Below are 56,537 nucleotides of genomic sequence, written 5' to 3' on the forward strand. Positions count from 1 at the left end.
GTTGCCCACGTAGTCCACTTCGATGGTGTCGGTAGAAGTGCCGCCGCCCTGTTCCATTTCGAATCCCCAGTTTTCGCGCGAGCCGCCCATGATGTGGTCATACTCGGCCCCGACAGCTAACTTGCCGAAGAGTGATTTGGCAAGCCCGGCCCCGAGCGCGTAGACTCCGCCCCGGCCGATGATGTGGCGGCGGTAGGCGGTGTCAACCAACGAGTCTGACCAGACGTTGAAGTCCTGGCTGAACTTCTGGCTTATTCCTCCAAACAGGCGAGTCCCGAATGGCAGCGGCGTCGCGACATTGAATGCCGCCGGCCTGGCGTCAGGGAGGAGGCGGCTGTTTCCGCGCTGCGTGCCCACGGTTGCTGTGCCTATCGCGGAGACGTGGAACGACGTCTGGTTGAGGCCGACGAGTATTCCGGGGTTGAGAGTGGAGAGAGCAGAAGGCTCGGCCAGCCCCGCGATGCGCGCGTCGCCGGCCGGCGTGATTTCGCCAAGGCCGCGAGAGTTGAAGAAAGACTGAGCAAACGAGGGCGCGCACATTCCAAAAGCCAGGAGCCAAAGGCCGAAAGCCAAGGCGATCGGACTCCGGACAATCGACAATCGACAATCGGAAATCGAAAGTGCCCTCATTTGAATCTGTCTTCCGGCGGCAGCACGTACTTGATGTCGAGATGGGGCGCATCGGCGCCGCGGTCGGGTATCTGGAATCGGAAGAGCGCCGACCATTCCGGTGCGGCCGTCAGCACCAGCCCGAAGTTGTGGAGGGTGTCGGAATGGCTGGTCCAGATTTGTACCATCGAGCGTATGTCAATAGTGACCGTTGAGTCGCTGTCCGCCGGCACGATGTACGAGGAGGCGGCGCTCGGCACGCTCTCGTACCTCGCGCCTGCTCCCCACTGGCCGAATGACTGGGTCAGGCGCGAAGCGCCGAGGATAATGGTGTCGGTGCGGCGATACAGGGTCATCGGGCGAAACTTCAGTTCGGCACTGGCAATTGTGGCCTGGGGAGGGATGGAGTCGATGTTGAACGTCAGCCAGGTGCGGTACGCTACTCCCGAGCCGACCAGCAGGTCGCCGGGCTCCGACTGTGTGGCGATGGTGTCAATCAGGCTGGCGTCGCCGACGTCGTTGACGATGCGCTGCGTCTGCTTGCCGTTGCTGGTATAGGTGATGCGCAGCCGCGGCGAGGTGGCACTGGTAGTGCTCACGCCGGCGTGGATGGCCACGATGCCCGTGTCTTCCGGGAAAAGAATGACGCCGCAGGTGCGGATGGTGGCGCGGCGAGCCGAGTCCAGCCCCGCGTATTTCATGTCGATCATGGCGCTGTCCCCGGTTATCGTGCCGCTCGCCAGCGTATCAGGCAGGAAGCTGCCGCCCGGGTTCAGCCAATGGTCGCTCGAATCGGCCATCTGCCACGAGACGCCGGATTCCAGCCACGCCAGGGAGCAGGGCCGGCAGATGAAGTTCATCCGGGCCAGCGTGTCGACCGGATGCAGAACGAGCTGACAGGAAGTGATTGAGTCGAGATTCATCGTATCCGGTATCGAGAAGAGCATCACGATCCGCGACTGGTAGGAGGCATCGCGGCCGAGGTAGAGCAGGCTGGAGCCGCCGAGCGGGACGTAGCGCATGTAGCTGGCGGTCGAATCCGGAAGCAGCGTCGTGTCCGAGGCACCGCTTACGCGGTTACTGAGCTGGTCGTAGCCGACCGGTCGGGTATTGCAGCCGATGAGTGCAAGGGTCAAGATGCAAAGCGCGACGTGCAAGACAGGGACCTTTAGGGTATCTTGAATCTTGCATCTTGAAACGTGCATCTTGAATCTCCTATGCGGGCTGGACGGTCTGGTCGAAGCGGCGACGGATGTGCTCGACCAGATTATCCTCGGCCCCTTTGGCGGCGGAGCGGAGCGCGTTCATTATGGCGCGGGGCGAAGAACGGCCGTGGCCGACCACGACCGAGCCAAGCACCCCGAGCATCAACCCGCCGCCGTGCTCCTGGTAGTCCATCCGCTCAATGAACTCGCGGAGCACAGGCTTGGACAGCCAGCGACGCCAGCGGCGTGTGCGGTGCTCGGAGTCGGGTTCCAGGTACTGCTCCAGCAGGCCGGTGAGGACTTCAGCCAGGCCCTCGGCGTACTTCAGCAGCGCGTTGCCGACGAACCCGTCGCAGACGACCACGTCGACGTCTCCCTTGAGAATGGAGTTGCCCTCGACGTTACCGACGAAGTTCAGGTCGTGCTGCTTGAAGAGTTTGTAGGCTTCGAATGCTAACTCGTTGCCCTTGGAGTCCTCCTGGCCGATGTTCAGGAGTCCGACCGAGGGATTGGCTTTCTTAAACAGGTAGCTGGCCGCGGTCGTGCCCATAATCCCGAACTGGAGCAGTTGCAGTGGCTTGCAGTCAACGTTGGCTCCGATGTCGAGCACAAGGGTGCTGCCATTGAGTGTTGGGAAGAGGCCTGCCAGGGAGGGACGATAGACGCCCGGCACCACGCCCAGCGTCGTCACCGCGAAGGCCATGATCGCGCCGGTGTTGCCGGCGCTGACGACGCCCGAAACCTTGCCTTGTTTCAGCAGGTCCATGCAAACCGCTATCGAGCAGTTGCGCTTGCGCTTGACCACCTCGATGGGCGACTCATGCATGCCGACGACTTCCTCGGCGGGGAGCAGTTCCAGCCGTCCTGAGTAGCCTTTGATGGTCTCGGCGTCGATTATGCCCGGTCTGCCGACTAGCACGACCTCCAGGTCTTTCCACTCATCAAGCGCGAGCGCGACCCCTTCGAGTTCGGGGGCAGGCGCGTTGTCCGTGCCCATGGCGTCGAGGGCGATCTTCATCGGGTCAGTCGGGCAGTTCAGTCGCGGTCCGAAACTTAGAGATCCGGACTTCGGACTGGGAGCAGATCGCTATTTCCGCTCTTCCTTCTCAACGAAGATGACCTCTTTGCCCGCGTAGTACCCGCAATGGGGGCAGACGCGGTGCGGCAGCTTCGGTTCGTGGCAGTGCGGGCAGTCCACGATGGTCGGAGCGGCCAGCTTCCAGCCGGTGCGACGTTTGCGTCCACGGGTGTGGGAATGTCGTCTCTTAGGTAGTGGCATTTGTCCTCCAGGAATTCATGTTACAGGCGGAGGGGATTCTAGCGGCTCAGCCACAGGAGTCAAGACGAGGACGGCCGAGGCGTCAGATGTGAGATGTAAGAAGTAAGATGCAAGATGAAAGATGTAAGATGGAATGTAATACGTAAAGATGTTAGAGGAGGCAAGGTGCGAGGGGCGGCCTGCGTTCCGGTCCGTGCGAACTACATCCGGTCAGTGACTTCGATGCCGAGCAGGGCGAGGCCGGTCGCAATGACCTTGCCCGTCATCTCTACAAGGTACAGCCGCGCGCCGCGGAGCTCGGGAGTTTCGGCCTTGAGCACCGGCGCCTTGTCATAGAAGGCCGAGAAGTCGCGGGCGAGACGGTAGATGCGTCCGGCAATGCGATGCGGCTCATACGACTCGGCCGCAGCGACGATGGCATCCGGAAACCGGGCGATGGATTTCAAGAGGGCCAGTTCTTCAGGCAGGGCAAAGGATGAAGGATGAGGGATGAAGGATGAAGCGGAGAAATCCGGAGCCTTACGGAGGATTGAGCGCGTGCGGGTGTACGCGTACTGGAGATAGGGAGCGGAGTCGCCGTCGAGCGCGAGCATCCGGTTCCAGTCGAATACCACCTCTTTGATGCGGCTCTGGGAAAGGTCGGCGTACTTGATGGCACCGATGCCGACGATGCGGCTGATTCGCGCCTTCTCTTCCGGCGGAATGTCGCGGTCCTGCAGCACGGCCTCGGCCCGGCGTACTGCCTCCGCAATCACGTCTTCAAGGAATACTACCCGGCCCTCGCGCGTTGACATCCTGCCTTCGGGCAGCCGGACCAGTCCGAACGTGACGTGGATGCAGGGGACAGTGATGCCCAGCTTCGTGAGCGCCGCGCTGAACTGGCGGAAGTAGAGCTCCTGCTCCTTACCGACGACGTAGAGCATCTTCTCCGGGTGCCAGCGTTCGAGACGGTATTCGGCGGTGGCAATCTCCCGCGTCGCGTAGAGGCTGGTGCCGTCCGATTTCTGGAGGATGAGCGGTACCTCGATCCCGGCGTCGTCGAGGGGCAGGATGACCACGGTTTCGTCCGGGCCGACTTCTTCCCCGCCCGTAGCCATGGCGGTCGCAGGCTTCTCGCGCCGGGCCACGCCCGAATCGAGAGCGCGGCTGATGACGCCGCTCAGGCGGTCCTCGTACGAGCTCTCTCCGCGCAGCGAGTCGAACTTCACCCCCAGCAGGTCGTAGATCCGGCCGAACTCGGCGGTGCTGAAGTTGACGAAGCGCTGCCAGAGCGACCGGGCCTGCTCGTCCCCGGTTTCGAGCCGGCGGAACCAGTCCCGCGCTTCGAGTTCGAGGTCTGCGTTCTTCTTTGCCTCGTCGTGGAACCGGACGTAGAGGGCAAGCAGGTGCGCGGTCGGATTGCGTTCCAGTTCCGCTTCGCTGCCCCAGCGATTGAACGCGCACAGCAGCTTGCCGAACTGGGTTCCCCAATCGCCCAAGTGGTTGTCGCCGACGACCTGATACCCGAGGTAGCTCAGAATGTTGTGCAGGGCCTGGCCGATGATGGTCGAGCGGAGATGGCCGACGGAAAACGGCTTGGCTATGTTCGGGGATGAGTAGTCGATGACGATCGAGCGGCCCGCGCCGGCATCGGAACTGCCGTACCGGATCGGGTCACGGCTGAAGTCGGCGATGACTTCCCGCGCGAATCTCGCCCGGTCGAAGGTCATGTTCAGGTAACCCTTGAGCGCCGCTGCCGACGTGAATCGTGTTCCTTCGAGCCGGACCGACGCGGCCAGTCGTTCAGCCAGGGCCTGCGAATTCTCACCGCGCTCTTTGGCGATACGGAAGAGAGGAACTGCCAGGTCGGCGCCGATGCCACCTTCGACGTCGCGTATCTCGGTCGGGCTGATAGCTACGCCCTGTGCCGCCAGAATGCCGACCAATTCGTCGCGGCAGCGGGTCAGGAAGTAGCTGCTGTCAGGCATCCGGCGTCGGCGCTGACTTCAGGATTTCATGAAAGGACCGGTACGTCGGCTCGTCGCGCAGCACGAAGGTGACCGAACCAGGCTTCACGTTCTGGCGGGCGTGCCCGAGCGCGGCGGCAATCATCAGCCGCGCGCAGGCGTCAGCCGGAAAGCCGCCGACGCCGGTGCCGAGCGCCGGGAATGCAACGGAGTCGATGTCCAGCCGCGCCGCCTCAGTCAGCGTGCTCCGCGTTGCCTTTGTAATGAGGTCCGGGCTGGTGGCCAGGTCTTGCCCCATGGCAGCGGCATGGATGCAGTACCGAGCCTTGAGCCTGCCGGCAGTGGTCGTCACTGCCTGCCCCGGTTCAATCGGGCCGAGCTGCATCGCCTCGCGTTCGATTTCCTCACCGCCTTTGGATTTGATGGCGCCGGCAACGCCGGAGCCCATCCAGAGGTGATTGTTGGCGGCGTTGACGACCGCGTCGGTCGCCTGCTCAGTGATGTCGCCCAGCACCACGGCCAGTTGCAGTCGGCCGAGTTTCCGTGAGTACGGGCTAGGACTCATGCTGCATGATCACGCCGACCACGTCGTCGGGTGAGCCGGCCTTGTTCAGGCCGATGCGCACTTCGTCCTTACGCAGCAGCTTGGAGAGCCGCGCCAGGGTCATGATATACTCGGTTTTCTGTTCCTCCGGCGCAGCAATCAGAAAGATGAGATGGGACGGTTTGCCGTCGAGGCTGTTGAAGTCAACGCCCGAGTCGGACCGGCCGAATGCGAGCACGATGCTGGAGACCGCCGGGGTCCGGGCATGGGGAATCGCGACGCCGAGTCCGATGCCGGTGCTCTCCATGTTCTCGCGCCGGACAATCGCGGACACGAAGTCCGCTTCGCTGGTGATAGCGCCGGTTTCCACCAGCGGTCGCACCAGCTCGTTGATGACCTCGAACTTCTCCTTCGATTGCAGGTTGAGCACAATCGCCGAGCGGGGCAGAAGCTCGGATATCTTCGCCATCATGCCTCCCATGGTTATTTCACGAACACGACCGGCCGGTTGCTCTGGCGTACGACTTCGGCCGCCATCAGCCGGCAATCGGCGCTTACGACTATCAGTTCAGCGTCGTAGCTCGTGCTCAGGCTGATGAGCCGGGACAGTGGTTCGCCCGGCTCCAGCAGCAGCGAGATGCGGACGTTCTGCTGGAACGCGTCGTCCTCGATTTCGTACAGCATGCTCCACGCGCGCTCCTCGGCGTCGGACTTCTGGTTATCTCGATGGCGGTGGATGTCAGGGTCGATTACGGACAGTGCGAACACGCGGCACGACATGCCCTTGGCGAGTCGCAAGGCGAACTCCACCGTCGCGGGCATGCCCGGTGTATCTTCGACGTACAGCAGAACACGTTCCATGTTACTTTCCTACACAGAAGCGGGCAAAGACCCGGTCGAGGATGTCGGCCCCGGTCGATGGCGCATCTATCTGACTCAGAATATCAAGGGCAGACCTGGTTTCAAGCGCGGCAACATCGAGGGTCAAGGCCGACCCGGCCCGAGCCAGGGCATCGCGGCAAGCCGAAAGCACATCAGTCTGACGCCGGTTGAGCATGAGTCGCGGACACGGCTTGGTGCGCAGAGCGCGCGCAATACGTGCACGGAGCCCGCTGACTCCGGCACCGGTTCGGCACGAGATCGGTACCAGGTGGGATTCTCGATTGCCGATTGCCGATTGCCGATTGGTGACCGGCGATTCGACATTCGGCAGTCGGCACTCGACATTCCCGCTGAAACGACGAGGCAGGTCGGTCTTGTTCAGTGCGCAGATTGCCGGTCGGCCCTGGATGGCCGTGATGACTGCAAGGTCGGACGGACTCGCGGGCCGCGAGCCGTCAAAGAGCGCGACGATGATGTCTGCCAGCTCGATTGCCTTCGCGGTCTGGGCAGCGGCGAGTCGGTCCAGGCGCGCGCCGGGGCGGGCGGTGAGACCGGCGGTATCCACAAACCGAACCGGGATGCCGGCAAGCACTGCCATGGAGTCAATCCGGTCGCGCGTCGTCCCGGAAACCGGACTCGTTATCGCCCGTTCTTTTCCGATCAGCCGGTTGAACAGGCTGGATTTGCCGGCATTGGGCCGGCCGATGATGACGACGTTTGCGCCCTCGATGAGGAATCGGCCGGCCTGCGCCGACTCCACGGTCTTTGACAGCGCTGCCACGATGCGGCGGATGCGCTGCTTCGGCACCGAGCCACTGACAGCATCGTGCTCATCGAACCCAAGGTCGAACTCGAGCTCGGCGAGCAGTTCCTTAAGGTCCTCAGCAATGCCGGCGACGAAGCCGGACAGTTCTCCGCGGTAGCGGGCGACGGCACCGTGGAAAGCAGCCTCGGAACGAGCCTCGGCCATGTCGGCAACGGCCTCGGCCTGAGAAAGTGTCATCTTGCCGGCCAGCACCGCCCGCCGGGTGAATTCGCCCGGCTCCGCGACCCGGCACCCGGCGTGAATGACGTGCTTGAGCACCGCGTCGGCGGCGACGGTCCCGCCGTGACAAGAGATCTCGGCCATGTCCTCGCCGGTGTACGAACGCGGAGCGCGGAATACCGTGACCATCACCTGGTCAACCGGCTCCCGGCCAATCGTGCAGAACCAGTTCAATCTGACGGAGTGAGAGCGTTGCCTGGAAGCTGGATGGTCAGGGAGGAACCGGTCGAGGATTGAGAATGTCTCCGGACCCGACACGCGGATGACAGCAATGCTGCCAGTCCCGGCCGGAGTAGCCAGGGCGCAGATAGTGTCAGGCGAGGGGAGGAGGATTCCAGGATTCAAGGATTCCAGGATTCGAGGGTCGGGCACTTGAATCCTCGACTCCTTGACCCCTTGATTCCTGCTCCGCCGGTCATTTCTTCGGGGAGATAATGACGATTCGCGGTGAACCTTCGCCGACCGCGCGAGCCCGGACTCCGGGCAGCTTCTTCAGTTCGTCCTCGACAACTTCCATTTCTTCGAAGGTGAGCGGTTCGAGTTCCATCTCGCGACCGCTTTCGAGCACGATGCGGGCGATGGCCGAGGCCTTGGTACGCAGGAAGCTCGCACGGCGCTGACGATACCCGGCGATGTCGATTATTACCTTGGGTACGTTCGGGTAGTGCTTTGCCACAATCAGACGGACGATGTGGCCCACAGCTTCAAGTGTCGCGCCGTGGCGGCCGATCATCACGCCGCTCGAGCGCCGGGCAAGAACATTCGCGTAGTAGCCTTCGGGCCGCAATTCCACATCGACCCGGGCGCGGATGCCTATGTGGTGTGTCAGGAACTGGACTTCCTGCCGGATGAGCTCCGGCTCGGACGGCACTTCCGGCGGGGTGCCGGCTACTTCCGAGGGGGCGCCGTCGCCAGGGACGGTTCCCTGGTTGCCTTCGATCTCTGCCACGGCAGGCCTCCTTTCAAGGTTATCATGTTTTCACCGATCGACAGCACGTTGTAGAGGAACCAGTAGAGCTGCAACCCGCTGGGCATGTTCAGGAAAATCAGAGTGACGAGGAGCGGCATGAGAATGGTCATGGCGATGTTCTTCGTATCGGTGGTCGTCATGAGCGTCTGGAGGATTGACGACGCGCCCATCAGCAGCGGCACCAGCCCGATTGCCGCGCCGCCGACCATCGGTATTCCGTTCGGTAGATGGCCGAAGAGCACGTCCGGCTGCGACAGGTCATGCAGCCAGAGTCCGAGCGACGCCCCGCGCAGCTCGATGGCGTTGCGCAGCACCGCGTAGAGCGCCCAGAAGACCGGCAACTGGATGAGCAGCGGCAGACAGCCGGTCGCGGGGTTGATCTTGTACAGCTTATAGAGCTGCATCGTCTCGGAGTTCAGTTTCTGCGAGTCGTCCTTGTACTTGACCTTCAACTCGTTGAGTTTGGGCTGGAGCAACTGCATCTGGCGCATCTGCTTGGCCTGGGTTCGGGTGAGCGGAAAGAACGCCAGCTTCATGAGGACCGAGAAGACGATGATGGCCAGGCCCCAGTTACGCACAATGGTGTACAGCAGGCGCAGGACCCAGAGCATGGCGAGCGCAATCGGCCGGGTCCATCCCAGGCCCACGACATTATCCATTCCGAGGCCCAACGAACGCAGCCGTCCCAATTCCAGCGGTCCCAGATAGACCGAGATCTGAGTCTCAGGAGCGGGATGTTCTACCACCGCGCTGAATCCGATACGACCGTCGGCCAGCGTGACCGCGTAGGTCGAGTCGAATGTCCTTCCGCAGGCGATGAGCGCGACCATGAAGTACTTGGACTTTATGCCGACCCATTCAGCACGTTCGCAGATCGCCTGCGGCTTCTTCAGCCTGACCGCGGGGGTCTGATTAAGCTTCTTACCGACCAGGGAGTAGAAGTGGAAGTGGGCGAGGCCCTCTTTCACGTTGGTTTCGGTCAGGGCGATCCCGGCCATCCCGTTGACAGCAAAGCCCGAGGCCGGGCCGGCGATCGAGACCGAGTGGTCGAGCGTGTAATCCTTGTGCAGGGTGTAGGTCTTGGTAAGAGTCAGGCTGTCGGAGCGCGCCGTGAACGTGACCGAGCTGTCGGTGGCCGCGACCTGCATCGGCACGGCGTCGGTGCTGACACAGCCCTGCGGCAGTATCAGTTCCGTGCCAAGCAGGTCCTGGCCGGACGGCACGAGGTCGGCGCGGTACTTCTTCAGGAAGGCGGACTTGACCGTCCCGCCGACGCTCGAGAACTGAACCCGAAGCAGGTCGTTCTGAAGGGTCACGAGGGACTCGGGCGCGGGTACGAACGATAGCGCGGTGAGAGACTGTCCACCAGTCGGCGCGGCCTGGGCCGGCTGTATGGTTTCGTTCGGCTGAGCCTGTTGCAGAGCCGGAGCTGCCGCCGGTGCCGGCGGCGCCTGTCTCGGACGGAGGAACATCTGCGACAGGATGAGTATCGCGGCCACGAGCACGAAACCGATAATCGTGGAGAGCGTGCTCGATGTTTCTCGTTCGTTTCTCATGCCGTGGTCGTCCTCCGTTCAATCGCCGAGTCCGACATTCGACATTCGGATTTCGGACTTCGTACTTTCCTCGGTATCGGGTCATAGCCGCCGGCGGCCCAGGGATGGCACCGCGCGACGCGCCTGATGGCAAGCCATGCGCCCCTTGCCGCGCCGTGCTCGGTCAAGGCGTCCAGCGCATACTGAGAACAAGTCGGCTGATACCGGCACGAATTGGGGAGAGCAATGCCGATGGTGTTGCGGTACAGCCTGACCAAGAGCTTCAGAAACGTCGCCATCTGCTATGAAAGGACAAAGTAAGAAGGACTAAGGACTAAGCAATGAGGAAATGACGAAGCGGGAAGGCCGAGTCGTCCGGTGCTTTCATACTTACCCATTGCTTTGTCCTTTGCACTTTGTCCTTTGTAATTCTGTTGCCTGCCGCGTGTGTTCGAGCAGTTCGGCGAAAGACAGCTTTCCGGCAGCAACCGTCGGTTGCACAATATAGTCGTAGCCGGGCTGGAACCAGTCCTTGTTCCGCCGGTAGATCTCGCGCAGTCGCCGCTTCAGGCGGTTGCGTGCCACGGCGTTTCCCACTCCGCGCGGCAGATGGAACGCCACGCGACGGGATGGCGGTTCGGGCGCGGCAGGGTTGTCGGTCGGCGGGTCAGGATTCTGGGCGCAGCGTAGGCTAAGGTACCTCGTGCCGGACTTTGCTCCCAGTCGCCTCACCCGTTGCACGTCGCGTCTCCGGCGCAGGATTTCGGCTCGAGTCAGTGACTCGGCCATTCATACGGCCAGGCGTTTACGACCCTTTGCGCGGCGGCGGCGAAGAACGTTACGGCCTCCGGGCGTCTGCATGCGGGCACGGAACCCGTGAGTACGCTTGCGGCTGATGTTTGACGGCTGGTATGTTCTTTTGGGCATGGGTATTCCTCAACGCCGATTATAGGCCGGATGGCTGAGTAAGTCAAGAAACGTCCGGCCCGGTACGGCCCGGACCGGTACAAACGTGACGGCACGAAGCTCCGCACGTAGGTCTCAAGGTAACCTGTCGAGTGTTCCGGGAAGTAACCTGCGCCCGCGCGTCAGCATCTTCTCGCGAATCTCGACCTCAACCTCGACCTCAACCTTAGCCTTAACCTTGACCTTAACCTCAGCCTCAACTTCGACTTCCCCCTCCAAGCCAACCTCGTCCTAACCCTTGGCTTTTTCCTGCATCTCAACCTCAACCTCGTCCTCAGCATCAGCCTTGACCTCGACCTCAGCCTTGACCTTAACCTCAACCTCAACCTTAACCTGCCTGTCCACTCGCCAAGTCACTGGGCAAGTCACTCGGCAAGTCACTGGGCAAGTCACTCGGCAAGTCACTCGGCAAGTCACTCGGTAAGTCACTCGGTAAGTCATCCGACGAGTCACTCGCAGAGTCAATCGGTAAGTCATTCAGCGACTCACTCCCCGTGTCACTCAGTGAGTCAGTCGGCATGTCACTCGGTGACTCACTCGTCGAGTCACTCGACAAGTCACTCAGTAAGTGACTGGGCAATTCACTCGGGGTGTCACTCACCGAGTGACTCGGTAAGTGATTCGGGGAGTAACTGGGGGAGTCACTCGGGGAGTAACTGGGGGAGTGACCTGCCAAGTGCCAGGCTGAATGCATGTGTAGACATCATAACAGCCTACCAAGCAATGACTTAGGACTTGAAACTGCGGTATTTGACTGCTATCGCAGCTTCCTGTATTCTACGACATGAGAATAGGCGGCATGAACGGAGGTACGACATGACTGACCCGAAGAAGAGAGCCGACCGATGGAAGGCGAAGTACAATGTTGAGCGAGTGAAGGACACGCTGAACGACCTGCGCGGAGACATGGGCGCACGCTACGAAGCGGCCATTACCCAGGTCTACGCAATGGAGGTGAAGGTCAAAGAGGTCATCAACGCCTGTGGGGTCTCGACCTCGCAGTACGTACCCTACCTCAACTTCGGCCGGCAGCTCTACAAGCTGAGCCGGGAGCAGGGCATCTCGGGTGAGAGCTTTGCGATGGCGGCCCAGGTGCTGCTCGACAAGTGGTCCGCTCGTGGCTGCGACCCCAAGGTCCTGGCCAAGATTCGGACGGACGTCTTCGACATCGCCGCGCCGAACCCGTAAGTCGGCCGACCCTCTGCCGTAAGGGGCGGGCTTTCGCCCGCCCCTGTCCGTATTCTGCCTGCTGTATTCAGTCTAGCTGCCGCTCGCTACGCCTGCTTGACGCCCGGCACTGTTCTGCTACACTGAAGCATGAGTCCCCGTGTCCAACTCGATCGCGAGAAGCTGGCCGAGTTCTGCCGGCGTAATCATGTCCGGAGGCTGTCACTGTTCGGCTCAGCGCTAACCGACCGTTTCGGCCCGGACAGCGACATAGATTTCCTCGTGGAGTTCGAGCCGCACAACGGTCCCGGCTATTTCGGCCTGGCACGGATGGAGCGGGAGCTTTCCGAGTTGGTCGGCCGCAAGGTTGACCTCAGGACACCTGCCGAACTGAGCCGATACTTCCGGGACGAGGTCTGTGCCGGCGCCCAGGTACAGTATTCCGCGGCCTGACGCAATCCGTCTGCGCCACATGCTCGACGCCGCCCGTGAGGCGCTGGAGTTCGTTCGGGGCTAGACCGAACACAACATCGGCGAAGACCGCATGCTTGTTCTCGGCCTCGTCAAGGAGATCGAGATCATCGGCGAGGCTGCCGGGAAGGTGTCCGAACCCACCCGCCGTCACTTGTCGCAGATACCGTGGCAGGACGTGGTTGACATGCGGAATCGCCTGATACACGTCTACTTCGACATCGACGTCGGCGTGGTCTGGGACACAGTGTCCAAGGACCTCCGACCGTTGATTGCCGTTCTTGAGACCGCACTGGCGCCCGAGCAGTAGCACGCCGTCCGCACGTACTGGGGAGCAACAGGTTTGCGGGTCTACTCGAATCAGGGCGGTCCTTCGTCCGTCCCTGCCCTGTCTGCGGTCTACCGTCTACTGTCTTCTGTCTACTTGCCGTCCACCTCGTCACCACGATCTTGCGAACTGCTTGTGCTTGAGCTTGCGCTTGGGCTTCTGTCGCCGGGTTTCAGGTTTACAGCGCCTTGCGCCCTCCCGCGTCGAAGGCGATTGCGACGGCCGGCAGGCGGCGGAATCTGCCTTGAAATCTCGGTTGACAGAACCGGATTTTCAGGGTAGATTACGGGCGTGATAAGGCGAACGCGCGAGCTTGAAGTGCTGACCGGGCTGGTGGCCAGGCATCCGGTAGTCGCGATAACCGGCGCCCGGCAGGTTGGCAAGACGACGCTGGCCCGGCAGTTTGCCGCCGGCCGCAGCGGCGGCGCGACGTTCTTCGACCTCGAGAATCCCTCGCACCTGGCCCGGCTGGACGACGCCATGCTGGCCCTGCGGGACCTGAACGGGTTGGTCATTATCGACGAAGTACAGCGCCGTCCCGAGCTGTTCCCGGTCCTGCGCGTACTGGTCGACCGGCCGCGTAATCGGACGCGGTTCCTCGTCCTGGGCAGTGCCGCCCCAGGCCTGCTGCGGCAGTCCTCGGAGAGCCTGGCCGGGCGGATTGCGTATCACGAGTTGGGCGGACTGGCGCTCGATGAGGTGGGCGCTGCCCGCGCCGACGTCCTGTGGCTGCGGGGCGGGTTCCCGCGTTCGTTTCTTGCCCGCACCGGCCCGGCGAGCGCCGAGTGGCGGCGCGGTTTCATCCGCACCTTCCTCGAACGCGACGTGCCGCAGTTGGGCTCCGTCGTCGCCGCGACCACGCTGCGCCGGTTCTGGATGATGCTGGCGCACTACCACGGGCAGGTCTGGAATGCGTCGGAGTTCGGGCGCTCGTTCGGCGTGGCCGATACCACCGTGAGGTCGTATCTCGACCTGCTGGCATCGGCGCTGGTGATCAGGCTGCTGCCGCCGTGGTTCGAGAACATCGCCAAGCGTCAGGTGCGGGCGCCCAAAGTTTACATTGCCGATTCCGGACTGCTGCACGCACTGCTCGACCTCGATTCCCGCGCCGCGCTCGACTCACACCCCAAGGTTGGCGCTTCATGGGAAGGGTTCGTAATTCAGGCAGTGGTGCGGCAGCTTGACGCCCGGCCTGAGGAGTGCTGGTTCTGGGCGACTCACGGCGGGGCCGAACTCGACCTGCTGGTGGTGCGCGGCAGGCGCCGGTTCGGTTTCGAGGTCAAACGCACGACTGCGCCGAAGCCGACGCCGTCGGCCCGTTCGGCCCTCGCATCGCTGCACCTGGACCGCCTCGACATCGTCCACGCGGGCGAAGACACGTTCAGTCTGGGCCCGCGCCTGCGCGCGGTTGCGTTCCGCAGGTTGCTGAAAGACCTTTCCCCGTTGCCCTGACGGCACCGTGGGCCTGCGCCCGCCCCTGCCCTCTCTGCTGTCTGCCGTCTACTGCCTACTTGCCGCCCACCTCGTCACCACGACCTTGGTCACGTCAGCACGGCCCGGCGTGTTGAGACGGATGAAGTAGACTCCGCGGGCCACTGCGGTTCCGGTGCGGTCCGTGCAGTTCCATACCACGCTATTCCGTCCGGCTGACTGCTTTCCGGCTGCCAGTCGCCTGACTTCACAACCCATCAGGTCGTAGACACTGAGGTCCACTCTGCATGGCGCTGCAACGGAGTACTCAATGTCGAACAAGCCACGCATCATCCGCACCTGCAAACCCGAAGCGAGACGCGGCTCGGCCTGCTTTGTTTGAGCAACTCCTCCGTAGCCCGTGTCGCGCAGAACATGAATCGTCGTACTCTCTGAACCGATGGCGAAGACACGTTCATGAACCGGGTCAATCTGGAATTCATAGGGCGGCCAGTATCCCAGAACGAGATTCGACACGATGATGGAGTCTGTCTTGCAGTCGACTACGTACATGCCGAGGTCTTGGTGCGCTATTGGCTCCGTATACGTGAGATAGACTCGGTTGCTCCAAGGCACCCATCGCGCCAGGTCCACGGGCCAGGTCTTCTTCGGAAACACCAGCTTCTTGACGATAGTATCGGCGTCGCAGTCGACTACATAGAGTGCAGAGCCATATATGGCGCTATCCGCTCCGACGACATACGCTTTGTGGTCCTTGGAGTTCAGCGCGACTCCGGTGTTGAACACCGTGCACGAGGTGAACGGGAACGTCTTGATGACTTTGTCAGACCGAGTGTCAATCACGCCGGCTGCGCCGGAGGGACCGTCAATATTGTAGTATGCCTTGCGATAAGGGTAGTCGAAGTGCAACCCGAACGCGCGGTAGGGACTGGGAATGTCAATGACAGTCAGGAGTGAATCAGTCACGCAGTCATAGACTGCTACCTTCGGTCGGAGCCCCCACGCATCTAGGGACACATATAGCTTATTCCCGACTGAATCCCATGACGGGTAGAGGAACGAATACCCGGACACCGGGGAGGGGATTGTACACACAACCGTGTCGGCAGCGCAGTCCAGCGCGACTAGGTTCTGGTCCACGCCGCGGTACAAGCGGTCGGTTGAAGCCACGTAGGCATTACCCATGCCGCTCCGCGCAATCGCCTTGACCAGCGTGTCGGCCTTCACGTCAATAACCACCAGGCTGTCAGGGTCTGGGTTGAAACCGACGTAGAGCTTCTGCCTGCGCCAGTTCCAGGAGCAGTAGCCGTAGCTATCGTCGTAGGACCTTGGAATCCTGGCGACCACTTGATACGTGGAGCAGTCAAGCAGGTCGTGCTCGTAGCAGCCGACAAGGTAGAGCTTGTTCAGTTCAGGAAAGAAGAGGCCGTTCATGATAAACGTGGGCAGATGAACGACAGTATCCACCTCTATCTGCGCGAACAACAGCGCGGGTATGAGCAGCACAAGCAATTTCTTCATCGGTTCTCCTGCATCGGAGGGGCGGGTCCACCGCCCCTCCGAACAACGGACCCATTTGACCACTGCCTTGAGCTTAGCTTGCTCCGTCCCAGTATCAAGAAGCACGAAGTAAGCCCCGGCGCTGGTTCTGTGGCCCGAGGTCCTGGCCAGGATTCGGACGGATGTCTTCGACATCGCCGCGCCGAAATCATAGCGACTGACAAGTAGACGCCCGCAGCGATGCGGGCAGCCTTTGGCGCTACGCGCATTCGCTCCTCAAGTGCTGCGCTCTACTGGTGAATTGGCCCGAGAACGGAAATAGGGTGACTGTCCGGTTTCCGTGGCCTGGGTTGCGTCGCTGACAAGAGTCGCATCGCCCGAGGCTACCCGGCGCGCCTGTGCTTGATTTGGCCGCGGGAAGAGGCTATATTGACTCAGCAAACGCGAGGTGAAAGATGAAGACAGTCGATGAAGTCATGGAGTTGACGAGAGAGCTTCCCGAGAAGCTACAGGAGGAGGTTCGCGACTTCGCCCGCTTTCTCGCAGCGAAGAGGGCGCGTCCGACCCGCAAGAAGCTGCGCTTGGACTGGGCCGGAGGCCTGAAGGACTTGCGTGACAAATACACTTCGGTCGAACTCCAGCACAAGGCCTCGGAATGGCGGGCAAACGATGCTCTTGGTAGACGCTAACGTCTGGCTTGAGCTGCTCCTTGACCAAGAACAGGCAGGACAGGTACGTGATTTCCTCAGGGCGGTTCCGTTGGACGAACTTGCCATAACTGACTTCGCCCTGCATTCGGTCGGGGTTGTCCTGGCCCGCAACAAGAGGGATGACCTATTCGTGAGGTTTATCTCAGATCTTCTTGCGGACACAGGTGTGCGCTACGTGAGCCTCGACTTCGCTGACCTGATGGCTGTGACCGAGACGAGAGAGCGTCTTCCTCTGGACTTCGACGACGCCTACCAGTACGTCGCAGCCGAGAAGCATGGCCTGACAATGGTCAGCTTCGACGCAGACTTCGACCGGACCGAACGTGGACGAAAGACGCCGGCCGAAGTGCTGGCAGAACCACCTGTCGCTCACGACCGGCCCGCCGCCAAGACCCGCCGTTCCCGAGCCCGCAAAGTCTGAGCCGCCGCCCGAATACCGAAGTCCGAACCGACGTCTTCAACACTCCCGCACAGAAGCCGCAGCGGCTGAAAAGTGACCGCCCGCGGGAACGCGGGCAGCCTTTGGTTGGGAGGACAGCCGACCTACTCGGTAGTTATCACCTTTCGGCTGAATCGCACTTCAAGTGTTGTACCTCACTACTAAACTCGCGGGCCCGAGAACGGAAATAGGGTGACTGCCCTGGGTTACCCTGGTTTCCCATTGGTTTCCCAGAGCGTGCAGCAGTGCTTCACTTGGCAAGCGGGTCAGCGGCGTAACGAGTGAGTTGGGCCCTAACTTTCCTGGTCAACGTGGGGTCATCTTCAGTCGTGAGTTCTCCCACAGCCCTGGAGAGCTCTGTGACGTATTTATATCGAGTGTGTTCGTCAAGTGCCGCCACGCTACTGTGAGTTATCTTCTCTATGGCGGCGACAATAGCATCCACGAGACCATTCTGCCTCGCATCTAGTCCTTGTTTGAACAACGCAGCCACGCCACGGCCCTGCGAGAAGTGCGAGGAGTCCCTCCGCGTAAGAACGAGGGTTACGACGTAGGCAGCCGGGACTGCAACCTCCGGCGTGCTTCCACGGAGCAATTCAGACATCATGCTGGTGGTCCGAAGATGCGCTTCATAATCTCGAACTTGTCCCGAGGGAGCGCGGGAATCAGAATCTCCGACGAGAATGGCTTCTGCGGCTTTACGCTCGGGTCCACAAGCGACTTCACCTCATCATAGTTCATCATGTAGATCATGGGCGTGAAGAGCTCTGGCTTGGCATCTTTGACCAGCTCCCTTAGGTATTTGCCGGTGTCAACGCTAATGGTCTGCTTCGCGATCTGCGCATCTATCCCCTTGTACAGGCCGAGCTTGTTCTGTGCGATGGTGGGGTTGTTCTCATCACCGCGGGAGGCTCCTTGGTACAGGCCCCACGCTATCTCGCAGGGCAGCGAGGAGGGCGGATTGACTTGGTCGACCGGGGGGATAGACTCCAAATCGTAGAATGGGCTGCACCAGACGTAGTGGAAGCCGTAGTAGAAGTCTGTGTTGAGCTTGTAGGCAAGATAGCTGTTGGCCGAGTAGAGAAATCGTGTCGGCGGCATTGGGTCAGCACGGGGTCATGCTAGTGCCTACTTGCGATGACACCTGATGGAGGGGATGCACGGAACATGCCACGCCCCACCAGGACCTCCGCGTACAGGCGTAGCGAGGGTGGACGGGGCGAACAAGCGCGATCTTGGATGCTGTATCGCGCACTTGTGCAATCAGGCACTAGCTCGTCTGTACGGCCTTCATGGCCTCATCCAACGGCCGGACGAACCTAGGCAGTATGCGTTCCTGCATGAATGTATCTCCGACTGTGCCTACGTCGAGCAACTGGTCCACCATCGGCCGGTCCGGCACGAAGGACTGCGTCTGTACATGCACCAGGGCCGTGACCGGGTGACCTTTGTCGGGCGACACCCCATCCGCGACCGCCTTCTGCGAGGCCTCACTTGAGAATTCGATGCGCACCCAGGTAGACGGTGCCCGCGACAACTCGAAGTCCCACCTCGTGTCCGTGTTCAGCGGCTTGTATCCGGAGACGACGTCACCCAAGGACCCGGGACCCAGGAAAACCGACCTAAACGCCTCGTACGGGTTCGCCTTCACTTGCCAGAAGAACGCATATGATTCAGATAGACTGCTGACGTCATACGCTTTCAGGTCGAATCCCTCCGCCACGGATCTGATCATGCCGGTCCGCAGCTTCAGCCAAATCTCATCCTCAATGCCCTCAGTGGCCTGCGCCTCCCAGGCGTGCATGGTTGTGCGCACCTGCAAGGCCCTCCGTTCACTGGTCCCCCATAGAAAGAACACGGCCTTGTTCTTCTCGTCATAGCTGGAAGTGGGCGCCCCAGGGAATAGCTGGGCGACTTGAGATGCCACGAGCCGTGCCACGGCCTCTCCCGGCACGACATGCGCCTGCGTGTGCAGCATCGTACCTCGAGTGGTCATCTCCGCGAAACCCTTTATTGATACCATTGTGACCTCCGCTTCGATGCAGGGCGCGCCCAAGCGTGCCCACTAAACCGCGTTCCAGTCGGACTCGGAGTTACCATTAGGACTGCCGTAATGATAGCATGCCCCCGCAGTCTGTCAACATGGCCATCGCCCTCATCCTCGGATGCACCCGGCCCAGCGACTCCTGCACGGGGCGATACTCGCCGAACCCGGGCACGCGGGCTTGCGCCAGCGATGCCACCACGAGGCCGGAAAGCACGGCGGCTAGGAATTTCACCTACGTCCTCTACAGAATTGTGAATTGAGAACTGCTGAAGTCAAGTCCGGCGCTCGGTCAGGCGTTCAGGCCGCGGCTGGTAGCGTGGTTCGTACTGCCGACCCGGAAACGAGAACCAGGAATTGAGAGGTACGGATCTGCGCCGGCGTGCGTGCCTACCCTTTTTCCAAAGCTTCCTGCATGATCTGGCGCTGGTAGAGTTTCCAGTAGAGCCCTTGGCGAGCCAGGAGGTCGGTGTGCTGGCCGGATTCGACAATCCGCCCCTGGTCGAGAACGTAGACGATGTCGCACGCGGCCAGGATGGAGAGGCGGTGCGACACGATGACCAGCGTTGCTCCTTGCATGTAGCCCATCACGTCGCGGATGAACTGCTGCTCGGTTTCGGCGTCGAGGCTGGCAGTTACGTCGTCGAGCAGGAGAATCCGCGGGCGGTCGAATAGCGCGCGGGCGATGGAGACGCGTCCCTGCTGCCCGCCGGACAGGCGCAGGCCGCGTTCGCCGATGAGTTCCTCCGGTCCTTTGGCCATCGCCTTCAACTCGGGTTCAAGCTGAGCGATGCGCACGACCTCGCGCAACCGCTCCTCGGTATCCGGTGCAGTGCGGCCGAGGATGATATTGTCGCGGATGGTATCGGAGAACAGGCCTGCCTCCTGGGGTGCGTACCCGAAGAGCGAGCGGAGCGACTTCACCTCGAACTCGGGCTGCGGGGTGCCGTCCACCGTTATCGCGCCGCTGGTCGGTTCAGCGGCCCGGACGAGCAGGCGCATGATTGTGCTCTTGCCCGAGCCGACGGTGCCGGCGATGCCGATGCGAGCGCCGGGCGTCAGGACGATATCGATGTCCTGCAAGGCAGGATTCGAGGAATCGAGGATTCCAGGATTCGAGTGAACGGCTTCGGGCCCTTGAATCCTAGAATCCTTGACCCCTTGGTTCCTTACTGATGCATAGCTGAACCCGACCTTGGTCAGGCGCACCTCGGCGAAGTCCGGGGCGGGTTTGGTGCCGGTGTCGACCTTGACGTCTGGCGTGAACTCGTACAACTCGCGGACGCGCCGCTCTTCCACCCCGGTCTGCCAGATCCAGGTAATCATGTCGGCGATGCCGATCATCGGCCAGACGAGCATGTCCACGTAGGCGTTGAACGCCACGAACTCGCCGATGGTCAGCTTGCCGCGGATGACGAATGCGCCGCCGAGCACGAGCACAGCCAGCGAGCCGAGACCGGCGACAATGCCGTAGGTCGAGTTGAAGGCGGCCCGCAGCTTGGCGCCACGTACCGCGGAGCGGATGCGTTCATTGAGGATCTTCCGCAGGCGGCCGGCGTTGCGCTCTTCCATGGTGTAGGCCTTGACCAGCCGGATGCCCGAGAACGAGGATTCGAGGAAGCTGTTGGTCTCGGACATCTTCTCGCGCCATTCCTTCCACCACTTGTCCACGCTCGGTCCGATGCGGAGGTAGACGAAGAAGCTGGCAACAGTCGGCACCAGCGTGACCACGGTCAAGAGCCAGTTCATCCGGATGAGGATTACGAGCGTGAAGGCCATGGTGAGCACCGAGGTCATGGGCCAGAAGATGCCCATCGCGGAGAACTGGGCGACGTCGTTCAGGTCCTGGTCGAGCCGCTCCTGCACGTCGCCGGACGGGAAGCGGTTGGTGAATGAGAATCCTTGGTCGAGCACCGAGCGGAAGACCAGGTTGCGCGTCCGCCAGAGGAAGCGCGCGCCTGAAATCATGTAGGCGAGCGGCCGGAAGTCCTCGGCCAGCGCGCCGATGACCCGGGCTCCGACCAGCAGCAGCACGAGGTTCCGCAGCGTGCTCAAGACGAAGTGTGCGGGGTCGGTCAGTCCATGCTGGATGGCATCGACGATGTAGCCGATGATGCGGGGATAGGCAATCGCGATGGCGCAGTAGAAAACCGTCAGCGCGACCAGGCCCATAAACTGCTTCCAATCCTGTCGCCAGAACCGGAGCACGAGCTTCATGTCGAGCAGGGTTATCGCCCGCGGCTTCTGGCCTGCCTTATCCGGCATTGTGCGATTCCCTTTCACGACGACCCAGAACCAGAAGTGGCTGGCCATCTCGGCAAGAGAGAATTGCCAATGGCCAATCACCAATTACTAACGAATGGCCGAACGTGGTAATGCTCAGTCCCGAACGGCCTGTCCCTGTACAAGCGTGCAGGATCGTCATTTTCACGAGGATGTTTCTCTCCGCCACGTGTACCCTGATGTCGCCTGGTTCCCGGCAACCATCGGCAAATGCCGCCCGCGGCGACGCAAGAATCGGGTTCGGTTCTGCTGGAAGACTGGAGTCTTGGATTCGGGACCAATCTGCGGAATCTGTGTAATCTGTGGATGGCCGTCTCCGCGTTCCTGGTTCCTGGTCCTTTGTCCTTCGTCCGAGCCATCTGCGTCCATCTGCGGTTACGTCCGGTTTGGTTGCGGCCTCCGAGGCCGAGCCATGTATTCGTTGGGCATTAGCAATTGGGAATTGGTCATTGCGGGGCGTTCTCAAGGTATTGCAGCTTGTACAGCCGGCTATAGTAGCCATCCTGGGCGACGAGCTCGTCGTGGGTTCCCTGCTGGACGATGCGTCCGGCGTGGACCACGACGATGCGGTCAACCATGCGGATGGTCGCCAGGCGATGGGCGATGATAATCGCGGTGCGGCCCTTGAGCAGTTCCTCAAGGCCTTCCTGGATGAGGTGCTCGGTGTGCGGGTCGACCGACGATGTGGCCTCGTCGAGAATCAGGACCTGGGGGTCGAACGCGAGCGCCCGGGTAAAGGCCAGCAATTGCCGCTCGCCCAGCGAGAGGTTGACCCCGCGCTCGATGACGCTGGTGGCGTAGCCTTGGGGGAGCTGGAGGATGCGTTCATGCATGCGTGCCCGGCGTGCGGCGTCGTGCACCCGGGTTTCGGTGACCGTGTCATCGAACAGGCGCAGGTTGTCGAGCACCGTCCCGGGAAAGAGGATGACGTCCTGCGGCACGAACCCGACCAGCCGGCGGAGCGACTGGTTCCGAATCCGGGGCAGCTCGGTGCCGTCGAGCGCTATCCGGCCGGACTTCGGTTCGTAGAACTTGAGCGCGAGGCTGGCGATGGAGGTCTTGCCGCCGCCGGTCTCGCCGACCAGCGCGACCTTTTCGCCTTTGCGGACTTCAAGGTTGATGTCCTGCAGCACGGTTCCCCGCCCCTCGTAGGCGAGTTCGACTGCATCGAACCGCAGCGCCTGCCGGAAGTCGCCGGCCGAGAGCTCCACTTCGCCGTCCGGCTCAGGCTTGGTATCGAGGATTCCGAGCATGCGCTCAGCCGAGGCGAAGGCGCGCTGCATGATGTGGATCTGCTCCGACACGGCGCGGATGGGGACGAAGAAGCGGGTGATATAGCTGTAGAACAGGAACAGGCCGCCCACGGTCAGATTTCCCTTCAGGGCAAAGAGGCCGCCGACCCCGAGGGTCAGGGCAACCCCGGCCATCTCGCCGAAGTCCCAGACAAGCCAGATCCAGGTCCAGATGAACATCTCCTGCTTGCGCACGCCGTAGAGCCGGCGACCCTTCTCGTCCATCCGGTCGGCGAAGTAGTCCTGGCGGTTGAAGGCCTGCACGACGGGCAGGCTGCGCATCGTCTCGGTGATGAAGTTGTTTATCTCCGCCACGATGCGGCGCATCTGGAGGTAGAGCGGCCGCGACCGCTTCTGCAGCAGGTAGAAGCCGACCATCGTGACCGGGAAGAGCCCGGCAATCACGAGGAAGAGCCGCCAGTTGACCACGAGCATCACGATTGACATGCCGATGAGCATGACCAAGTTGCGGGCGAGCGTGACCGCGGTGGACGAGAACATCTCCTGCAGCGCCGAGGAGTCGCTCTCGACCCGGCTGATGAGCCGGCCAACCGGATTGCGGTCGAAGAAGCTCGCGGGCAGGCGGACGATGTGGCCGAAGAGCGTATGCTTCAGGTCGGCAATCGCGTTCTCGCCGATGATGGCCAAGAGGACTTGCTGGAAGTACCCGGCCGCGCCGATGGCAACCTGCAGGACGAGGTAGATGATTCCTATGTACAGCAGGCCGCGCGCGTCCTTGTGCGGGATGTTGACGTCGATCGCGTGCTTGACCAGCAGCGGGGCGGCAAGCCCCAGGACGGCCGAGCCGATTAGAAGAATGGCCGCGACGATGGTGCGGCCGAGGTACTTCCGGAAGAACGGCCAGACCCGAGGAAGCAGCTTGAACCCTTGTCCTCGGGTCTGTGCTTCCTCTTCTTCAATGTATATGTCTTCGGCCGGCAACTGGTCTCCTGGCCGTCAGTATACGCGCCGGAGCGGCCTCAGGGAAGCAGAACCGTGAGCGAGACCACCACGGATGAACGCAGCGCGCCAGGATGCGTAAGTCAAAGGTCAAAGTGCAAGACCAAAAGTCAGAACGCCCGGAATGCTGCGAACCAGGCAGCCTTGAAACAGAGGCAATCCGGGCAACAGCTTTGTGAAAACGACGATCCTGTACGCTTGCATGGGAGATGGATACGGATCGGGCTGGGACGAGGCGGGAGGCGGTCGGCGGCCGTGGGCGACGACGGACTTGCCTAGAAATGCTACGTCTTGGCTGCTCCGCGGGGAGTGTTGCTGCGTCTAAGAATGTATGGCTGTGATTTCCGAACCCGTGAAGAAGAGGGCTGGTGAGATGCTGGCCAAGGCGCAGAATCCGGTGCGGTTGCTGCTTTTCACGCAGGAGAACGCGTGCCAGTTCTGCAAGGAAGCGAGGGAACTGGCCCAGGACCTTACCGAGCTGACAGACAAGCTGTCGGTCGAGACCTACGATATGGCGAAGGACGACACGAAGGCAAGCGAATACCGCGTGGACAAGGTCCCGGCATTCGTGATCGCCGGAGAGAGGAACTACGGCATCCGGTACTACGGCGTACCGACCGGGTATGAGTTCTCGACGCTGCTTGGTCTGGTCGAGCTTGTCGCCGGCCGCGACAGCGGGCTGAAGCCGGAGACAAGGACAAAGCTCTCGGGGCTGGCATCGCCACTCGACATCCAGATGTTTGTGACTCTGACCTGCCCGGTCTGCCCGGGCGCGGCGGTGACGGCAGCGCGGTTCGCGGTTGAGAGCGACCGAGTCTCGCTGAGCGTTATCGACGCGACCGAATTCCCGCAACTCGCCAACCTCTACAATGTCATGGCCGTACCGCGAACCGTGGTCAACCGCGTCTACTCGTTCGAAGGCGCGCTGCCCGAGGAACGGATGGTCGACGAATTGCTGAAGGGCGGCAGCGGTCTGGTCATGCCATGACCTCAGTCCACGCAGGCGAGGCCAGAAGTCAGAAGCTAGACGCTGGAAGTCAGAGGTGCGGACGCGGGCGGAATGAACCGCAGATCACGCAGATTCATGGCTCGGACGGAACGGAAGTGCCAACCACGGATGAACACAGATGAACACGGATATTCGCGGACCGGACCCAAGGGAGAGCCGCCAAGAACGCTAAGGTCAGGACAAGGACATCCGCAGATGACGCAGATTGAGGGTTCAGATAGAGCAGAATTCAGAAACCAGAGACCGGAATGCAGAATTGCGGACAAGGAGAGGATTAGCCACTCGATCCCTCGATCTCTTGGTCCCTCGATCCCTTGCTGAAACCATGAGAAGCTCACTGAGACTGGGTAAGGTCTTCGGGATTCCGATTGACCTCCATGTGACATTCATCCTGTTCATCGCGTTTCTGGGAACGGTCTATGCCTTCCATGGCGGCGCGAAGGCCGCGCTTGCCGGGGTGAGTTTCATCCTGGCGCTCTTCCTTTCCGTTACTCTGCATGAGCTGGCGCACAGCCTGGTGGCGCGCGGGTTCGGCGTGAAGGTGAGCCGGATACTTCTGTTGCCAATCGGCGGCTTATCCCAGATGGAGGAGATGCCGGAGCAGCCGACCCGGGAGTTCCTGATTGCCGTCGCGGGACCGGCAACCAGCGTTCTTCTGGGGCTTGCTCTGGGGATTGTGAGTCTCCTTCTTTACGGCCGGACTGCGACGCTGCAGGCCACCGTCACCGGAGGCCTGTTCATCCCCAACCTGGCCCGCGTTAATCTGCTGCTTGCCATCTTCAATCTGTTGCCCGGTTTCCCCATGGATGGTGGCAGGATATTCCGGGCCGCGCTGGCCCGCGGTATGCCGTTTGGCCGCGCCACTGCCATTGCCGCTTCGGTGGGCCGCGTCTTTGCCATCGGCCTCGGCCTGATTGGTCTGTTCTCAAACATCTGGCTGACATTCATCGCGGTGTTCATTTACTTCGGCGCGGGAGCGGAGGCAAGTCGGGTCCGTCTTAAGACGGCGTTCCACGACGTGCCGGTCAGCCGCGTCATGGCCACCGCGTTCCAGACTCTGAACCCTGATGACCGGTTAAGCCTGGCAGTTGAGCATGTTTATCATGGGTTTCAGGAGGACTTCCCGGTGATGATGGACAATGAGCTCGTCGGCGTGCTGATGAAGCAAGACCTCATCGCCGCGCTCCATGAGTTCGGTCCCGGCGCACTGGTCGGTCGGGTGATGCGGAAGGAGTTCACAACCGTAACCGTGGGCCAGACCCTCGAACAGGTCTACGCCGCAATCCAGGCGTGCGGCTGTTCGTCGATGCCCGTGCTCGATGCGGGCCGGATTGTGGGGCTGGTTACGCTTGAGGCCCTGGGCCGCTACCTGGTGTTTGCTGGAGCCGGTCAGCCCGCGAACCGCGCCTAGCGCGCGGCGGGGCCCTTCAGCGCGTCGTCAATTGTGGCCCGGGCGCGAGCCAGCGACGGTCTGAAGCCAATGACTTTCAATCTGAGCCTGCCGGTCAGTCTCTGTTCCTGAACGACCCGACCGGCGTCGTGCAGCATGCTGACAAGGTCGTAGCGGGAGTCCGGAACGGTGAACGTCCGGGTCACCATCGTTTGCTCAACCCGGCGCAGGAGATAGGACTTGAGTTCTTCGATCCTTTCACCGGTCTGGCCGGAGACGAATACCGACTGGGCGTAGCTGCGGCTCAGCCGCTTGATCACGGCGTCATCGAAGACGCGGTCGGTCTTGGTGAAGACCATCAACACCGGCTTGTCGCCGGCCCCGATCTCGGTCAGAGTGTCGTTGACCGCGTCAATCTTCCGGTCAACCTGTTCATCGCTGGCATCGACCACATGCAGCACCAGGCTGGCGTCGAGCACCTCCGACAGCGTAGAGCGGAAGCTCGCGACCAGTTGCGTGGGCAGGTTCCGGATGAACCCGACCGTGTCGGTGACGAGCACGTTCACGTTACGAGCCAGCGCCCATGGTTTAGTGTTGGGGTCGAGAGTCGCGAACAACTGGTCCGACACTTTCACGTCGGAACGGGTCATGCGGTTGAGCAGGGTTGACTTGCCGGCGTTCGTGTAGCCGGCCAGCACCAGCCGGAACATGTCGCTCCGGCGGTCGCGCTGGACCGCCCGCTCGCGGTCGATCTTCTTCAGGTCTTTGCGCAGGACGGTGATACGCTGCTCGACTTTCCTGCGGTCGACCTCAAGCCGCGTCTCGCCGGGGCCGCGCGTGCCGATGCCGCCGCCGAGCCTCGACATCTCGACGCCGAACCCGGTCAGCCTTGTGCGCTGGTACTCAAGCTGCGCCAGTTCCACCTGGATCTTGGCCTCGGCAGTCCGGGCGTGCAGGGCAAAGATGTCGAGAATCAGCGCGGCCCGGTCAATGACGCGAACGCCGACCGCGTCTTCAAGGTTGCGCTGCTGCGTCGGGGTGAGATCTTCGTCGAGTATCAGCAGGTCGATGCGGTGCCTGCGGCAGAGCGAGCCCAGGTTCTCCACCATGCCCTTACCCACAAGCGTCGCCGGGTCCAGCCGCGGCCTGACCTGTATCAGCCGCTCGATCACGTCGCCGCCGGCGGTGGCGGTCAGGGCGGCCAATTCCTCGAGCGAGTCGGCCTTGGACCAACGCATCCGGTTCGTGACGGCCACGCCGACGAGCAGAATACGCCAGCTCATGGGGAGAGGGTTCCAGGGGTCAAGGGTTCCAGGGGTCTAGTGTCCGGCCTCAGGCGGGTTCCTTCTGCGAGAGAACGTGGACGATACGCTGGACGACGGTGATGAGACTGCCAAGCGCGATTACGCCGAGGGCGATCGGCATCCAGGTGCGTCCAAGCACGAACGCACCGAACAGCAGCACCAGGACCCGTACCGGCCGCTCAAAGAACCCGACCTTGCACTCCCGGCCCACGCCCTCGGCCCGCGCCCGGACGTAGCTCACCATGATTGATAGTACCAGAGCGACGACCGCCAGCAGTCCGTACCAGGATTCGCGGTAGTACCAGAACAGCCCGATCAGCTCGAACGATTCGCTCAACCGATCTACAGTTGAGTCAGTGAACGCTCCCAGGGGACTGGCGGTCCCGGTCCGGCGTGAGAGTTCGCCATCCAGCGTATCGCACAGCCCGACCAGCGCCGCAAACACGCCGCCGACTATGAACCGGCCGGTCGCGAAGAAGTACCCGGCCAGCAGGCTCAGCGGCAGGGCGACAACCGTTACAGCCATTGCCGACACGCGTAGCGCCATGAGGAGACTCACCAGCGGCCTCAGCAGCCTACGACCCTGCTGCTTCGTCGATTCCTTCATCTTCCTCTTCTCCGGCCCCGGCGACTACAACGACGGTCTCGCCCTTCATTTCGCGGTCACCAATCTGCGTCAGCACATCGGTGATCTTCCCGCGCAGGACCTCTTCGAAACGTTTCGTTAGTTCGCGGCACACTACGACATCGCGGTCGCCCCAGAGCCCGAGCATCTCTTCGAGCAGCCGCTTGACGCGGCGGGCCGCTTCGCAGTAGACAGTGGTCCGCTCCTCACCTTTGAGGTCGGCCAACCGTTTGCGCCGCCGGCCGTCGCGCTTGGGCAGGAATCCCTCGAAGGCGAACCGATCTGAAGGCAGGCCGGAAACGACAAGCCCGGCGAGCAGCGCCGACGCCCCCGGCACCGGGATTACCGACATACCCTCGCGGACCGCGGCACGAATCAGGTAGAATCCGGGGTCAGAAATCCCGGGCGTGCCGGCGTCGGTTATCAGCGCTATTCTTCTGCCCTGCCGGAGTTGCTCAATCAGTTCCGGCGTGCGGCTCACTTTGTTGTACTCGTGATACGAGGTCAGACGGTTGCGGATGTGATAGTGCTGCAAGAGCAGGCCGCTGTGCCTCGTGTCTTCGCAGGCGACAAGATCGACTGACTTCAGGATCTCGACCGCGCGATGGGTCATGTCCCCGAGGTTCCCGATCGGGGTTGAGACGACGTACAGACCCGGCGCAATGCCGCCGGTCTGCGCCTCGCCTGCCGGCGGGTTCAACCGCTCCGCCTACAGGTCGAAGAACTCAATATCAGATGTCTCCGTGTCGAGCATTGCGGCCGTGGCGCGGCCCGACAGCCAGCCGCAGGCCTCTCCCGGATTGACGATGACCGGACGCCAGCCTTCGTGCCGCGGTTTGTGCGTGTGGCCGTGCAGGTAGAAGTCGCAGTCCGGAACCGGGTTCAGCGGCTGGTGTGAGACAATGATGCGCTTCCCATCCAGCGCGAAGGCGTACGGGCCTTCGTTGAGCGCGAATCCCAATTCGTCTGCCCGTTGCCGCAAGGCCGCGCGGTCGCCGTCGCAGTTGCCGTAGACCGCGATCACCGGCATGGTGAGTCCGGCCAGCTCCTTGAGCACGAACTGGGCGACGATGTCGCCACAGTGCACGACGCGTTCCGGCCTAAGCCGGCTGAACAAGGCCACGGCCTCCCGTACCTTGTCCAGCCGGTCATGCGTATCGGAGATGATCCCTACTCGTGCCATTCACCAGCCCGGTTCGCTACGCGGCGGTCCGGAACTTCTGACTTCTAGCATCTAGCTTCTGACATCTTGCCTCGTCCGGTCCTCACCCAGGCTCACTGCAGTAGGTCGCGCAGCGGCTCGAACTTCCTCAGCCGCACCGGGTGGCGCAGCTTCTTGAGTGCTTTCGCCTCGATCTGCCTGACCCGTTCGCGGGTGATGTTGAATATCTGGCCGACTTCCTCCAATGTTCTCGGACAACCATCGCCGAGTCCGAACCTGAGCCGAAGCACCTTTTCCTCGCGTTTGGTCAGCACTGCCAGCGCTTCTTCGAGCTTCTCGCCCAGAAGCGATACGCCGGCAGCATGGGACGGCGAGGCGGTCTTCTCGTCGTAGATGAAGTCGCCGATGAAGCTGGTCTCGTCCTCGTCCACCGGCTTGTCCAGCGACACGCCGAACTGCGATATCTTGGACAGCGCCTCGATCTTCTCCTTCGGGGTCGAGAGCCGCTGGGCGAGCTCAGCCACGGTCGCCTCGCGTCCCTGTTTCTGCATGAACTGGCGCTGGATCTTGGCGACTTTGTTGATCGCGTCGATGATGTGGGCCGGCACGCGTACGGTGCGTGACTGGTCGGCAATCGCCCGGGTTATCGCCTGCTTGATCCACCACGTGGCGTAGGTCGAGAACTTGAATCCCTTGCGGTAGTTGAACTTCTCGACCGCCTTGATGAGCCCGACGTTGCCTTCTTCCAGCAGGTCGGCGAACTCCAGGCCGCGGTTTGCATACCGCTTGGCAATGGAGATGACCAGCCGCACGTTGCCTTCGATCATCTTGTCGCGCGCCGCCAGAATCCGGTTCTCGCACAGCGCTATCTCGGTCAGTACCTTGCGGACATCGGCGGTGTTGCGGTCAAGGAAGTCGTGACACTCGCGCAGCTTGTGCCTGACCTCGGCAATCTCGGGTGTGCCGTCGCGTCCCTCTGATTTTGCCACCAGCAGTTCGTGCGCCAGACCGAGTGCTTCGGTGCCCTTGTCCTTGAATTCGTCGATCAGGTTGTTGATGAGGTGGTGCTGCAGTGAAAGCGTCTGGACCCGGCTGAACACGATCTTCTTCGCATCGGCGATGTGCGAGCGTACGGCCGGCGATTGTTTGCGCTGCTTGAGTTTCTCGATTTTGTCGGCCTCGCGCCGGATGTCACGCAGGCAGCGGATGAACCGCTGCCGGTCGCGCCACAACGCCTTCTTGTCGAACAGGCACTCGAACTCGACGCGCGCAATCTGGTCCAGCGACTTGGTGCCTTCCTCAATCGACCAGCATTCCTCTACCAGTCGGCGCATCATCGATACCGGGTCGAACAGGTACTTAATGATGCTCTTGTATCCTTCCTCCATCTCCTTGGAGTAACGGATTTCCTCTTCGCGCGTCAGGAGTGGCAGCTTAGAGAGTTCGCGGAAGTACGACTTGGTCGGGTCCTCGGTGCGCTGGATTATGGGCTTGGGACCCTTCTGGATGACTGCTTCCGGTTCTTCCGCACGGGTCTCGGTCATCATGATACCGCTGCGGATGAGACCGGCTACGACTTCCTCCAGCCGGTCAGTCGACATCAAGACATCATCGGGAACCAGGTCCTCCAGTTCCTCGTAGGTAATCCGTTTGTCGCCTGAAGCCTTCTCATACACCGTATCGAGCCACGGCTCGCGTTCGGTCGATTCGCGCGCCTTGCGTCCCCGGCCGGGCGGGCGACCGGGCCCGCGTTTGCTGCCAGTGGGTCTTCGGGTTCCGGTTTTCAGGGCAAGTGGAGGCCGACCCCGCCGCTTGCGCTCCTTTTCACTCTTCATTGGCGAGCACTCCTTTCTCGCGTAACTTCCTGTAACAGTCTACTTCTTTCTCTCTGCAAATCCTCAACTGCCGCGTCGTCGCCCTTCGCATCCGCTTCCCTGAGCCGGCGATGCAGCCAGTCCGCACGGAACCGCCTCACGCGTTCCTGAAACTCGCCAGGTGTCGGTACGTCATCGAACGTCCAGGCCGAGACTATCTTGCGCGTCTCGTCCTCATCGATCAGTCCGAGCACCAGCCCGGCGTTGAAGCCCGGGTCGTCACAGTGGTCGGCGGCCAGCCGGGCAATCGGCCGCAGCTTCTCATCCTGCAGTATTTCTGCCAGTCCCAGGTCTCGAGCGATCCGCGCCAGGTCCTGAGTCTGGATCGCCGAGCCCAAGAGTTTCTCTTCCACCTTGCGGATCCCGGCGGCCCTGGCCGCACCCGGTTTTTCCTGCCCGGCGCTGCGCAGCAAGACCAGCTTGTTCACCCGGAACCGGTCGGCAATCCGGTTCGCGTACAACTCGCGGGTCGTGTCGTCGCCGATGAGCCGCAGCAGGCCGACCAATTCGGACAGGGCTGCCCGCTGTTCAGCGACTCGGGAGAGATCCCGACCCGCAAGCACGAATTCGGTCCAGTCCTGTCCCTGTGTCAGCAGCTCGACCAGCTTCTCCTTGCCGAATTTGCGGACGTACGAGTCCGGGTCGGTACCATCGGGCAGCGAGGCGATCTGCGGTTCAATCCCGGCGGCCAGCAGAATCTCGATTACCCTCCGGCCCGCCTTTCGGCCAGCGCTGTCTCCGTCGAAACAGACGGTGATGCGGGGGTTGTAACGTCGCAGCAGCTGCGCCTGGTTCGGCGTGAATGCCGTACCAAGCGGCGCCACGACGTTGTTGATGCCCGCGTTCACAAGTGACAGCATGTCGAAGTTGCCCTCGACCAATATCGGTATCTGCTCCCTGATGTATCCCTTTGCCTGGAATATCCCGTACAGGCTGTCACCCTTGCGGAAGATCGCAGTCTCAGGTGAATTCAGATACTTCGGTTCGCTGTCATCCAGCACCCGTCCGCCGAATGCGATGACCTTTCCCGACAGAGAGAAGATCGGAAACATCAACCGGCCGTGGAACCAGTCCACCAGTCCCTCGCCTCCCGTCCCTCGTCCCTCGACCCCCCTCAGTAAGCCCGCCTGCACGAGTGTTTCCTCCGACCAGCCTCGACGTTTCGCCTGTCCGCGCAGGATGTTGCCGGCCGGCGCAAACCCCAACCTGAACCTGCGCACGGTCTCCGCGTTCAGTCCTCGTCGCTCAACATAGGCAGCCGCTGCCGGCATCTTCGGGAGCTGCTGCTCGTAGAACTGGCAGACCTGCTCGCAGATGCCGTACAGCGCCTGATTCTTGCCCGACGCCTGCTCGGTCTCGACCGTGATTCCCAGCTTCTTCGCGAGGAACTTCACGGCCTCGGGAAACTCAAGCTTCTCCGTCACCATCACGAAGTTGATGGCCGTCCCGCCGGCCCCGCAACCGAAACAGTGATAGGTCTGCCGCTCCTGGTTGACGTGGAACGACGGTGTCCGCTCGGAATGAAACGGGCACAGTCCCTTGTAGTAGCGTCCGGCTTTCTTCAGCGGCACGTACCCACCGACCAACTGCACAATGTCGGTCTGCATCCGCACCTGTTCAATGACTTCCTGTTTGATCATCAGGCGCTCTTCAGCTTCACTACGGTCACGCCGCTGCCCCCCGCCGACTGCTCGGCCAGGCTGATCGTGTCTACGCGGGAATCGCGCCGCAACCTGTCCCACAGCGCACGGCGCAAGACCCCGCCGCCTTTGCCGTGAACGATGGTGAGTTCAGCCGAGCCTACCATCAGGGCCTCATCAAGGAATTTCGTCACCGCGTCGTCTGCTTCCTCCCGTGTCATTCCGCGAACGCTCAACCTCGTGTCGAACATGTACGGCTCCGGTTGAATCGGCTCGGGCTCGGGCTTCACTTCCGCAGGTTTGACCAGCCTCAAGTCAGCCGCCGCCAGTTCCATCTTGATCTGGCCAAAGGCGACCGTCGCGTTGTTCTCTCTCACTTCGACGACCACGCCCTGCCTGCGAAACGTATGCGACTCAACGTTATCCCCGGGCTTGAGTCCTTCCGGTACCGCGCCCGGCGATTCCGGCTCCACCGGCCCGAAACTGACCTCGGCAAGCGCCTGCTCGACATGTTGCTTGGCGGCAACCACGCTTTCGTGGTTGGCCTTCTGCTCCCTTATCTGCCTTACCAGATTCTCTATCTCGCGCCGCTTTTCCCGCAGGAAGTGTTCTTCCTCGGCATGCAGTCGCTCAGCCGCGTCCTCGGCTTCCGCCCTTGCTTCACGCAGCCTGACATCGTAATCCTGACGCAGCTTTGCTGCCTGTCGTTGCTCTTGCTCGGCTGCCGACCGGGCCACCCTGGCCTTGTGCAGTTCCTCATCGAGCGACCTGAGCTTCGCGCCCATGTCCAGCCACTCGCGGCCGATTCGAGTCCTCGCTCGCTCGATGACCCCGGCTGGCATCCCGGCACCCGCGGCAATCTCGAACGCACTCGACTCGCCCGGAAATCCCATCTTCAGCCGATACGTCGGCCCCTGCGATTGACGACTGACGATTGACGATTGACGATTCCCGGATGTCCCAGTATTCGACATTCGACACTCGTCATTCGTCACTTCCTTCCGTCCCCATTCCATCGCTGCATTGGCCATGCCGGGCTCGTCCTGCGCGAACATCTTCAGTGCGCCAAAGTGGGTCGTCACGACGCTCCTCACGCCGCGGTCGCGCAGCGACTCCAGCACGGCGACGGCGAGGGCAGCACCCTCCTCCGGCGCGGTGGACGCACCAATCTCGTCTATCAAGACGAGGCTATCGGCGTCAGCCTTGTCCAGTATCTCCTTCAGTCTGCTGACGTGCGCCGTGAAGGACGACAGGTCCGAGTCGAGCGACTGCTCGTCACCGATGTCAGCGAAGACCCTCTTGAAGACGGGGAGCCGGGTTCCGGTCGCGGCCGGCACATACATGCCGGCATTCAACATCAGGGACAGGAGCCCCACGGTCTTCAGAACCACCGTCTTTCCGCCGGCGTTCGGCCCGGAGATCAGCACCACCTGCCCCTCATCCGGGAACCGCATGTCCAGCGGCACCACGTTCACCTTCCGATATAGCAGCAACGGATGCCTGGCTCTCACCAGTTCCAGCCCGCGGTCCGCGGCCAGCTCCGGCCTCCGGCAGTCGAACCGGGCAGCAAATCGGCGCTTGGCGACCAGCACATCAAGCGCGCCCGCCACAACCAGTGCCGCTGACAGCTCCGGCACGTGCTCGGCGACCAGCCGCGATAGCGCGCGCAAGATGCGCGCCACTTCTTCAGCCTCGGCGTCCTGCAGCTCCTGCAACTCGTTCCCATCCGATACCAGCGACAGCGGCTCGACGAACAGGGTCTGACCGCTGCCCGAGCTGCCATGGACAACCCCCGGTACTCCGGTCCGGTGCTCAAGCAACAACGGCAGCACGAACCGCCCGCCTCTAACGGTGGGTATGCCACCGAACCAGCCCGGATTGTCGGCCGCCATACGTTCGAGCTTCCTGACCAGCGCATTCCGCATGCCCCGAAGCCGGCGCCTGATGTCGGCCAGCTCCGGCGACGCCGAGTCGCGGACCGCGCCCGCGTCGTCAATCGCGTCGTCAATCCCGCGTTCGAGCGACGGTAGCGGCACCAAGCCGTGTATCAGCGACCTGACGTTGACCACGTCCTGCCGCTGGTTCTGAAAGAACTCGCGGCACTTCCTGATGCCGGCGCAGGCCAGCCGGACGTGCAGCAACTCATCGCCCGTGAGCAACCCGGACGCGCGTAGCTGCTCAAGCAGGGGCCTTATGTCCTTCACCTCGGCGAGCGGCGGCTCGTCACCGAGGCTGGTGACCTCATCCAGCCGGTCGAGCTCGGCGGCAATCTGCTGCACATCCGAGACCGGCTCAAGTGCCAGGGCGCGCTCGCGGCCCATGTCGGTCTGACACAGCCCGGCCAGGATTTCTCGCACGCGCGTGAAACCCAGGACCTCAAGCGTGTGACTATCCAAGTACGGCTCCGTTACAGCCTATTCCCCGACTCTTTGTCCTGACTTCTGCCTGCTGCATCGGCGTCAGCAGAGTGCCGGCCTACGACCCAACCGGTTGCAGAAGGCGGTTAGTTGTCGTCCTGCTGCCTGCGGCGGAACGCACGACGCCGTGACTCTGCCTGCTTCCGCTTTTTCTTTTCGCTAGGCTTCTCGAAGAACTCGCGGCGCTTCACCTCCCGCAGAATCCCGGCGTTCTCGCATGCCCGGCGGAAACGACGGATGAAGCTCTCGTAGGATTCACCTTCCTTGACTGTAATACCTACCATGACTCGATTGCACCTCCCTTCAAGTCGTTTAAGTGGGATCGGGAAAAGACATGCATGAGGCTAAGTGCCTATCTCTTCATGATACATCTTACCCTAAATCACCCAGCAAGCCCAGAGCCATCGCGGCAACCGTGATTGCCGCGGTCTCTGCTCTCAACCTTCTCGGGCCCAGCGTGAACGGTGCGGCCCCAACGCTCTTCAGCGCTTCGATCTCGGCCGGCTCGAACCCGCCCTCCGGACCCACGACAATCAGGACCGAATGGGCAGCTCGCTTCAAAGCCTTGTCCAGCCCCGTACCGGTTTCGTCCTCATAGGCTACCAGCACCTGGTCGAACTCGCCATCCAGTTTCAGAAGTCGGTCGAACTCGACGGGCGCATCAATCTTCGGCAACACCGTCCTCGTTGAGGACTTCAGCGCTGCGAGCGATACTGCCCGGAGCCGATCGAGCTTCGCCGGGCTCAGCCGGCCGACTGTCCGAGCGCTCAGGAACGGGATAATGCGGCTGACTCCCAGCTCAGTTGTCTGGCTGCACACCTGTGCCAGATGGTCGCCCTTCAGAACTGCCTGCGCGATGGCAACCCGATGCTTCGGCTCCCGCGCGCCTCTCGTATCCGACAGCACACGGCCCACAACCCGGTCTGACCGCACTGCGGTCAGTTCTACCTCGTGCTCGCCTCCGGCTCCATCAACCACGCCGATAACGCTCCCCACCTCGTGTCTCATCACCCGGCTGATGTGCCGTGCCTCAGGGCCAGTGATGGTTAGCATCCCATCCTTCGGCGGGGTCGGCGAGTAATAGAGGTCGTGGGGCATAGTGTGCTAATGACCAATTACCAATTGCCAATGACCAATCAAAGAGGAAATGTCTAAGCGCCAACCGCCGGATCCCTTTGGCATTGGGCCTTGATTAGAAATCAGGAATTGAGACTCGGTCGTTTGCCTCATGCTGGTTTCCTCGGCCCCGGCGTCGGCTCGCTCTTCGACTCGTCGAGCTTCTTGAGAAGGTTCTTTTCGTCACGCGAGAGATGCCTGGGAACGTGGATAACGACACGAACCAGCTCGTCTCCTACTCCGCCGTCGAGATGCTTGATCCCGGCGCCGCGGATGTGCAGAACGGTACCGGACTGCGTGCCGGCCGGAACCTCGAGTTCCTTCTCACCGGAGAGCGTCGGCACCTTCAGCTTGCTGCCCATGACCGCGGTCGCGATGCTGACCGGCACCTCAACTGCAATGTCATCGCCCTGTCTCAGGAAAAGCGGGTGCTCCCGCTCCTCGAATTGCACCAGCACATCTCCGTTGCCGGCCGGGCCATAGTGTCCCTCCCCGTGCAAGGGGAGATAGTGGCCGGCCGAGACTCCGGCCGGGATTCTGACCTTGAGGGTCCTGGGCTTCCTGACCCGCCCCTCGCCGGAGCAGACCTTGCAGGTTTCTTTGACCCGTTCACCCGCGCCACCGCAGTCGGGGCACGGCTGAACCTGGACGAACTGACCCAGAAACGAGCTCGCCCGGTGCTGGACCTGACCCTGGCCGTGGCACGTAGCGCAGGTTTCTTTGCCCCTGCCGCCCGCGCCGGCGCACTCCGGGCACCGCTCGAACCGGTTGAAACTGAGCTCCTTGGTGACCGACTCCGCAATTTCCTCAAGGCCAAGCCGCACTGAAATCCTGATGTCGCCGCCGCGCGCGCGTCGTCGCGACTGCTGCCTGCCGCCGACCAACAGGTCGAACAGGCCGCCGCCACCGCCCATGCCAAAGCCCTGCAGCAGGTCGCCGAAGATGTCGGAGATGTCGTTGACGTGCGTGAAGTCACGCCGGAAATCGAACCCGCCCGGCCCGAACTGCCGGGACACGCCTTCGTGTCCGTACGTGTCGTAAAGCTTCCGCTTGTCCGCGTCGGCCAGGACCTCGTACGCCTCGGAGAGTTCCTTGAACTTCTCTTCGGCCTCAGCCCGGTTGTCGGGATTGCGATCCGGGTGGTGTTCCTTGGCCAGTCGGCGGTATGCGGACTTGACTTCATCCTGGGAGACGCCGCGGCTGATGCCGAGCACCTCGTAGTAGTCGCGCCTCGTAGTGGCCATGGCCCCTAATGACTAATGCCCGATTCCCAATTACCAACGAATGACCAATTGCGCCCGATCAGCGGTTCGGCACACGGGTATTCGTTGGACATTAGTAATCGGTCATGGGGAATTCGCACGGAAAGCTCTGCGGCCTTCAAACGGCGACAGCCGCCGTCCAACACGCCAAAGCCACTATCGAAGGAATGCAGCGTCCGGCTCGCCCCGCTACTTCTTGTCCTCGTCGATGACGGTATAGTCGGCGTCGACCTTCTTGCCGGAATCAGTCTCCGGCTGGGGGCCGGTCGCGCCGGGTTGAGGCCCGGACTCTTTCTGACGGTACATCTCTTCAGCCAGCTTGTAGCTCACCTTCTGTAGTTTCTCTATCGACGTGTCTATCGCCGCCTTATCGTCACCCTTCATGGTCCGGCGCAGGTCCGCGGTCGCCTCCTCGATCGCCTGCTTGTCGGCGGCCGGGACTTTTTCGCCAAACTCTTTCAGGGTCTTTTCGGTCTGGTAGATAAGCGTATCGGCGCGGTTGCGGCTGTCAACAAGCTCGCGTCGCTTCCGGTCATCGGCCGCATGAGCCTGCGCGTCGCCAACCATGCGGTCGACTTCGTCCTTGGCCAGCCCGGAGGAAGCCGTAATCCGGATTGACTGCTCCTTGCTGGTCGCCTTGTCCTTGGCGGTCACGTGGAGAATGCCGTCCGCATCGATATCAAACGTCACCTCGATCTGCGGCGTGCCGCGCGGAGCCGGGGGAATGCCCGAGAGCTCGAACCGGCCCAGCGTCCGGTTGTCCCCAGCCAGCTCGCGTTCGCCCTGCAGCACGTGAACCGTCACCGCCGGCTGTCCGTCCTCGGCGGTAGTGAACACCTGGCTCTTCCGGGTGGGAATCGTCGTATTCCGGTCGATAACCTTGGTCATCACTCCGCCCAGAGTCTCGATGCCGAGCGAAAGCGGGGTCACGTCGAGCAGCACGACGTCCTTCACCTCGCCGGCCAGCACTGCGCCCTGGATGGCCGCGCCGATGGCAACGACCTCGTCCGGGTTAATGCCCTTGTGCGGCTCCTTGCCGAAGAACTCGCGGACCAGGAACTGCACGCGGGGCATGCGGGTCTGGCCGCCGACGAGAATGACCTCGTCGATGTCGCGTGTAGTCACCTTGGCATCGGTCAGCGCCTGCTTCACCGGGCCGAAACTCCGCTGCACCAGGTCCTCGACCAGCGCCTCGAGCTTGGAACGGGTCAGACGCATGTCGATGTGCATCGGGCCCTTCTTCTCGTCCGACCAGATGAAGGGCAGGTTGATGGAAGTCTCCATCGAACTGGAAAGCTCGCACTTCGCCTTCTCCGCCGCTTCCTTCACCCGCTGCAGCGCTGTCTTGTCCGCTGCCAGGTCCACGCCGTGCTCGCTCTTGAATTCGTTGATGACCCAGTCCATTATCCGCTGGTCGAAATCGTCGCCGCCGAGGTGCGTGTCGCCGTTGGTCGACTTCACCTCGAACACGCCCTCGCCGATCTCGAGGACCGAGATGTCGAACGTGCCTCCGCCAAGGTCGTAGATGGCAATCCGTTCCGACTTCTTCTTGTCGAGGCCGTAGGCCAGCGCGGCCGCGGTCGGCTCGTTGATGATACGCAGGACTTCCAGGCCGGCAATCTTGCCCGCATCCTTGGTCGCCTGTCGCTGCGAGTCGTTGAAATAGGCCGGAACCGTGATGACCGCCTTGGTCACTACCTCGCCGAGGTAGGCCTCGGCCGACTTCTTCAGGTACTGCAGAATCATGGCTGAGACCTCGGGTGGGGAGAGGCGCTTGCCGTCCACATCAACCCAGGCGTCGCCGTTCGCCGCCTCGACCACGTGGAATGGAACGCGCTTGTGCTCATCCAGGGTCTCACTGTACCGCCGGCCCATGAACCGCTTGATTGAATAGACCGTCTGCTCGGGATTGATGACCGCCTGCCGCTTGGCCAGCGTGCCCACCAGCCGTTCCTTGCCCAGCGCCACGACCGAAGGAGTCGTCCTCCCGCCCTCCGGGTTCGGAATCACTACCGGCTGCCCGCGCTCCATCACCGCTACACACGAAAATGTCGTCCCTAGATCTATGCCTATTACCTTTGCCATCACTTACCTCCAAAACTCCAACTGATAACTAATCTGAAACAGCCGCAGCAGTGCGGCTCAATAGTCAGAATACTCATTTCCGAATTCTTAACCATTAGACTCGCTAACCGACCCCTCGATTTCCGCCGCCTCCGCTTCCGGTTCTTGCCCCGCGCCACTCGGCTTCCTGGTTGCACCTTCGGAGTCCCGACGTTCTGAATTCTGGTCTCTGGTCTCTGAATTCTGATTTGTCCGGCCCGCCTTAGCAACCACCACTCTCGCCGGCCTCAGCACTCGCTCTCCACATGCGTACCCCTTGCAGATCTCGCTCACGACCGTTCCCGGTTCCTGCTCTTCGGTGTGAACGAAGCTGATGGCCTCAGCCCGGCGCGGGTCGAATTGTGTCCCCGCGCAGCTATACTCCTCCACTCCGTGCTTGCAGAGCGTCTCACGCAACTGACGGTGAATCAGGTCGATACCTTTCTTCAGGCTCTCCGCGCCTGCGCCCTCGCCCGCAGTCTGCAATGCCCGCTCGAAGTTGTCCAACACGGGCACAAGGTCCAGAACAAACGCCTCCAGCGCCAGCCTCCGACTAACCTCGCTGTCGCGCTCGGTTCGCTTCCGAAGATTGTCGAAGTCAGCAACTGCCCGTAAGTACTCTTCCTGCAGATTCTTACACGCAGCCGACTTCTCGTCAAACTGCTCCTTGAGTTGGGTGACCGGACCTTTCTTTTCTTGTGCCATGTGAAGTCATAAGATTAGACATTCTAAGGCTATACAGGGATTCTACCCCATGCGGAAGGCCGCGCCCATGGCGCGGTCTTTCCTAACCATCAATGGTTAGCCGCAGGCGTGGGTCCAGTAGCAGGTCGATGAAGTTTGCTTGTCCGGGGCCGGTCAGCTAGCAGCTGGTTTCGGGCAGTTCGGCGGTCGCCGTTCGGCCTTCGGCGTTTCTATGCGCCCCGAATCGCCGGTTGCGTCGTCAGGTCACGGTCAGGCTGTCGGACCAGCGGTCGGGCGGCCAATCTAGAATCGGCAATCTAAAATCCAAAATGACCTCGGCGGCGTGTCAAATGGGTGAAGAGGACGCTGACAGCTAACTGCTGACGGCCAGGGTCAGCGGTGCACGGTGCGTGGCTGGTTGAAGCGGAGACGGCTGCCGTCCCCGATAGCGCGGTCATGGCCCGAGTTTGCGGTTCCTGTATCCAAAGTGGTCGTAGTAGTACAACATCTCGCGCCAGGCCTGCCGTTCCAGCGCGGACATCGTGAAGCTGCTACTCCCCTTGCTGCCGGCGAGCTGGACCTTGATGACCGTGTCGGCCGGGGCCTTGGAGACGGCCAGGGGCAGGACGTATTCGGGTTCGAAGGAGTGAGCTTCATACACCGCCCCGTTCGGTAGCGTGCTGCGTCTGACATCGCTTTCGTCCCAGTCCACTGCGAAACGTTTGCCCCCGACCAGCACTGCCGCCGAGTGCATCGCAAGCGAGTCCTTGCCGATGTACACCACACTCACGACGAGCCTCGCGTCGTCATCGCTTCCTTCATACACACCAAGGTTCAGGCGGGGGTCGGTGTCCGGTATCTTGTCGGAATTCACATGCCTGAACATGGCCGAGCCATCGGTCTCGTTCCGTTGAACCAGCAGGCGTTGTTCGATGTCCCCGACGCGTGCGAAAAGGGCGCTGTCGGAATCAGAGTCCGAAGAAGTCTTGGGTTCGGATGCGACCGCAAAGCCGAGTGCGAGGCAGACAAGGAGCATCATCCTGATACCGGCGTTCATGGTTCCTCCTCTTTCCGGTTCACGGGAATTTCGGGTGACGTTGTCGATCTCCGTTCATCGCAGGCCTTCAGTAGTTGGCCGTCATCGCCGCGGGATTGTAGAGAACAAGCGCGAGGATGTCAAAAAGCGCTGGCGGACGGTGGTCAGCGGACGCGGGACTCGGGTGAAGCGAAAACGGCTACCGGCTCCGCCCCATAAAAGCCCCACCGTCCTCGATAGTCCATCGGCTCGCAGTTCAGGCAATCTGCGCAATCAACAATCTGGAATGAGGTTGCGGATGGCAGGGGAGACGCCGTCCGCAATCTGCAATCGAGAATCTGCAATCTTGAATCAGTTCGACACCCCTGTGGCCGCGGAGAACGCAAAGTGGAGCCAGGAGTCCGGGTTCGCAGCCGCCCTGGGTGTTTTGACTCTTGGCTTTTGACTTCTGACCTTTGACTTGCGCGTCGGACGCCTGCTATGCGCTCAGTTCGCCGGAAGCCGGGAGTATACGATATAAGAATAGAGCACGAGGACAGCGGCAGTGGCCAGCGCGGGCGCGAGTATGAAGGGCAGCGCGTAACGGCCGAAGAAGACGCCCAGCATGCTCACGCCGCCGGCGACCGTAAACAGCCAGCGGCCCAGGCGATGGGTCTTCTCCCACACGACGTCGCTGGCCAGGGTCCATGGCGTCCTGATGCCGACAAAGTAGTTCCGCTTTGCCCTGCCCAGCAACTGGCCCATGAAGATGCACAGCAACCCGAATGCCACCGGCAGAGTCTGGTTCGGCGAGACCCGCACCTGCAGGTTCCACAGAATCACCTGCACACCAATGCCCAGGATGAACAGCAGCACTACCACAATCAGCCAGTCATAGATGCCGCGGAACTGAAGGATGTTCTTCTTCAGCGGGTCGATGCGGGGAATCGCGAAGAAAACGAGCCACGTCAAGGCGATGATGGCCGGCGATATCAGCAGGCTCGGCAGGCGCGGCATGTAGCCGTTTACCTCGCCGGCCGCATTCCAGTGGTCGGCCATCTGTGCCGGCATCCTCGGGTAGAAGACAGCCGCCAGCGCAACCGAAAGCGCCAGTATCACCAGACCTGCGATTTCACCTTTGGTCATGAATGCTCCCTGCTGGACGAAGGCTTGTCCTGTCGGACATCGTTGACTCTACTCACCGTATCTCGATTCTAGAACCCGCGGACGACTATGTCAAATGGCGGGTGAGCCGCCAATCTGCAATCGTCAGTTCACAGCGGAGCGCGGCGGAGGACACGGCGAATCCGCGCCGGTAGCGCATGATTCGGGACATGATGCCGGCCCCGGAAAGCCGGTTGATTGCAGCATTGTGCCGTGCTATACTGAGATACTTTGGCGAGCGTCAGCAGATAACATCGATGGAGGAGCAATGAACCGATATCTTGTCGCGGCTGTGGTCGCAGCCGGCCTGATGGCCGGGGCGGTGAGGGCGCAGTATCTCGAGGCGAAGATTCCCCTCGGTTTCCATATGTTCGAGCCCTGCGCGCTGGCGTATGACTCGACCGACAACGAAGTCTTCTGCGCCGGCGACGGCAGCGCGAACGTGACGGTGATCGATGGCGCGACCGGCCACTATCTCCTGACCGTTCCGGTCGACTCTGCGCCCGAGGCGTTGTGCTGGAACTCGCAGAACGACCGCGCCTATTGTGCGAACAACGCTCGCGGCACCGTGACCGTTATCGACGGCGCGACGAACTCGTCGGTTGCAGCCGTGCCGGTCGGCACCCAGCCCGACGCGCTCTGCTATAACCCGCGGAGCAACAGGGTCTACTGCGCGAATAACGGCTATCCCGGAACGGTAACGGTGATTGACGGCGGGACCAACTCAGTCATCACGACCGTCACGACCGGGATGGCGCCCTGGGCCCTGTGCTGCAACCCGCAGGACAACAAGGTCTATTGCGCGAACTACAGCGACGACAATGTGACGATAATCGACGGCACCACCAATGCGGTCCTCGCGACGCCGGCGACCGGCACCCATCCCTGCGCGCTTTGCTACAACGCTGCCGATGACAAGGTCTACGCCGCGAACGGCGACGGCGGCAGTGTGACCGTGATTGACGGGGCCTCGAACGCAGTGATCACGACGGTCACGGTCGGCACCGATCCCTGCGCGCTTTGCTGGAACTCGGTGGACGACAAGGTCTATGCCGCGAATGAAGTCACCTCGACCGTGACGATCATCGGCGGGGCCTCGAACGCAGTGCTCGCGACGGTCGGGGTGGGAGCGACGCCGCGAGCCTTGTGCTACAACGCCGGGGACGACAAAGTCTACTGTGCGAACGGTGACGGCAGCAGCGTCTCGGTGATTGGGGGGGCCTCAAACGCCGTGGTAGCGACGCCCACGGCTGGGACGGCACCTTGGGCCCTGTGCTACAATCCCCAGCGCGGCCACGTCTATTGCGCGAACCACGGGAGCATGAGCCTGACCGTGCTCGACGGCGGCTCAAACCAGGTTTTCACGACGGTGGCGTCCGACTCCATGCCCTCTTCCCTGTGCTACGACCCCGCGCGCGTCCGGGTCTACTGCGCGAACCAGGGGAGCAACACCGTGACGGTAGTCGACTGCGCCACCAACCGGGCGACTGCGACCGTTCCTGTCGGCGCGGAGCCCTACGGGCTGTGTCTGAACCCGCAGGACAGCAAGGTCTACTGCTGCAACTTCACCGGCAACAGCGTGACGGTCATTGACGCCGTGTCGAATCAGGTCATCACGACGCTGGCGGCCGGGACCGGATGCCTCAGCCTCTGCTACAACCCGCACGACGACAAGGTCTACTGCGCGGCCAACGGCAGCAACCAGGTTGCGGTGATTGACGGCGCGGCGAACACCATTATCACCCGCGTGCCGGTCGGGCATTATCCCGGCTCGCTGCTCTACAACCCGCAGCACAACAAGATCTACTGCACCAACTGGGACGACATGAACGTGAGCGTTATCGACGGCGCATCGAACGCGGTCATCACGACTATCCCGCTCGGCGCGTCAAGCGGCGCCGACGTCTACAACCCGCACGACGACAAGGTCTACTTCGCCGGTTACGACAGCAGCAACGTGACAATCGTGGACGGCGATTCGGATGAGATCATCACGCGCGTGGCCACCGGCACGCGACCGATGGGCCTGGAATACAACCCGCAGGATAACAAAGTCTACTGCGCGAACGAGATGAGTAATACGGTCAGCGTGATTGGCGGGACGTCGAATGCGGTGATCCGCACTCTCACGACCGGCGACTACCCGGTTTCCCTCGCGTACAACCCGGTCGACAATAAGGTCTTCTGCGCGGTTGAAGGCGCGGGCAACATCAACGTGATTGATGGCGCCACCGACTCCATGCTTGGGTATATCTTTGTCGGCGAGGCCCCGACCAACGCGGTCTGCGACCCGGTCCACGATCGCGTGTACGTGGCCAACACGTGGTCCCACAACATCGCCGTAATCCGCGACTCGGCGTTGGGAATCGAAGACCGTCCTGCCCGGGCCGCGCAGACCGGGCGGCTCGAAGTCCGGCCCAATCCGTTCCGCACAAGGACGGCTATCAGCTTGCAGCTTACGGCTAGCGGCCCGGCGGATCTGGCAATATGTGATGCCGCCGGACGTCGCGTTCGTTCCCTCCCGGCCGTTAGCCGTAGGCTGTCGGCGGTTGGCTCATTCTCCTGGGACGGCACCGACGACTCCGGCCGATCCCTGCCGCCCGGCGTCTACTTTGTCACCCTCACCGTGGACGGCTTCACGACCTCGCAGAAGCTCGTCATGGAAAAGTAGCCGATGTGACAGCGGACTGCTCGTAGCAGGCAGCGGCGGGCGCAGGCCCGCCGCTGATTCACAGGCGGCAGGACTGATGTCGGAAGGAGGTAGTCCGCTGGCTGCGAACTGGGAACCGATGCCGAGTCGCCCCGACCGTCGATCTTCAATCAACAATCCAGAATCTACAATCTTGAATGTGACGCGGCGGGTGTTCGGCCAATCTAGAATCTGCAATCCAGAATCTAAATGCCTTGTGCGGGCGTGTTAAGTCGGCGAGATGGACTGCCGACAGCTCACGGCTGACGGCCTTCGGGCTGCGGTGTACGGTTCACGGTATGCGGAAATGTGATGCGGCGGTGGCGGACCAGACTGCCGAAATGGGATGACTGACGCTGGTTCTTTCTGTGCGAGCGGCTAGATCGCCACTCTCGGATAGAACCATGCGCTGAGAACTGATATGAGCAGCGACACCAGGGCAAGTATGCCGATGTCGGAGCCAACTCCCCGGGTGCCGCCGTAAAACATCAGCGTCCGCAATCCGTCGACCATGTAGCTCAACGGGTTCACGGTTGCCGCCACGCGCAGCCAGGTCGGCATGATTGCTATCGGGTAAATCGCGTTCGAGGCAAAGAACAGCGGCAAAGTGATCACCTGACCGATGCCCATGAATCGCTCCCGGGTCTTCACAATCGAGGCGATAATCATGGAGAGGCCGGCGAAGAAGCTCGCGCCGAGCATCACCAGGATGATTACCCCGAGGATGGACACGGGGGTGATGCGCAGCCGGATGCCGAGGATGAGGGTGAAGAGGAATACCACCAGCGCCTGGCTGAGGCCCCTGAGCCCGGCGGATATCATCTTACCCCAGACCAGGGCGAGGCGCGGCGTCGGCGTGACCAGGAGTTTCTGCAACGTGCCGGTGTCGCGGTCCATTATGATGTACAGACCGTAGAAGATGGCAACGAACACGACGGACTGGGTCAGAATGCCGGGCGCGATGAACTGGAGATAGGTCAATCCCGGCGTCGGTATCGCTCGAGTCTTGCTCAGCGCCTCGCCGAAGATACCCAGCCACAGAATCGGCTGGATGGCACGGGAGATGAGCTCGGTGGGGTCATGGATGAGCTTCCGAGCTTCCATCTCGGCGAGCACGTAAGCCTTGTTGAATCCCCGAACAAGGTTGGTGAACATCGACATAGCTGGCCTAGCGGAGCCGCCGCTGGGTCTGCCTCACCCGGCGGACTTCCCGGAGGTTCCCTGACTCCTGCAGCTTGTTGCCGGTGATGAAGACGAAGGCCTCCTCGAGCGTCGCATCGGGTTTCCCGGTCCTGGCTTTCAATTCTGCGGCCGTACCCAGCGCGGCGATCTTCCCCCGGTTCATCACCACCAGGCGGTCGCTGACCTCATCCGCCTCCTCCATATTGTGGGTGGAGAAGAAGACCGTGGTGCCGAACCGCTCCCGCAGTTCAAACAGGTGCTCCCAGACGTCCTGTCGTGCCACTGGGTCGAGCCCGGTTGTCGGCTCGTCCAGCAAGAGAACCTTGGGGTGGTGAAGCATGGCCTGTCCAACCTCCATCTTGCGAATCATGCCGCCCGAAAACGTGCGCACCAGCGCGTCGGTATGCTCCTCCAGCTTCAGAAACGCGAGCATTTCCCGCACGCGTTCCTTCCGCTCGGCCCGGGGAATGTCGTAGAGCCGCGCCATCAGCATCAGGTTCTCGTAGGCGGTGAGGGTGCCGTCGACCGATATCATCTGCGGCACGTAGCCGATGGCCCTCCGGACCGCCGAAGCCCGGTGGACGATATCGTGCCCGTCGATCGATGCCGTGCCGCTCGTCGGAGCGATGAGCGTGATGAGCATCTTGATGGTGGTTGACTTCCCGGCGCCGTTCGGGCCCAGGAATCCGAAGACCTCTCCACTCGAGACATCGAAGGACAAATGGTCGACGGCAGTGAACTTCTTGAACCGCTTGGTCAGATTCTCGGCGTGAATGATGTTCATAGAACCGGGCAGACTAGAAGCATTATACCACGCCTATCAGCCGGTTCAACCCGCCGGGGCAGCCCCAGAACCGAGATAGAACCTGCCACAGAGGCCGCTACCAGACCCGAGGTAACCGCAGATGTCGCAGATGACACAGATTGACGATTCAGGTAGAGCAGAATTCAGAAACCAGAGACCAGAATGCAGAGTTGCGGACACCAAAAGGAGTAGCTGCAGATGACGCAGATTGAGGATTCAGATTGCGTCGATACCCTTGTAGTCAGCAGCGCTATGTTCTGCTTGCTCTAACCTGAAGCTGCTGGGAATCTTCTGTCCGGAGATGCGGTCAAAAAGTCAAACCTAAAAGGAGGGATAGATGGTTCGAAGTCTGCGATATGCGGCCCTGGCGGTGTTGCTCGTCGCAGGTATGGCATTCGGTCAGGGCAAGGCCGCCTTGAAGGGTGGATACCTGGGCGACCTCAGGTTTGACACGAAGTACGGTTTCCATAGTCAGTTGGAGGGTTCCACTGGCAGCAATTCGGATTTCCGCTTCGGCCTTTCGCCCAGGCTGGACTACTTCGTCAAAGACGGCCTGGGAGTCGGCGGCGGGTTCCGCTTCGACTACTCTTCCACTACCTACAAGCAAACCGAGTTGTCCATCGGCCCGCAGGTGGACTACTACTTCACTCAGTGGGAACGCCCGCGCTCGATGTCCGGTTGTCTTGCTTACCTCGGACCGGGCGATTGCATCCCGCATGTCGGGTTCTCGGCCCAGCTCCTGGCTGACCGGACTGACTACGGTCCAACCTACGGGCCGACTACTGACTATGGCTGGAGCACGCGGTTCGAAGTCGGTGTGGCTCCGATAATCGGGGAACGGGTGAGCTTTCCGTTGGATCTCGGCTTCGGGATCCAGAACGCGAAACCTCAGCTTTCCACCCTACGACAGACCCAGTATTGCTTCGACGTGTGTACCGGGTGCGGAGTGTTTCTCTACAAGTAGGCCGGCAGCGGCCTGATTACTGCTAAATTCCGTGCGACCTTGCGCGCGGATGAGCCGGACGGCTGGACCGGCGCTGGTTCGCGGGCGGGGCTGGACGGCCGACGGCTAACGGCGCACGGCTGACGGCTAGGTCAGATATCGGGGTTCGGCGACTGCAAACTGCAAACTGGTAACTGGTCACTTGCGCCTACGGCGCGGCTACCCGCGAGTCTGATAAATGTTTTCCCGAGAAGAACACCCCTCGGCCGGGCACGTGCGGTCAATCTGCAATCGACAATCTAGAATCTGAAATGCCTTGGGCGGGCGTGTCAAATGCGCGGGCGGGACGTCCCGAAACAGGGGGACTGTCTGATTCATGCTATCTGGAATCTACATTGGCCTTGATGGCCTGTCGGAAGCTGCTAGCTGTCGGCTGTGAGCGGAGGGCTCATTCCGGATGGGCGGGCGGAATCTGCCAAGATGTCCCGAAGCTTCCCGCAATAGGGTGCCTGTCCTGACGGATCAGGAGTTAATTAATGTGTCCCCGTTTCTCCCCGCGCGCCACCAAGTCAAGTGGCGGGTGTCCGGCCAATCTAGAATCTGCAATCTAAAATCCAGGACGCCCTCGGGGGCGTGTCAAATGGGCGCACGGAATTGAATGGGACGAACCAAGACGTCCGAGAATAGGGTGGCTGTACCTGATTCGGTCCGCTTGACTTCCCTCCCGGCCCGGCTATGTTCTTGACGATAGAGGAGGAAGAATGCCGGTAACGTATGAGCAGTTCAAGAACGCATTCATCGCCGCAGCCGATCGCTACAGGCTAGGCGATGCCGTGAGAGAGAACTGGGTATGGCTGGAGAGTGACCGAAAGGACAGAGACCGGGTCACGCAGTTGCCCCCTCGCGGGCAAGTGACCACCGATGACCTCACGCGCAGTTCGCAGAGAGTCCTGTTCGATGTCGCCGACGCGCTCGGGTTGGACGTGACCTGGGAGTGTCCGCCAGGGCATGATAGTACGCAGAAGCTCGACGCTGCCCTATTCGGCAGGGCAAGCAGACTGCCGGAGGTTGCATGGGAACACGCCAACCTAATCAAGAATGGCCCAGGCGACGCGAGGAAGCTACTGCTATACCCCGTCCCGTTGAGGGTGCTAGCTACGTACCCGACACCCGAAGAACCCAATAGCCTCAGCCAGCTTGTCGGAGAGTGCAACCACATCGTGCCCCACCAACCGAAGAGCAGCTTCCTCATCATCCTCGGTATGCCGGACGGCACGTGGCAGTTCCGCAGCCGTCAGCCCTCCGGATTCGAGGAGGCACGGTAGCGCGGCACTGTAACGGAACGCCCCTTGTGAGGACACCCAGGCTACAGCGGAGAACCCGTACTCAACCCAGACAGCCCGAAGCGCGTTCCTCTCTCCGCCTGCGCGTCTAACGCAGATGCCCAATCCAATACCATGACCGCACTAGAATCTGCCTCCCGGCGCCGAAACCAGAAAGGAGACAGCGCAACATGAACGGCCAGCTAGTGCCCTCCGATGAGCTTCTCGGTCGCCTCCTCGGAGTCGTGAGCTACAGGTTCAAGACGTTCACGCAGCCGCATGCCAATCGTGACTGGACCGCACTGCTAGAGTGCCACCTCGCACACGTGGCCTCAGAACTCGGCTTACAGACCGCCGACTACCTTGTGCGGGAACCTAGGCAGAATTGTGTCCAGAGACACGGACTCCAGTTGCGGCGTGACAACTGCACGGTGGCGGCCATCGCTTGGGAATGGAAGTCGAGCAACGAATACCCAGACCTGTTGCCTTTGAGGCATCTCCTCCGGAGCGATGCTGAACTGAAAGTGTTTCTGACTGACACACTTGTCGGGGAGGGCGCCGTACGGGCTGCTGAATTGGGTGAAGTCCTCGCGAGGCACGGTGTCAATCCGAAAGACCGCAGCGTGCTAGCGGTCGTGTTTGCGGGTGCCGGGAAGAACGCACTTGGCCGACTCGCGAGCGTGACCGTGGTTGGCCAGCCGGACCTAGTTCGGTGGATTCCCAAGAGGAGAGCCTGTTTCGATTGTGGCCTTGGGCACTAGGCGTGGATACGACGCAGCAAGTGCAGGGAGGAATCATGCAAAAGGTACTGGCCGTGATAGGGGTGGTTGCAGTCGGAATCGTCGTTGGGCAGTGGCTACCCGACCAGCGACTGACTACGGATACTACCGCCTCAATAACGTCTCTGTCCAACAACGCCAGGAACGTGGCGGCTCAGGGGGACACGGTGCATGTCACATGGCTTGACGGGCCAGGCGGAAGTGAGCAAGTCTGGTACAAACGCTCGGTGGATGCGGGTGCCACGTGGACCGCTGATACGCAACTCACCAACTCGCCTGCTAGGCCGGACGTCCCGTCGATTTCCGCCGCGGGTGCGACCGTCTGCGTTGTTTGGAGTGACATCCGCAATGGGCACGACGCAGATGTCTACTTCAAGTGTTCGACCAATGGTGGCGCGACCTGGGGTAGTGAGGTTAGGTTGACCTCGGATACAGCAGACCAGGAGTACGCCTCAGTTTCCGCATCTGGAAGCTCCGTGCACGTCGTGTGGACGGACACTCGCCTTGTGAAGTATCAGGTTTACTACCGGCATTCGACCGATAGAGGTGTCACTTGGAGCAATGAAGTAATGTTGCCGAGTGATACGGCTGGTGCCGAGAATGCCACTGTGGTAGCGTCTGGATCCAGCGTCCACGTCTTCTGGAAGGACTACCGGAGCGGCAGCTACGAGGTATACTACAAGCGTTCAATCGACGGTGGGACGACGTGGGATGCCGACCGTTGCTTGGTGTCGTCGCCGACACTAGGCGCGTATCCGACTGCTGCAGTATCGGGCAGTAACGTGCACGTGGTGTGGCTGGATTTTCCCGGGAACTACGAAATCTACCACAAAGGATCGACCGATGGCGGCACAACGTGGAGCGCCGACCACAGGGTCTCCAATAACGACTCGGTGTCGTGGTCTCCGTCGGTAGGTGCCGCGGGCTCGACGTGCCACGTCACTTGGTATGATGGGCGACAGGGAGACCTCGGTCTGTACTACCGTAAGTCCACGGACGCCGGTGGGTCGTGGGGCCCCGAGACAAGGCTGACGACGTGCCACTCCATGTACCCTTTCCCGGTGTTTCATGTGGCGGCCTCTAGATCAGCAGCGCACGTTGTGTGGTATGATAACCGGGATGGCAACGATGAGATCTACTACAAGCGGAACGTCACAGGCGCGGGTCTCTCCGAGGGGTCAACGATCAGCGTGCCTGGTCGCCCCGGCCATGCCCTGACCATTACACCAAACCCAAGTCGCGGCAGTCTCGTCGTACTGAGGTGCGACATGGAGCACGGCGTCCCATTGAGGATCCGACTCATCGACGTACTTGGACGCTCGCTGATTGAGCGACCGGCGACGCCTACGAGAGCCGACGAGGTCAGCCTTGACATCGGTCACCTGGCGGCTGGAGTGTACGTGGTTGAACTCTGCTCGGATCTCGGACACGGCGCGACCGCTCTGCTCGTTCGACACTAGCAACCCTACACTCGCGTAATCTGAGGGTAATTCCGGGGACATAATAAGCAATTCTACTTCCGTCAAGTCTGGCAGGAATCCTGTCTCCATGGAGGCTGTAGGATAGGACGGGGAGGGACGGGAGTCAAGCGGGGGAGAGCTAACAGCTCGCAGCTTACAGCTAGCGGCCTTTGCCGGTCCCGGGTTTGTCGCGGGCGAGGGCGGGCGCCGCTGCGACGACGTCGGCGTACAGGCTCTCGGGGCAGAGGTCGATGTCGCCGGGCCAGGCAACCGTGTGGCTTTCCGGGTCAATGAACACCTTCTGGAACTCCGCCGGGTCTTTCCAGACGGCAAACACACCCTTGCCCACCAGCGGGGCGAGGTCAATCTCGCCCTCGACTCCGTCCTCGAAGCGCAGGTCGAGCCGGTATTCAGGTAACGCTCGGGCAGAGATAATACGGTGCATCGTTGCTCCTACTTGAGGGGCGCGATCCGGGAAAGAGGCTCGTGCGCGACTGCCTGTTTCCAGACTCGGCGCAGCTCCTCCTTGTGCGTCGCCGCCCATTCCACAACCAGGCCTCGAACTCTCGGCGGCAGGTTGCGGGGGATTGTGGGGACACTTTACTTAACTCCAAATCCGTCAAGGCCACAGCGCGGGCGGCTGACAGCTCACCGCTCACAGGCCAAGGCAGCGACGGACCGCGTTCTCGACCTGGAGTACGGCATCGTTGGTCATCCGGCCCGCGGGTTTGTCAGGGAAGCGTTTGGGGTCAGAGTAGCGGTGAATTCGCGGTCGATCGCCTGAAGCTCCGCTCGAATGTCGCGGTCTCTGGCCATCACAGCAAGCTCGGAGTCGAGTGGCGCGGCATCGGTTTGTTCGTCCGCGGCCACCCGGGCACGCAAGCGATGCGCCAGGTCTTCGAGCAGACGCAACTGGTCTGCAGGCGAGAGCCGGTCGATGAGGGCTTCGAGCTCAGGCAGTGTGCTGGCTGACACGTTGCTCCTTTGTCACAAACTGGGAACGCCGGCCCTGGACTCCGCCTTGCGGTTGGTGCCGGGACAGGATCCGGCCTTCGTTCCTTCGAGGAGAGGATAGCAGTGCTCGTTCGCGAGTCAAGGCAGGGCGGACGGGGCTGAGTCATTCTGGATGCAGGCTTCTGGGGTAGATTCTGAGGAATGCGGACCAGACTATCAGCGCCAGACCGAGGAGCAGCAGCCACCATGGGTAGTTGGTGGGTACGTGAGCCGCGGGGTCGGCTCCGGGTGCTGCGTGAAGTCCGAGAGGGCCGTAGGTGAGGCCATGGCGGGCGACGAGCAGGCCGTGGTCGCTTAGGAAGGAGAGGAGAATTGCGGCGGGACCGATTGTCAGGGCGAGCCGGTCAATGAGGTTTGCGCGGGCGGCTCGGCCGGTCCGACCCAGATTGACGTAAGCCAGACCGAGGGCAATCATCAGCGCGGACACGAGAACCGGGGCTAGAATCGGCGCGACCCAGGGAATGGGTATCAGGAACAGGATGTCCCAGGTTAGCAGCGAGGGCGGCCAGCCGAGGATTGCCTTGAGTCCGAGGTAATAGGCAATGTCCCAGACCCCGAAAGCAAAGAGGAACCACGAGAACCGTTCAAGCCGATTCTTTCCCGCCAGCCAGGCAATGACTGCGAGCATGATGAGCGTGGCAGCTTCGCGGCCCGATTCCACGAGCAGGATTGGCTTGAGCATGGTGGTGTTCAAGAGGAAGGCAAACCCTGCCGGGTAGTATATCTGGCGCAGATAGACTACCACCGCAGCCTCGCAATAGCCCATAGCCAGGGCGAACAAGCCCAAGAGCAGAGCCCTCCTCGTGCCGGCCAAATGGGTTTCGCTCAAGGCGAACCTTGCCGATACGCGCCGCGTTCACGCATGGCACAATGATAGGCGTCTGCTGTCCGTTTGCCAAGGACAGAAACGGAAAGGAAAGGGGTCGTGGAATCGAGGATTCGAGGGGTCGAGTGGCGGGAAGGGACAGTAGAGCAACTCCAACCGAGGTCAGAAGTCAGAGACCAGAAGGGGATAGGAAAGGGATAGAGAGATCGAGGGATAGAGGGATCGAGAGCGGGGGAGGACGATAGACAAGTCAAGAGGCAAAAGCCAAAGGCCATAAGCCAAAACAGCGGAGCGGGCGAAGGCAGAGGCGAGAGGCCAGAGTGCAGAGCGAAGGCAGAAGCCAAAAGGCAAAGGCCAGAAGCCAAGACCGCGAGAAACGGCGGGAAGCAGAAAAGAACTGAGGAAATAGCGAAGGCGGAACATCGGGTCTAACTTGCCTATTCTCATTAGGTTGATGCCAGTCGCAGGACGAAAAGTCCGCATATAGGGGTCGCCCGGGGGCATGCCCTTTGAGGAGCTTTCGAGGAAGCCATGAAATGAGCTTTGAAGTGAGCTTTGAACTGAGCTTTCGGAAGAGCTTTGATGCGAGCTTTCGACGGAGCTTTGCAGCGAGCGATGTGAGAAGCAATGCGCTGAGCTTTGAGATGAGCGATGCGCGATGCGATGTAACGAGCTTTGAGTTGAGCAATGGAAGATGCTGTGAAGTACGCTTTCGAGCATGCTTTCCAAGGTACTTTCCGGCGAGCTTTGGGGCGAGCTTTCTAACGAGCTTTCGTCGCAGCATTCATCTGCGCGGAAAGGGGTCCAAGGATCAAGGAAACAAGGGGTCGGGCGGCGGATGGCGGGTAGCGGTCAGCGGACGGGAATCTGCGTCATCTGCGTAATCTGCGGTTACTCGTCCCTTCGTCCATCGTCTCTTCGTCCATCGTCAATTCTGCATTCTGGTCTCTGGTTTCTGAATTCTGCTCTATCCGAGTCCTGAATCTGCGTCATCTGCGTAATCTGCGGTTAATCCTCTCCGGCTTGGCGTTCTTGGCGGTTGTCTCCTCTGCGGTTGGCGGATAGCGGTCAGCGACCGGGTCCCGGCGCTACAGGGCTTTTTGGTAGATGCGGAAGCGTTTGGCTATCTGGCCGCCGACTCGTTCAACCTCGGCCCGCATCTTGAGGTTGGTCTCCAGTTCGTGGTGGCTGTCTATCTTCTCAAACCCGTTCGCGATTGCCGTCCGCATCATTGCCGCGCCCAGCAGCACGTCGAGTCCCCGCCCCCGGCAATCCTCGCGTATCCCGGCGAGTAGCGCGTCGAGCTGCTTTGTCTTCTTCATCGCGGCCATTATCTGCAGGATGCCGAACGGGAACAGGTGGCCTTTGCACTTGCGCAGGCCTTCGTTCATGTGCGGGATTGAGATGACGAACCCGACGACGTCTTCGCCTTTGAGTACTATCTTGACGAAGCGCGGGTCGATGACCGGCAGGTACTGCTTGGTCAGCGCGTCCATCTCGGCGTCGGTTAACGGTACATAGCCGTAGATGTTCGTATAGGTTATGTTCATCAGGCCGAAGACGCGCCGGCCAAAGGGCTTCAGTTCCTTCGACTTGGTGAACTCGACCAGCTTGAACTCGGGCTGCCGCGCCGCGCGCGCGCTGATCTTCTCGTAGAATTCCGGCAGCTTGTCCGAGAGTTTGACGATGTAGTCGACGTAGTCGACTTCCTTGGTATAGCCGGCCGCGTCCATGAACCGGACGATGTACGGGAAGTTGTGGAATGAATCCAGCGTCGGCTCGCAGTCGAAGCCCTCGAAGAGGAACCCTTGCGGGTCCTGGTCCGAGAACCCCATCGGTCCAACCAGCTTGTTCATGCCGAGTTCGCGCGCCCAGTTCTCGACGAACGCAATCAGGGCTGAGAAGACGTCCTGCTCTTCGTAGCACTCAAGGAACCCGAACCGGCCGGTACACTCATGTCGCAGCTCGTTGCATCGCCGATTGACGATGCCCATGATGCGGCCGACCACCTTGCCGTCGCGCCGCGCCAGCGCGAGCACCGCGTCGGCGTGCTGGAACGCGCGGTTCTTCTTCGGGTCGAAGAACTTCCAGTTGTCCATGTAGATGGGCGGAATCCAAAGCGGGTTGGTGCGGTTGACCCTGGCTGGCAGGTAGATGAACTCCCGCAGCTCGCGGCGGTTGCGGATTTCAGCGACTTCGAGTGCCATCGGATGTGAATGCCGGCAATTCGCGGTCAGTCCCGCAGGCGATATTCAGCGCGTCGGCCGGCAGCCGGTTGAGTGCTTCGACAATGTAGGTTCTGGTCATCTGCCCTTCGAGGGGAGACTCTAGCGACGGATGGGATGGGGGTCAAGCAGAGAGATGGCTGACGTCCAACCTCTAACGGCCAGCGGCTTCCGATTACTGAGTGCGGAAGAAGGGAGTATGGGCAACGGATAATCCAGAAGTCAGAAACCAGAATGCAGAATTCCGGGCGTGGCGGAGCAGGGAGAAAGTCAGAAGGCAGAGGCCAAAGGCTAAGAGCCAAAGCGGCAGGTTGAGAGAGAAATAGAGAGAGCGTGAGGGAGCGAGTGCGAGGAGTGGGCGGTCAGTGACAGTAGCGGGCGCGGGCGTTGGAGACCGAGATGATGTGTACTTGCCCGCAGCGAGGACCGAGCGCGAGCAAAGCCCGGTCGCCAGTTACCAGCGCGGCGGCACCGGCCGCGAGCGCGCAGTGTATGAATTTGTCATCGTCCGGGTCAGAGCAGAGGCGAGGGCCTTCCGGGACCCGGAATCGGTCGCAGTAGGGCAGGACGAACTCCGCCATGATGGCGACGGCCTCGTGTTTGCCCAGCCGGAACTTCGGGTACTCCAGCACCCGCGCGTACTCGTCGAGAATCGGTTCGCTCGCCGCGAGTCGGAATCGGCCTCCGCGCCAGGCATCGAGCAGGGCCGATGCCTCGGAGCGGAAGAGCAGCACCGACACCAGGACGTTGGTGTCGAGCACCAGCCGCGTTACTTCTTCTTCCTCGCCCACCGAACCGCCCGTGTAACCTCACCCGGTCTGATTCCTTCCTGCTCAAGCCGGTCGCGCACCCGGTCTATGTCGACGGCGGGCACGATCTGCACCGGCCGCAGGACCAGTGCATCGCACACTACCTCGGCGT

Annotated in this window: 57 protein-coding genes (2 of these 57 cut by a window edge); 13 read left to right on the forward strand and 44 right to left on the reverse strand. The window is 61.5% G+C overall.

Annotated elements, in window-relative coordinates; all coding sequences use genetic code 11:
* From VMH22_03665 to VMH22_03735, 15 genes are all read right to left on the reverse strand, one after another.
* Positions 1 to 540 carry the beginning of a hypothetical protein gene (locus VMH22_03665; GenBank protein ID HTW90783.1) on the reverse strand. Its footprint begins 585 nt before the window's first position, so only the first 540 of its 1,125 coding nucleotides appear in the window; its start codon is at positions 538 to 540; the stop codon falls past the left edge of the window.
* Positions 541 to 626: 86 nt separating this feature from the next.
* Positions 627 to 1,814 carry a DNRLRE domain-containing protein gene (locus tag VMH22_03670; protein ID HTW90784.1) on the reverse strand — a complete coding sequence of 396 codons (1,188 nt, stop codon included), beginning with the start codon at positions 1,812 to 1,814 and terminating at the stop codon, positions 627 to 629.
* Between the two features lie 10 nt (positions 1,815 to 1,824).
* Entirely contained in the window at positions 1,825 to 2,832 is a 1,008-nt protein-coding gene (gene plsX, locus VMH22_03675; GenBank protein ID HTW90785.1) for a phosphate acyltransferase PlsX, read from the reverse strand.
* A 69-nt stretch (positions 2,833 to 2,901) separates the two neighbouring features.
* Complete coding sequence (gene rpmF, locus VMH22_03680; GenBank protein HTW90786.1) at positions 2,902 to 3,093, reverse strand: 50S ribosomal protein L32; 192 nt, start codon at positions 3,091 to 3,093, stop codon at positions 2,902 to 2,904.
* Positions 3,094 to 3,293: 200 nt separating this feature from the next.
* Entirely contained in the window at positions 3,294 to 5,060 is a 1,767-nt protein-coding gene (argS, locus tag VMH22_03685) for an arginine--tRNA ligase (GenBank protein ID HTW90787.1), read from the reverse strand.
* Entirely contained in the window at positions 5,053 to 5,604 is a 552-nt protein-coding gene (locus VMH22_03690; protein HTW90788.1) for a macro domain-containing protein, read from the reverse strand. The genes argS and VMH22_03690 overlap by 8 nt, the downstream gene beginning before the upstream one ends.
* Positions 5,594 to 6,052, reverse strand: coding sequence for a PTS sugar transporter subunit IIA (locus tag VMH22_03695; GenBank protein ID HTW90789.1), 459 nt, complete (start codon positions 6,050 to 6,052; stop codon positions 5,594 to 5,596). Before VMH22_03695 ends, VMH22_03690 begins: the two co-directional genes overlap by 11 nt.
* Positions 6,053 to 6,066: 14 nt before the next feature.
* Complete coding sequence (locus VMH22_03700) at positions 6,067 to 6,444, reverse strand: universal stress protein (protein ID HTW90790.1); 378 nt, start codon at positions 6,442 to 6,444, stop codon at positions 6,067 to 6,069.
* 1 nt (position 6,445) lies between these two features.
* Positions 6,446 to 7,855 (reverse strand): tRNA uridine-5-carboxymethylaminomethyl(34) synthesis GTPase MnmE, encoded by a 1,410-nt coding sequence (mnmE, locus tag VMH22_03705; GenBank protein HTW90791.1) that lies wholly within the window; start codon positions 7,853 to 7,855, stop codon positions 6,446 to 6,448.
* Positions 7,856 to 7,925: 70 nt separating this feature from the next.
* The gene (locus tag VMH22_03710) at positions 7,926 to 8,459 is read right to left on the reverse strand and encodes a hypothetical protein (GenBank protein ID HTW90792.1); all 534 of its coding nucleotides are present in this window, start codon (positions 8,457 to 8,459) and stop codon (positions 7,926 to 7,928) included.
* On the reverse strand, positions 8,399 to 10,036 hold the full coding sequence (yidC, locus tag VMH22_03715; GenBank protein HTW90793.1) for a membrane protein insertase YidC: 1,638 nt from the start codon (positions 10,034 to 10,036) through the stop codon (positions 8,399 to 8,401). The genes VMH22_03710 and yidC overlap by 61 nt, the downstream gene beginning before the upstream one ends.
* Positions 10,033 to 10,314 carry a membrane protein insertion efficiency factor YidD gene (gene yidD, locus VMH22_03720; protein ID HTW90794.1) on the reverse strand — a complete coding sequence of 94 codons (282 nt, stop codon included), beginning with the start codon at positions 10,312 to 10,314 and terminating at the stop codon, positions 10,033 to 10,035. The genes yidC and yidD overlap by 4 nt, the downstream gene beginning before the upstream one ends.
* Positions 10,315 to 10,405: 91 nt before the next feature.
* On the reverse strand, positions 10,406 to 10,804 hold the full coding sequence (rnpA, locus tag VMH22_03725; protein ID HTW90795.1) for a ribonuclease P protein component: 399 nt from the start codon (positions 10,802 to 10,804) through the stop codon (positions 10,406 to 10,408).
* Positions 10,805 to 10,942 carry a 50S ribosomal protein L34 gene (rpmH, locus tag VMH22_03730; protein HTW90796.1) on the reverse strand — a complete coding sequence of 46 codons (138 nt, stop codon included), beginning with the start codon at positions 10,940 to 10,942 and terminating at the stop codon, positions 10,805 to 10,807.
* 114 nt (positions 10,943 to 11,056) lie between these two features.
* Positions 11,057 to 11,200: a hypothetical protein gene (locus VMH22_03735; protein ID HTW90797.1), complete on the reverse strand. Its 144-nt coding sequence runs from the start codon at positions 11,198 to 11,200 to the stop codon at positions 11,057 to 11,059.
* Positions 11,201 to 11,797: 597 nt separating this feature from the next.
* On the opposite strand from VMH22_03735, the gene VMH22_03740 reads away from it, so the two are divergent.
* The 4 genes from VMH22_03740 (at position 11,798) to VMH22_03755 (ending at position 14,399) form a co-directional block, all read left to right on the forward strand.
* Complete coding sequence (locus tag VMH22_03740) at positions 11,798 to 12,169, forward strand: hypothetical protein (protein HTW90798.1); 372 nt, start codon at positions 11,798 to 11,800, stop codon at positions 12,167 to 12,169.
* A 129-nt stretch (positions 12,170 to 12,298) separates the two neighbouring features.
* A complete protein-coding gene (locus tag VMH22_03745; GenBank protein HTW90799.1) occupies positions 12,299 to 12,601 on the forward strand; it encodes a nucleotidyltransferase family protein in 303 nt (100 codons plus the stop codon).
* A gap of 76 nt (positions 12,602 to 12,677) precedes the next feature.
* Positions 12,678 to 12,929 (forward strand): HepT-like ribonuclease domain-containing protein, encoded by a 252-nt coding sequence (locus tag VMH22_03750; protein ID HTW90800.1) that lies wholly within the window; start codon positions 12,678 to 12,680, stop codon positions 12,927 to 12,929.
* A 309-nt stretch (positions 12,930 to 13,238) separates the two neighbouring features.
* Positions 13,239 to 14,399, forward strand: a complete 1,161-nt coding sequence (locus VMH22_03755) for an ATP-binding protein (GenBank protein ID HTW90801.1) — start codon at positions 13,239 to 13,241, stop codon at positions 14,397 to 14,399.
* A gap of 48 nt (positions 14,400 to 14,447) precedes the next feature.
* On the opposite strand, the gene VMH22_03760 is transcribed toward VMH22_03755, so the two are convergent.
* Positions 14,448 to 15,899 carry a FlgD immunoglobulin-like domain containing protein gene (locus VMH22_03760; protein ID HTW90802.1) on the reverse strand — a complete coding sequence of 484 codons (1,452 nt, stop codon included), beginning with the start codon at positions 15,897 to 15,899 and terminating at the stop codon, positions 14,448 to 14,450.
* 434 nt (positions 15,900 to 16,333) lie between these two features.
* Between VMH22_03760 and VMH22_03765 the strand changes: the two genes are divergently transcribed.
* Entirely contained in the window at positions 16,334 to 16,567 is a 234-nt protein-coding gene (locus VMH22_03765) for a DUF2281 domain-containing protein (protein ID HTW90803.1), read from the forward strand.
* Positions 16,548 to 17,009: a PIN domain-containing protein gene (locus VMH22_03770; protein HTW90804.1), complete on the forward strand. Its 462-nt coding sequence runs from the start codon at positions 16,548 to 16,550 to the stop codon at positions 17,007 to 17,009. Before VMH22_03765 ends, VMH22_03770 begins: the two co-directional genes overlap by 20 nt.
* A 268-nt stretch (positions 17,010 to 17,277) precedes the next feature.
* Here VMH22_03770 and VMH22_03775 read toward each other — a convergent pair whose 3' ends face one another.
* From VMH22_03775 to VMH22_03800, 6 genes are all read right to left on the reverse strand, one after another.
* Entirely contained in the window at positions 17,278 to 17,634 is a 357-nt protein-coding gene (locus tag VMH22_03775) for a hypothetical protein (GenBank protein ID HTW90805.1), read from the reverse strand.
* Positions 17,631 to 18,128, reverse strand: a complete 498-nt coding sequence (locus VMH22_03780; protein ID HTW90806.1) for a hypothetical protein — start codon at positions 18,126 to 18,128, stop codon at positions 17,631 to 17,633. The genes VMH22_03775 and VMH22_03780 overlap by 4 nt, the downstream gene beginning before the upstream one ends.
* Before the next feature lie 169 nt (positions 18,129 to 18,297).
* On the reverse strand, positions 18,298 to 19,050 hold the full coding sequence (locus VMH22_03785; protein ID HTW90807.1) for a hypothetical protein: 753 nt from the start codon (positions 19,048 to 19,050) through the stop codon (positions 18,298 to 18,300).
* 76 nt (positions 19,051 to 19,126) lie between these two features.
* Positions 19,127 to 19,306, reverse strand: a complete 180-nt coding sequence (locus tag VMH22_03790; protein HTW90808.1) for a hypothetical protein — start codon at positions 19,304 to 19,306, stop codon at positions 19,127 to 19,129.
* Between the two features lie 155 nt (positions 19,307 to 19,461).
* The gene (locus VMH22_03795; protein HTW90809.1) at positions 19,462 to 21,384 is read right to left on the reverse strand and encodes an ABC transporter ATP-binding protein; all 1,923 of its coding nucleotides are present in this window, start codon (positions 21,382 to 21,384) and stop codon (positions 19,462 to 19,464) included.
* Positions 21,385 to 21,800: 416 nt separating this feature from the next.
* Positions 21,801 to 23,588 (reverse strand): ABC transporter ATP-binding protein, encoded by a 1,788-nt coding sequence (locus VMH22_03800; protein ID HTW90810.1) that lies wholly within the window; start codon positions 23,586 to 23,588, stop codon positions 21,801 to 21,803.
* Between the two features lie 370 nt (positions 23,589 to 23,958).
* Between VMH22_03800 and VMH22_03805 the strand changes: the two genes are divergently transcribed.
* Positions 23,959 to 24,594: a thioredoxin family protein gene (locus VMH22_03805; GenBank protein HTW90811.1), complete on the forward strand. Its 636-nt coding sequence runs from the start codon at positions 23,959 to 23,961 to the stop codon at positions 24,592 to 24,594.
* Between the two features lie 346 nt (positions 24,595 to 24,940).
* Positions 24,941 to 26,026 (forward strand): site-2 protease family protein, encoded by a 1,086-nt coding sequence (locus VMH22_03810; protein ID HTW90812.1) that lies wholly within the window; start codon positions 24,941 to 24,943, stop codon positions 26,024 to 26,026.
* On the opposite strand, the gene hflX is transcribed toward VMH22_03810, so the two are convergent.
* The 14 genes from hflX to VMH22_03880 all read right to left on the reverse strand — a co-directional run bounded on the left by hflX (position 26,023) and on the right by VMH22_03880 (position 42,353).
* On the reverse strand, positions 26,023 to 27,288 hold the full coding sequence (gene hflX / locus VMH22_03815; protein ID HTW90813.1) for a GTPase HflX: 1,266 nt from the start codon (positions 27,286 to 27,288) through the stop codon (positions 26,023 to 26,025). The two genes, VMH22_03810 and hflX, sit on opposite strands and share 4 nt — an antisense overlap.
* Positions 27,289 to 27,337: 49 nt before the next feature.
* Complete coding sequence (locus VMH22_03820; GenBank protein HTW90814.1) at positions 27,338 to 27,916, reverse strand: CDP-alcohol phosphatidyltransferase family protein; 579 nt, start codon at positions 27,914 to 27,916, stop codon at positions 27,338 to 27,340.
* Positions 27,885 to 28,634 (reverse strand): 16S rRNA (cytidine(1402)-2'-O)-methyltransferase, encoded by a 750-nt coding sequence (gene rsmI / locus VMH22_03825; GenBank protein HTW90815.1) that lies wholly within the window; start codon positions 28,632 to 28,634, stop codon positions 27,885 to 27,887. Before rsmI ends, VMH22_03820 begins: the two co-directional genes overlap by 32 nt.
* A 9-nt stretch (positions 28,635 to 28,643) precedes the next feature.
* Positions 28,644 to 29,117, reverse strand: a complete 474-nt coding sequence (locus VMH22_03830; GenBank protein HTW90816.1) for a metallophosphoesterase — start codon at positions 29,115 to 29,117, stop codon at positions 28,644 to 28,646.
* A gap of 92 nt (positions 29,118 to 29,209) precedes the next feature.
* Complete coding sequence (locus tag VMH22_03835) at positions 29,210 to 30,931, reverse strand: sigma-70 family RNA polymerase sigma factor (protein HTW90817.1); 1,722 nt, start codon at positions 30,929 to 30,931, stop codon at positions 29,210 to 29,212.
* Complete coding sequence (dnaG, locus tag VMH22_03840) at positions 30,928 to 32,610, reverse strand: DNA primase (GenBank protein HTW90818.1); 1,683 nt, start codon at positions 32,608 to 32,610, stop codon at positions 30,928 to 30,930. Before dnaG ends, VMH22_03835 begins: the two co-directional genes overlap by 4 nt.
* Positions 32,610 to 35,006 (reverse strand): Smr/MutS family protein, encoded by a 2,397-nt coding sequence (locus tag VMH22_03845; protein HTW90819.1) that lies wholly within the window; start codon positions 35,004 to 35,006, stop codon positions 32,610 to 32,612. Before VMH22_03845 ends, dnaG begins: the two co-directional genes overlap by 1 nt.
* A gap of 107 nt (positions 35,007 to 35,113) precedes the next feature.
* On the reverse strand, positions 35,114 to 35,311 hold the full coding sequence (gene rpsU, locus VMH22_03850) for a 30S ribosomal protein S21 (GenBank protein ID HTW90820.1): 198 nt from the start codon (positions 35,309 to 35,311) through the stop codon (positions 35,114 to 35,116).
* Positions 35,312 to 35,399: 88 nt separating this feature from the next.
* Complete coding sequence (locus tag VMH22_03855) at positions 35,400 to 36,125, reverse strand: RsmE family RNA methyltransferase (protein ID HTW90821.1); 726 nt, start codon at positions 36,123 to 36,125, stop codon at positions 35,400 to 35,402.
* A 128-nt stretch (positions 36,126 to 36,253) separates the two neighbouring features.
* Positions 36,254 to 37,387: a molecular chaperone DnaJ gene (dnaJ, locus tag VMH22_03860; GenBank protein ID HTW90822.1), complete on the reverse strand. Its 1,134-nt coding sequence runs from the start codon at positions 37,385 to 37,387 to the stop codon at positions 36,254 to 36,256.
* Positions 37,388 to 37,594: 207 nt separating this feature from the next.
* Positions 37,595 to 39,490 carry a molecular chaperone DnaK gene (gene dnaK / locus VMH22_03865; GenBank protein HTW90823.1) on the reverse strand — a complete coding sequence of 632 codons (1,896 nt, stop codon included), beginning with the start codon at positions 39,488 to 39,490 and terminating at the stop codon, positions 37,595 to 37,597.
* 87 nt (positions 39,491 to 39,577) lie between these two features.
* Positions 39,578 to 40,213 carry a nucleotide exchange factor GrpE gene (gene grpE / locus VMH22_03870; GenBank protein ID HTW90824.1) on the reverse strand — a complete coding sequence of 212 codons (636 nt, stop codon included), beginning with the start codon at positions 40,211 to 40,213 and terminating at the stop codon, positions 39,578 to 39,580.
* A gap of 433 nt (positions 40,214 to 40,646) precedes the next feature.
* Positions 40,647 to 41,249 (reverse strand): hypothetical protein, encoded by a 603-nt coding sequence (locus VMH22_03875; protein HTW90825.1) that lies wholly within the window; start codon positions 41,247 to 41,249, stop codon positions 40,647 to 40,649.
* Between the two features lie 465 nt (positions 41,250 to 41,714).
* Positions 41,715 to 42,353: an SdpI family protein gene (locus VMH22_03880; GenBank protein HTW90826.1), complete on the reverse strand. Its 639-nt coding sequence runs from the start codon at positions 42,351 to 42,353 to the stop codon at positions 41,715 to 41,717.
* 286 nt (positions 42,354 to 42,639) lie between these two features.
* On the opposite strand from VMH22_03880, the gene VMH22_03885 reads away from it, so the two are divergent.
* Positions 42,640 to 45,042: a FlgD immunoglobulin-like domain containing protein gene (locus VMH22_03885; protein ID HTW90827.1), complete on the forward strand. Its 2,403-nt coding sequence runs from the start codon at positions 42,640 to 42,642 to the stop codon at positions 45,040 to 45,042.
* Between the two features lie 396 nt (positions 45,043 to 45,438).
* On the opposite strand, the gene VMH22_03890 is transcribed toward VMH22_03885, so the two are convergent.
* Positions 45,439 to 46,215, reverse strand: a complete 777-nt coding sequence (locus VMH22_03890) for an ABC transporter permease (protein ID HTW90828.1) — start codon at positions 46,213 to 46,215, stop codon at positions 45,439 to 45,441.
* Between the two features lie 13 nt (positions 46,216 to 46,228).
* A complete protein-coding gene (locus VMH22_03895) occupies positions 46,229 to 47,026 on the reverse strand; it encodes an ATP-binding cassette domain-containing protein (protein HTW90829.1) in 798 nt (265 codons plus the stop codon).
* 358 nt (positions 47,027 to 47,384) lie between these two features.
* Between VMH22_03895 and VMH22_03900 the strand changes: the two genes are divergently transcribed.
* The 4 genes from VMH22_03900 to VMH22_03915 all read left to right on the forward strand — a co-directional run bounded on the left by VMH22_03900 (position 47,385) and on the right by VMH22_03915 (position 51,551).
* On the forward strand, positions 47,385 to 48,011 hold the full coding sequence (locus VMH22_03900) for a hypothetical protein (protein HTW90830.1): 627 nt from the start codon (positions 47,385 to 47,387) through the stop codon (positions 48,009 to 48,011).
* A gap of 740 nt (positions 48,012 to 48,751) precedes the next feature.
* Positions 48,752 to 49,315 (forward strand): hypothetical protein, encoded by a 564-nt coding sequence (locus tag VMH22_03905; protein HTW90831.1) that lies wholly within the window; start codon positions 48,752 to 48,754, stop codon positions 49,313 to 49,315.
* A 188-nt stretch (positions 49,316 to 49,503) separates the two neighbouring features.
* Positions 49,504 to 50,073 carry a hypothetical protein gene (locus VMH22_03910; protein ID HTW90832.1) on the forward strand — a complete coding sequence of 190 codons (570 nt, stop codon included), beginning with the start codon at positions 49,504 to 49,506 and terminating at the stop codon, positions 50,071 to 50,073.
* Positions 50,074 to 50,108: 35 nt separating this feature from the next.
* Positions 50,109 to 51,551, forward strand: coding sequence for a hypothetical protein (locus VMH22_03915; GenBank protein HTW90833.1), 1,443 nt, complete (start codon positions 50,109 to 50,111; stop codon positions 51,549 to 51,551).
* A 160-nt stretch (positions 51,552 to 51,711) separates the two neighbouring features.
* On the opposite strand, the gene VMH22_03920 is transcribed toward VMH22_03915, so the two are convergent.
* The 6 genes from VMH22_03920 to VMH22_03945 all read right to left on the reverse strand — a co-directional run.
* Positions 51,712 to 51,996, reverse strand: a complete 285-nt coding sequence (locus VMH22_03920) for a DUF2442 domain-containing protein (GenBank protein HTW90834.1) — start codon at positions 51,994 to 51,996, stop codon at positions 51,712 to 51,714.
* A gap of 266 nt (positions 51,997 to 52,262) precedes the next feature.
* On the reverse strand, positions 52,263 to 52,526 hold the full coding sequence (locus VMH22_03925; protein ID HTW90835.1) for a hypothetical protein: 264 nt from the start codon (positions 52,524 to 52,526) through the stop codon (positions 52,263 to 52,265).
* A gap of 142 nt (positions 52,527 to 52,668) precedes the next feature.
* Complete coding sequence (locus VMH22_03930; protein ID HTW90836.1) at positions 52,669 to 53,352, reverse strand: hypothetical protein; 684 nt, start codon at positions 53,350 to 53,352, stop codon at positions 52,669 to 52,671.
* Positions 53,353 to 54,479: 1,127 nt separating this feature from the next.
* Complete coding sequence (locus VMH22_03935; protein HTW90837.1) at positions 54,480 to 55,598, reverse strand: hypothetical protein; 1,119 nt, start codon at positions 55,596 to 55,598, stop codon at positions 54,480 to 54,482.
* 380 nt (positions 55,599 to 55,978) lie between these two features.
* The gene (locus tag VMH22_03940) at positions 55,979 to 56,407 is read right to left on the reverse strand and encodes a putative toxin-antitoxin system toxin component, PIN family (protein HTW90838.1); all 429 of its coding nucleotides are present in this window, start codon (positions 56,405 to 56,407) and stop codon (positions 55,979 to 55,981) included.
* Positions 56,386 to 56,537, reverse strand: the 3' portion of a protein-coding gene (locus tag VMH22_03945; protein HTW90839.1) for an AbrB/MazE/SpoVT family DNA-binding domain-containing protein. It continues 82 nt past the right edge of the window; 152 of the gene's 234 nt are visible here — the last part of the coding sequence; its start codon lies off the right edge, out of view; its stop codon occupies positions 56,386 to 56,388. Before VMH22_03945 ends, VMH22_03940 begins: the two co-directional genes overlap by 22 nt.

This window comes from bacterium, from assembly GCA_035505375.1.
In the GTDB taxonomy this organism is placed as follows: domain Bacteria; phylum Hydrothermota; class Tepidihabitantia; order Tepidihabitantales; family Tepidihabitantaceae; genus UBA2258.

What these genes read in the sequence shown, in the direction of transcription:
- VMH22_03880 (HTW90826.1), bottom strand. Translation starts at nt 42,353, where the DNA reads ATGACCAAAGGTGAAATCGCAGGTCTGGTGATACTGGCGCTTTCGGTT.
- rpmF (HTW90786.1), bottom strand. Translation starts at nt 3,093, where the DNA reads ATGCCACTACCTAAGAGACGACATTCCCACACCCGTGGACGCAAACGT.
- VMH22_03905 (HTW90831.1), top strand. Translation starts at nt 48,752, where the DNA reads ATGCCGGTAACGTATGAGCAGTTCAAGAACGCATTCATCGCCGCAGCC.
- VMH22_03765 (HTW90803.1), top strand. Translation starts at nt 16,334, where the DNA reads ATGAAGACAGTCGATGAAGTCATGGAGTTGACGAGAGAGCTTCCCGAG.
- VMH22_03895 (HTW90829.1), bottom strand. Translation starts at nt 47,026, where the DNA reads ATGAACATCATTCACGCCGAGAATCTGACCAAGCGGTTCAAGAAGTTC.
- VMH22_03820 (HTW90814.1), bottom strand. Translation starts at nt 27,916, where the DNA reads ATGAAGGAATCGACGAAGCAGCAGGGTCGTAGGCTGCTGAGGCCGCTG.
- VMH22_03830 (HTW90816.1), bottom strand. Translation starts at nt 29,117, where the DNA reads ATGGCACGAGTAGGGATCATCTCCGATACGCATGACCGGCTGGACAAG.
- VMH22_03935 (HTW90837.1), bottom strand. Translation starts at nt 55,598, where the DNA reads ATGGCACTCGAAGTCGCTGAAATCCGCAACCGCCGCGAGCTGCGGGAG.
- rpmH (HTW90796.1), bottom strand. Translation starts at nt 10,942, where the DNA reads ATGCCCAAAAGAACATACCAGCCGTCAAACATCAGCCGCAAGCGTACT.
- VMH22_03745 (HTW90799.1), top strand. Translation starts at nt 12,299, where the DNA reads ATGAGTCCCCGTGTCCAACTCGATCGCGAGAAGCTGGCCGAGTTCTGC.
- VMH22_03740 (HTW90798.1), top strand. Translation starts at nt 11,798, where the DNA reads ATGACTGACCCGAAGAAGAGAGCCGACCGATGGAAGGCGAAGTACAAT.
- VMH22_03775 (HTW90805.1), bottom strand. Translation starts at nt 17,634, where the DNA reads ATGATGTCTGAATTGCTCCGTGGAAGCACGCCGGAGGTTGCAGTCCCG.
- VMH22_03875 (HTW90825.1), bottom strand. Translation starts at nt 41,249, where the DNA reads ATGAACGCCGGTATCAGGATGATGCTCCTTGTCTGCCTCGCACTCGGC.
- hflX (HTW90813.1), bottom strand. Translation starts at nt 27,288, where the DNA reads ATGAGCTGGCGTATTCTGCTCGTCGGCGTGGCCGTCACGAACCGGATG.
- VMH22_03810 (HTW90812.1), top strand. Translation starts at nt 24,941, where the DNA reads ATGAGAAGCTCACTGAGACTGGGTAAGGTCTTCGGGATTCCGATTGAC.
- argS (HTW90787.1), bottom strand. Translation starts at nt 5,060, where the DNA reads ATGCCTGACAGCAGCTACTTCCTGACCCGCTGCCGCGACGAATTGGTC.
- grpE (HTW90824.1), bottom strand. Translation starts at nt 40,213, where the DNA reads ATGGCACAAGAAAAGAAAGGTCCGGTCACCCAACTCAAGGAGCAGTTT.
- dnaK (HTW90823.1), bottom strand. Translation starts at nt 39,490, where the DNA reads ATGGCAAAGGTAATAGGCATAGATCTAGGGACGACATTTTCGTGTGTA.
- VMH22_03890 (HTW90828.1), bottom strand. Translation starts at nt 46,215, where the DNA reads ATGTTCACCAACCTTGTTCGGGGATTCAACAAGGCTTACGTGCTCGCC.
- VMH22_03920 (HTW90834.1), bottom strand. Translation starts at nt 51,996, where the DNA reads ATGCACCGTATTATCTCTGCCCGAGCGTTACCTGAATACCGGCTCGAC.
- VMH22_03910 (HTW90832.1), top strand. Translation starts at nt 49,504, where the DNA reads ATGAACGGCCAGCTAGTGCCCTCCGATGAGCTTCTCGGTCGCCTCCTC.
- VMH22_03835 (HTW90817.1), bottom strand. Translation starts at nt 30,931, where the DNA reads ATGAAGAGTGAAAAGGAGCGCAAGCGGCGGGGTCGGCCTCCACTTGCC.
- dnaJ (HTW90822.1), bottom strand. Translation starts at nt 37,387, where the DNA reads ATGGCCACTACGAGGCGCGACTACTACGAGGTGCTCGGCATCAGCCGC.
- VMH22_03770 (HTW90804.1), top strand. Translation starts at nt 16,548, where the DNA reads ATGCTCTTGGTAGACGCTAACGTCTGGCTTGAGCTGCTCCTTGACCAA.
- plsX (HTW90785.1), bottom strand. Translation starts at nt 2,832, where the DNA reads ATGAAGATCGCCCTCGACGCCATGGGCACGGACAACGCGCCTGCCCCC.
- VMH22_03780 (HTW90806.1), bottom strand. Translation starts at nt 18,128, where the DNA reads ATGCCGCCGACACGATTTCTCTACTCGGCCAACAGCTATCTTGCCTAC.
- yidD (HTW90794.1), bottom strand. Translation starts at nt 10,314, where the DNA reads ATGGCGACGTTTCTGAAGCTCTTGGTCAGGCTGTACCGCAACACCATC.
- VMH22_03760 (HTW90802.1), bottom strand. Translation starts at nt 15,899, where the DNA reads ATGAAGAAATTGCTTGTGCTGCTCATACCCGCGCTGTTGTTCGCGCAG.
- VMH22_03785 (HTW90807.1), bottom strand. Translation starts at nt 19,050, where the DNA reads ATGGTATCAATAAAGGGTTTCGCGGAGATGACCACTCGAGGTACGATG.
- VMH22_03885 (HTW90827.1), top strand. Translation starts at nt 42,640, where the DNA reads ATGAACCGATATCTTGTCGCGGCTGTGGTCGCAGCCGGCCTGATGGCC.
- VMH22_03695 (HTW90789.1), bottom strand. Translation starts at nt 6,052, where the DNA reads ATGGCGAAGATATCCGAGCTTCTGCCCCGCTCGGCGATTGTGCTCAAC.
- VMH22_03855 (HTW90821.1), bottom strand. Translation starts at nt 36,125, where the DNA reads ATGCCCCACGACCTCTATTACTCGCCGACCCCGCCGAAGGATGGGATG.
- VMH22_03915 (HTW90833.1), top strand. Translation starts at nt 50,109, where the DNA reads ATGCAAAAGGTACTGGCCGTGATAGGGGTGGTTGCAGTCGGAATCGTC.
- rpsU (HTW90820.1), bottom strand. Translation starts at nt 35,311, where the DNA reads ATGGTAGGTATTACAGTCAAGGAAGGTGAATCCTACGAGAGCTTCATC.
- VMH22_03690 (HTW90788.1), bottom strand. Translation starts at nt 5,604, where the DNA reads ATGAGTCCTAGCCCGTACTCACGGAAACTCGGCCGACTGCAACTGGCC.
- rnpA (HTW90795.1), bottom strand. Translation starts at nt 10,804, where the DNA reads ATGGCCGAGTCACTGACTCGAGCCGAAATCCTGCGCCGGAGACGCGAC.
- VMH22_03700 (HTW90790.1), bottom strand. Translation starts at nt 6,444, where the DNA reads ATGGAACGTGTTCTGCTGTACGTCGAAGATACACCGGGCATGCCCGCG.
- VMH22_03670 (HTW90784.1), bottom strand. Translation starts at nt 1,814, where the DNA reads ATGCACGTTTCAAGATGCAAGATTCAAGATACCCTAAAGGTCCCTGTC.
- yidC (HTW90793.1), bottom strand. Translation starts at nt 10,036, where the DNA reads ATGAGAAACGAACGAGAAACATCGAGCACGCTCTCCACGATTATCGGT.
- VMH22_03900 (HTW90830.1), top strand. Translation starts at nt 47,385, where the DNA reads ATGGTTCGAAGTCTGCGATATGCGGCCCTGGCGGTGTTGCTCGTCGCA.
- VMH22_03795 (HTW90809.1), bottom strand. Translation starts at nt 21,384, where the DNA reads ATGGCCAGCCACTTCTGGTTCTGGGTCGTCGTGAAAGGGAATCGCACA.
- dnaG (HTW90818.1), bottom strand. Translation starts at nt 32,610, where the DNA reads ATGATCAAACAGGAAGTCATTGAACAGGTGCGGATGCAGACCGACATT.